This is a genomic window from Sphingorhabdus sp., from assembly GCF_044354325.1.
In the GTDB taxonomy this organism is placed as follows: domain Bacteria; phylum Pseudomonadota; class Alphaproteobacteria; order Sphingomonadales; family Sphingomonadaceae; genus Sphingorhabdus_B.
The window spans coordinates 1-47,920 of the sequence record NZ_JBILAF010000003.1 but is presented as its reverse complement, the minus strand read 5'-3'; the positions used below and the strand labels follow the sequence as shown (position 1 = coordinate 47,920).

Here is a 47,920-nt window from a genome sequence, read left to right as displayed (position 1 = left end):
CTGAACGTCTGAACAAATCTGACTTTGAAGCATTTTGGCGCGCTACATCTTTTGCAGTAGAGAGTGAACTCCTCGATATAATTGTGGTCGCGGCCCCGTCGAAGCGGAGGCAGCTAGAGCTATGACGCACCGATTTGTCGATCTTTCAATATTCCTTGAGAATGATGTGATTACCGATCCCCCCTTCATGCGTCCGCAGATTACCTATCAGCGGCACGGTGATACCATGAAGGAACTTAATCACTTCTTCCCGGGCGTAAGCGCCGAAGAAGTGCCCGGCGCAGAAGGATTTGCCGCCGCCGAAATGGTGACCCTATCCACCCATAACGGCACTCACCTTGATGCGCCCTATCATTTTCATCCTACAATGGACGGCGGAGCACGTGCGATCACCATTGACGAGGTGCCGCTTGACTGGTGTTTTCGTCCTGGCGTGAAGTTAGACTTTCGCAAAATGCCCGATGGCCATGTAGTGACTGCGGCCGAAGTTGAGGCTGAGTTGCAACGTATCGGCCATGACCTGCAACCCTACGATATCGTCCTAGTAAATACCGCTGCGGGAATGGCAGTTGGAAATCCAGACTTTGTCGATATCGGATGCGGCATGGGCTACGAGGCGACCATATACCTACTTGAACATGGTGTTAGGGTCACTGGCACTGACGCTTGGTCTTGGGATGCGCCATTCAGTCATACGGCCCGCAAGGTCAGTGCAACCGGAGACACTTCGCTGATATGGGAAGGGCATAAGGCCGGACGCGACATCGGATATTGCCACCTGGAGAAGCTGCACAATCTTGAGGCATTACCGCCTTACGGATTCACCGTCTCCTGTTTCCCTCACAAGGTGCGGGGAGCCTCCGCAGGCTGGACTCGCGCTGTCGCAATTTTTGAGGAATGAAAATGATCAAGAGAATGAGTCCTTTTCTTATCGGCGGCCGCGGAATTGGTCGAAAGGTCATCACAGCCACGCTGCACAAGCAAGACGTAGGAGGAGGTCTTGCAATCTGGAAGCCGCAACTTGAACGTACGCTTGACGACAACTTTCTGAAACGTATGGGCAAAGCCGGGTACCCGCTCACGGGAGCTATTTGATGAGCGGTACGATCTCAACCTGCGGCCATGAGCGCGCGCCTATCCCGGTTTCTGCCCGTGGTAAAAACCTCGTTGTCGATATTCATTGTCACCTTGCTGTACCTGCCGCCGAAGTGCAAATCCGCAACGCCATTCCCGGCTTTTCGTTTCAGATGCCATTTTCATCACCGGCCAGCGACGCTGTGACAGCCAAGTTATTTGCCAAAATAGGCCCCTCTCTTAACGGTGTGGAACAGCGGCTCGTGGATATGGACCGTCTCGGCGTCGACATTCAGGCAGTTTCTCCAAGTCCGGGGCAATATTTTTATTTCACAGACCCAGACCTCGGTCGCGATCTAGCCCGCACCGTCAACGATGGCATTGCGGACGCGGTAGCCAAGCATCCTGACCGGCTGGTCGGTATGGGTACGGTCCCGCTGCAATCGCCAGAGCTTGCAATTGCCGAAATGCAACGATGCGTGAACGATCTGGGCTTGCGCGGCATTGAGATCAGCTCAAATGTCAACGGACGCGAGCTGGCCGAGGATGATTTTAGGCCATTCTTTGCTGCTGCTGAGGAGCTCGGTATATTGCTGTTCCTGCATCCGCTAGGGTTTACACATGGACAGCGGCTATCGGAGCACTACCTCACCAACATAATCGGGAACCCCCTTGAATCCAGCATTGCGCTTAGTCATCTCATTTTTGGCGGAGTGCTCGACACCTTTCCCGGATTGAAGCTGTGTGTGGCGCACGGAGGTGGCTATTTGCCTGGCTATTGGGGGCGGATGGATCACGCGTGGCGTGCCCGAGAAGAATGCCGAACCCATATCAGCCGCGAACCATCAACCTACCTCCGGAAAGTATGGCTCGATACGCTGGTGTTTGACAAGGATGAACTCGACAGCCTGATCCGAACTCACGGGGCAGACCATTTATGCCTAGGCACTGACTATCCGTTCGACATGGCAGAACCTGATCCTGTCGCCTTTCTTGACAGGATCGAAGGGGAAACGAGGGCCAAGATTCTGGGAATAAACGCTGCAGACTTGCTGGGCTTGAAGGTATGCACAAATGATTGAAGTAGGCTTGGTTCGCGAGCTAGCGATGAGTGAACGGTCGCGGAGTAATGCATTGGTAAACGATGATATGGCCGCACTTGCCGATCTGCTGACCGATGATCTTGTCCATGTTCACACTACCGGCATTGTTCAGTGCAAGTCTGAACTTCTAGCTCATACCAGCGATTTCCTACGATTTGTCGAAGTAGAACACGGCCCACCGACGATACGATTGATCGGAGAGAATGCAGCTATAATAACCAATTCAATGACTAACACAGTCAGGTGCCGCGATACAAAAGAGCAAATCATCGTCTACGCTTTTGTTTCTCAAGCCTGGGTCAAGCAAGACAGGAGATGGCACTCGTCCAGCTTCCACGCCACACGCTTACCCGCCACTTCCACGGAGTCCTAAACATGCGCATTCTTATTACAGGAGCAAGCGGCTTTGTCGGACGTGCTTTCATAACTGCATTGGGTGACGAGCATGAAATTGTCGCATTTGACAGTGCTTCTAACCCTTATTCTGACGGCTCGATCCGCTATATTCAGGGTGATCTGGCCGATCCGGCTCTACTAGATGAAGCGTGCAGCGATCGTGTGGATGCGCTTGTTCATCTAGCAACCGTGCCCGGTGGCGCGGCCGAGCAAGACCCTAACCACGCTTTCGCCGTAAATATCGACGCAACGGCCGCGTTACTTGACCGCATTACATCAGCCGAAGCCCCACCCCGGGTACTGTTCGCAAGCAGCATTGCAGTCTTCGGAGATCCCCTACCTACTTATGTCGACGATGCGACCCCAATTCAACCGCGCATGGTGTATGGTGCGCACAAGGCGATGATCGAGCAATGGATCGCTACTCTCACTCGTCGCGGTGAGATTGAAGGACTGTCGCTCCGTTTTCCGGGTATCATCGCACGACCTAAGGGGCCATCGGGCATGAAGTCGGCTTTTATGAGTGATGTTTTTCACGCCGCCGCCGCTCGTCAAGGCTTTGTATCGCCGGTTTCGGCGGAGGCAACGCTCTGGTTGATGTCGGTCTCCGGTCTTGTGCGCAATTTAGTCCATGCTCTGAAAGCACCTACTGCGCTGTTTGCAGAGCCCTACGCGCTGACCCTCCCATCTGTTCGAACCAGCTTTGGGGCATTGGTGCTGGAACTTGCCCGGCAGACGGGCGCTGATCCCTCATTGGTGCGCTACGACCCCGACGCCGCGCTTGAGTCTGCATTTGGGCGTCAGCCGCCGCTTGCGACGCCTGCTGCCGACGTCGCTGGCTTCCGGCATGATGGTTCGCTGGAGGCGCTCGTCACCAGCGCGCTCAATTCACTACAATAAGGAACGTAAAAGATGACACTCGAAAAGAAAACTCGCCGTGTGGTGACTGGGCACGATGCGGCAGGACGCGCGATTTTCCGTTCAGATGATGAATTTCCATTAGAACGCATTCCCATCGGTGGCGCAGATTTTGCGCTCATGTGGACAACACCGACTTTGCCGGTCGACAATAATGACGAGGTTGACGGTCGCGAACGTCCGGCTGATCTTACATTGCGTGGTGGTTCCGTTATTCGCGTCGGCGATTTGTTGCCTGGCAGCGTCTCGCCGATGCACCGCAGCAACAGCATCGATTACGGCATCGTCATGTCAGGACAGATTGAACTCGAGCTTGATGATGGCGAGAAAAAGTTGCTCAATCCTGGTGACATCGTCGTTCAACGCGGCACAATCCACCTATGGCGAAATCCGAGCGAAACCGAGACTTGCCGGATGATCTGGATACTCATCGAAGCCGCCCCCTATGTTCATAACGGCGTGCCAATGGACGAAGTCCACCCCTGATAAATGGAGTGAAACGATGAAACTTTCAACGATCGACAACGGGACGCGAGACGGCTTTTTGGTCGTGGTTTCGGCCGATCACGAGCGCGCGACGTCTGCGGCCGGGATTGCAGCAACGATGCAGGAGGCGCTCGAACGCTGGACCGAGGTGCAACCTCAGTTACAGGAACTGAACTATGCGTTGGAACGCGGTGCCATTAGCGATGTCGTGAATTTCTCTGAAGCCAAGATAATGGCTCCCCTGCCCCGGTCGTGGCAGTGGCTTGATGGGTCAGCGTTTGACAGCCACGGCGAACTTATGTCGAAAGTATTTGGCATTGACCCGCCCGCGCGTGACCGGCCTCTGATGTACCAAGGCATTTCAAATCAGTTTCTTGGGCCGCGCGACGATGTGCCCATGCCAAGCGAAGCCGACGGTATCGATTTCGAAGGTGAATTTGGCGTCATCGTCGATGAGGTGCCGATGGGCGTCACGCCCGAACAGGCCCTCGCGCACATCCGCCTGATCGTCCAGATCAACGATTGGTCATTGCGCGCCATTGCCCCCATCGAAATGAAAACCGGCTTCGGCTGGGTTCAGGCCAAACCGCCGTGCAGCGTCGCACCGGTTGCCGTGACGCCCGACGAACTGGGTGCAAGCTGGCGCGATGGCCGGGTGGATTTGCCGTTACTGGTTGACTGGAATGGCAAACGCTTTGGTGCGGCGGGTGGCTATCCGATGTCTTTCTCGTTCCCAGAACTCGTCGCCCATGCCGCGCGCACACGGACCTTGTGCGCTGGCACTATCATCGGATCGGGCACGGTATCTAACGAGAATTTCCGCGAGGTCGGTTCCTCTTGCATTGCCGAGCTGCGCGGAATCGAACTGTTAGACTACGGTGAAGCTAGGACCTCTTTTATGGCGTTCGGCGACACTGTTCGCATGGAAGCCCGAACGGCGTCAAATGCCCCCTTGTTTGGTGCGATTGAGCAAAGAGTAGTTTCAGCCCATGCCTGATCCGTTCAAGCTGATTATCCTGCCTGCAACAAAGGCTGGGATGACGCGCGCTGAACTACAGGATTATTTGGAATATAGCCATGGCCCACTAGTAATGAAACATCCAGATGTCAGTGGCAGGTTTACCGAATATGTGCATCACTATATCGAAAGCACATCGGGACTTCATGCTGGGCATGATGCTGTGACGATTATCGGCTTTGCCAGCGCTTCCGATCTGACAGAGTCAACAGCCACCGAAAATTACCGGGTACATGTTGGCCCGGATGAGAATAATTTCCGCGATGAGGAAGCATCGCGCGCATATTCAGGTGTCACCCGCATGATCCGCGATGGTCCGCCCGACACAAGTCGCAAGCTCCTGATATTCAGGCGGCTACGCGATGGTCGAGATGCTTCAACTGAATGGGAAAACCATGTAAGCAAGATACTGAGCGGGGGCGCGTTTGGCGTCACGCGGGTAGCGGTCAATCGCCTTTCCCCTCTGGGTGGGCCGCCCGACTTTGATATCCTCGAAGAGATTGGCTTGAGCAACACATCAGACATCGCGGCAATTGAGGCCGCTTTAGAGGCGACACCAGCGGGCTTCCGCAGCGGATCCAGCGTGGCGCTCATCACACGACCCAGGTGCTTCGTTTAAAAAGGAGACCAAATATGAAACCTGCGAAATCCGTGAACTGGCTGCGCAATCGTTGGTATCAGGCCGGTTGGGCCGATGAGGTTACAGCAAAAACGCCTCTCGTGCGGACCATCTTAAACGAGCCAATCATGTTCTACCGCATGACTAACGGGAGTATAGCTGCGCTGTTCGATCGCTGCCCACATCGTTTTGCTCCGTTATCTGCCGGGACTATCGACGGTGATATAGTTACCTGCGGCTATCACGGGTTAGGTTTTGCGAGCAACGGGGCCTGTGTGGCAAATCCGCATGGGCCGGTTACTAGCGCTATGCGCGTATCCGCTTACCCCGTTGCAGAACGCCATTCCGCGCTGTGGATATGGATGGGCGATCCGGTCCTTGCAAACACAGCGCAAATTCCAGATTTGTCCTTCATCGACGAAACACCCGAAGCGGCTCGCATTCAGATGTACATGCCAACGCGGGCCAATTACCAGCTGATTACTGACAATATCCTTGATCTCAGCCATGCCGATTATCTACACCCCAATTCACTCGGCGGGATAATGGTAGGATCGCAGGCCTCGAGCCGCGAGGAGGGCGATACGATCGTAGCCGAGTGGGTCTCAGAAGATTGCGTGCCGCCACCTGCGTTTGTCCAGATGGTCGCGCCAGCCGAGAAAGCAGATATTTGGATCGACGTGGTTTGGCAGGCTCCAGCGCTTATGGTGCTGCGCACCGCCGCAAAGCCAACCGGCATCCCGCGTACCGTCGCTGACGAATCCTATACGTTGCATAATATGGTGCCCGAAACCGACATGAGCACGCACTACTTCGCCTGCTCCACCCGGCGTTTTTTGGTCGATGACGCGGACTTCAGCGCGTTCCTGAAAACGACGCTGGAACATGCGTTTATCGATGAAGACAAACCCATGCTGGAGAAGCAACAGGCACGGATGGGCACTCCAGACCTGTGGGCGCTCGACCCGATCTTGCTAAAGGTTGATGCAGCGGCGGTGCGGGCGCGGCGCAAGCTGGACGCATTGATTGCTGCGGAACAGGCGGCGAAAAATGCAGACTTAGTTTCCTAATAAAACACAATTTTTGCAATCGTGTTTCGGCGAGGGTCGCTATGTTATGGGCAATTCGATAGGTGGCGTTTCAGCAAAATGTATTACTAACCCCTCCTCCTCGAGCTGCGCCAAGGCTGATGCCTCTATTGCCAGTGTGCGTTGAACGGCGGGGCGCGCTTCCATGCGGGTGGTATGGGCTGCGAGATTAGGGAATCGATCTCTCGGAAAACCTGCGCCCGTGATTCGCCACCAGATCCAGTAAATGTAGGCATCGAGCACCGACCAATCATCGCCTAGCAGCCAAGGTTGCCGAGCTAGATCTGTCTCGACGCTATCCAGCTGCGCGGCCATCGATGCGGCAGCTAAGTTGCGAACCCGCTCAGCGCTATCGGGCAAGTCACAGGAGAATGCCGGCAAGCGGATGCGCGTCACCAATTGGTGAAGATCTGCTGAGCACCAGGCGAGACGAGCAAGCAAAGACGCGTCGCAATAGGGATCGCCAGTCAGCGGTAGAAGACCTGCATCAGGAAAGCTACGCGCAAGCCACATCAGGATTGAAACGTTCTGAGCTAATGGTTTGCCATCAATAATCAGCGTCGGGACCTTTCCCGCCGGATTGAGCCTGAGATATTCTGGCGACTTATGCTCGCCCTTCTTGAAGCGAACCAACTGTCTCTCGTAAGGTACGCCTATTTCTTCCAGCGCAATCATCGGGACCCGCGCGCAAGAGCCGGGGGCAAATGTAAGCGTGATGTCCATGAGTTTGTCCTTCAATGGCTAGTTGCGAGCGCATTCTGCAGCGGCGCGCGGTGGAATTGGCCGTCTTTCATTACCGCCGGAATTCGTGTCTTATCTTGGAGGATTGTCACGTCAGCGGTCGGATCGCCATCTATCAGGAGTATATCTGCCAACATCCCGCCCTTGATCTGCCCCACATCCATATCCATCAATTCCCCGCCCAGTTTCGTCACTGCGACTAAAGCCTCAAGGGGCGTGAAGCCAAACGATTGTACAAAAATTTCCAAATCCCTCGCATTGCGGCCGACCGGATTGTAAGGAAATCCATAATCGCCGCCGGGCAAAACGCGAATGCCGCGACGCTTCATGTCGGGGTATACTTTCGTCATCAATTCAAGTCCGGCGACAGCGCCCATACGCTCCGCCTCGGCCTGACCGATGCCAAAATCCTGCGCCTCATGGCATCGCGCATAGAGCAGTCCGGGTGCGGGAGCGCAAAACACTTCGTGTTTTTTCGCCTCCAACATGTCCAGCGCCTCTTCATCGGCATAGGTGCAGTGATAGATGCAACGAAACCCGGAGCGGACGGCACGTTTCACCGCTTCTGCAGCTTGGGCATGGCAAGCGAGCCAGACGCCAGCTTCGCGCGCCGCCTGCCCAATAGCCTGCGCTTCCTCCTCCGTATACATCAGCACCTGCGCGCCGCCTGGGGCAAAGCCTTCGTCGCTGGACATCAAGAACTTGATCGAATCGACGCCGCTTTCCGCCATTGCCTTCACATAGGTGCGCAGGCCCGGTATATCTCGGTCGTGCGTTGGATCGTGGCCCTCGGGCACGCCCATTACACCTTCTGACCCCTTTTCAAGCGACGAAGCGCGCAGACGAGGTCCAGGCATGAAACCGGCATCGATCATATCGCGCAAAGCCACCTCGAACCGCTCCCCTAGCGATCCGGCCGAATAAGCGCTGGTGAACCCGTGATCGAGCGTAATCCGGGCATTTTGTGCTGTGACGAGCAGATGTTCTTCCGCAGGCATTTTCATCGCATTGATGACGCGTTCGACCGAAGATGGCCAACTCAGATGCGCGTGCGCTTCAACCATGCCAGGCATCAAGGTACGCCCTCCACCATCAAGTATATCGACATCGGTCCGGTCTATCCGTTCCGCCCCCATTGCCACGGCATCAATCCGGTTCCCCACCACACGGACTTCGCCGGGAAAAAGCGCCTGCCCGCTACCATCGAAGACGTTAACATTTGAGAATAGAATCGGTCGGTTCATTCCCCGGTATCCGCATTTAAGCCAGCAGCCAAAATACCCGCCACTGCACATAGTTCGTCATTTTCGGATGTATCACCACTTATGCCGACCGCACCTATCAAGTCGCCCTTTGCGTCGCGGATCAGCACTCCGCCCGGAACTGGTAAAATGCCCTTAGGGAAAACCCCGTTCAGTGCCGCGATAAATTCAGGAACGGCCTGCGCGCGCTTAGCGATTTCCCGGCCGCCAAATCCCATCCCAAGGCACCCCGCCGCTTTTGCTGTAGCGATTTCAGGGCGAGAAATCGCGGCGCGATGATCGCGCTTCAAAGCTAGAGTGTGACCGCCCGCATCGAGCACAATTACACACAACGGGTGAAACTTCTGCCGCGTCGCCTCGGCCAGTGCCGAGTCAACAATAATCGATGCCTGATCAAGTGTCAGTTTCATTTCACTTCCTTATCCATCCAACGTTGGACGATCCGCCTTGCCTGTATGCCTGCTGTATCCATTTTTACGCTGATTTCGGGCGCTTGGCTGCCGCGAGGATCACGTGACACTGTCGCTTGAATCGCTTCGATCATCACTTCATCTTCCGCAAAGCCTGCCACGGTCGCTGCCCTTAGTTGCTCGAGCTGTTCCGGTGACTTCCCGTGATCACGACCAAGAAGGTAAAAATAGTGCATGGAACTGTTATCAATCGGCGTTGTGGCATGAGCTATTCGAAAGCGGCCTTTCAGATCTCCGCTATCTGGATCGCAAAAGTCGACGGCAGCACGTTGCAGCGCCGGTGACACAAATGACCCATAATTATCGCGATTAAAGGGCGTTCCTGACGGAATGCCCAGTGGATTTGCAAATATTGGAGGCAAAGGGCTGCGCGTCAATGTCTGCCGATAGCTTGTGGTATCACCGTCTGACCAGAATGTTGGTGGATCAACCCAATCGGTTATTCCGAACGATTTTGCATGAACATAGCCGAAATGTGTCAGATCAAGGACATTCTCCTTGAGCAGCATATAGTTCGCTGCGATGTCCATCCGCCCGTGAACAAGTTCGAAGTCAGTATCCTCCGCCCATTCTAGCACGGGCGGGGGCGGCACTTCGTCCAACGCCTCGGTGTCACCGAGATAGATCCAGATATAAGGTGACTGCTCAATAATCGGAAAATTGCGCACATTTGCAGATACGGGTGGTGTTTTCATCGATGGGACGTTGATGCATCTTCCGTCCGAGGCAAATATAAAGCCGTGGTAGCCGCACTGGATATCGTCGCCCTTAAGGCAACCCAGAGCCAAAGGCGCGCCGCGATGTGGACAGCGATTTTCCATCGCCACTGCCGTTCCATCTAGACGACGAAAGAATAGGACGGGCGTATCCAGCAGCCATCGCCCCATTAACTCGCGCGTCACTTCATGTGAGAAGGCACCGACCCACCAACAATTGTAGGGATAGTTCCGCGACGATGGATCAGTCGGAGGCTTCCAGCCATTATCGCCTTGGCTCAATCTGTTCACCAATCAATCATGTGATGAGGATTTACCTTTTGGAGTTGTGCCCTCTACAAATTTTATTTCCCAAGTGGTTTCGTCGAAGATCCAAGGCTGAAGATTATGCATGAAACTCATGGTGCCAAATTGGGAATTCCAAGTGCGTGGTATCCAACTGTCGTCAAGGGCATCACTGTCGGCCCCATATTCGGCGTCTCCCCCCGCCGGGCAAGGTAGATAAAGGAACACTGAACTAGCGATGCGGTGCCGCCCGAGGCCCCAGACTGATTTTTGCCAACCTTTCCGCTCCATGTAGTTTGCACCTACCATTACCTCGTCAAGGTCTTCGACGCCGAAGTTAACATGGTTAAACCGAGTGTTGCCATCGCATCCTGGAAAAGGCAGATCTGCCCGCAACCAGTAAATAGAATGATGCGCATTTGTGCCCGCAGCCCGCGCAAAGACTCCGAATCCCTCCTGTATATCTGACAAACGAAAATCGAGGTTGTCGCGATACCATTCCCAGCTTGCCTGCGGATTGGAAACTTGGAACACAATATGTTCAATTGTTTTGGGATTGGCCTTTAGGCGCCATTTCCGCTGCACATTGAGCCTGTTGATGTTACCATAGCTGTTCACCGGGTCCGGCGCTCCACGAATATCCCTTTTGTTATATAGGCGAAGGCCGCAAGCTATACCGTCACAATCGAAGAAGCGCGCAGTGCCATCGACGTCAAATTTAACTTCGGTAACGGCACGCAATTTGGTCACCAATCGATCCAAATACTTTTGGCTCGGCACGCCCCATATCACTTGTTGCACACCAAAGCCTTGAAGCTTTTGCCCCTCGATCTGTGCGTCTGTTAAAGGGCGAAGGATAACCGAACTGCCCTCTTCAAGTTCGAACAGAGCGTCGCGTTCATTGTGCTCAATCAGCGGCAATCCGAAATCTACGAAGTAGCGCACGCATGTCGCGACGTCCTCCACTCCATATATTACCGTCTCGATGCCGTTGATTCCTGTCATACTGCTCTCCTAATTCTTGCTCTCCACCAAGCTAGGCAAATGTAGTCAAACGCGGAAATCGTTTCGCGCGATGCAACCTATCAGTCCGCCTTTTGGAAAGTTGTGGAAAGGAACTAAATTTTGTGGGCCGTCTCGACCAGCATCCCGATCAACCATTGAAGACCTTCATCATTTCCGCGCAGTTTGTGCCACTGTACTTCTTCTATAACATTAGGCAGCGTTATCGGTGGCGCATAAATCGATAGCGGCAAGTACTGAGCAAAGTATTCGGCATGCCTCCGATACATCGTTGCGATCCGGTCAGTTCCGATGACAGCTTGAGGAAGAAGTGCGAAACTAGGCAGCCTCACATCGATCTTACGATTGACGCCTTGCTGCCCGAAATAGGTTTCAGTAAATGCCGGTTGCCGATCGGATCCGAAATATGCGACCGCATGTCCTGCTTCCAAAAAATCGTCCTGTGTTAACGTTCGACAATATCGACCTTCCGACCAAGCGATTATACAATGTTCGTCATGCCACAAAGGTTGATGGGGATGGCCCTCAAGCATAAAGTTTGAAATAGTTATAAAAAGGTCGATTTGCCCGCGTTCGAGTTGATCAAAGGCCCTTTTGGTGGTTGGTACAAGATCAAAGGAAATACCTGGTGCCAATTTCTCGGTCTGCGCAAAAACGTCTGAGAGGAGCACGTTGTACGCATAATCAGAAGCAGTGATAACAAAGCGTCGCTCAACTGATGCAACATCAAAAGCTAATGGCGTAGTAATACGGGTGCGAATGAGCATCAACGCATCGCGGACAGGATCGCGGAGGTCTTCAGCTTTGGGCGTAAGCAACATCGTACGCCCCGACGGAACAAGCAAGTCATCCCCGAAATATTCGCGGAGACGGTTGAGCGAACCACTTATTGCTGGCTGACTAAGATTAAGACGACGAGCGACTGCTGAGACGCTTTTCTCCTCAATCAAGACGTCTAAGACGACCAACAAATTTAGATCAAGTCGCTCAAATCTCATGATTGCCTCCAATTCCGAGTGTTTTCTAGCAGCAAACGGTATCGAACCAAAGTACATATTGGCAATATCAATAACGATTTCGAAAATCATAAGCATTGCCTATACCATAGGCTCTCCCCCAGCTATCACGTGCACTTATGTGACTTAGCCACCCAATCGATTGGACGTCATTTCGTTAGCCTCTTAGCTATCTACCCAGTACGCATGGCAGTAGACCATCAAAGGCTGCGAGAACCAGCGTCAATTTGGGGAGAGAGATCATGAAAAAGGTTTTATTGACGTCAACCTTTCTTGTTAGCTTGGTAATGACCGCGCAAGCTGCTTCAGCGCAGGAAACGCCTGACAACGAAGAGAATAGCGGCATTCAGGAAATTATCGTTACCGCACAGCGCCGTGAGGAAAGCCTGCAGAAGGCAGCAGTCGCGGTTTCGGCGGTGACTGGTGACGATCTCGCGGCAGCAGGAATCAGCGACACAGCATCCCTCGGGCGCCTAGTTCCCTCGCTTGTCATTGCACCGACCGGCGGTTCCGCAACGGGTTTCTATCTACGCGGTGTTGGCACACTCCAAGGTAACGCCTTTGGTGAGAACCCTATCGCTTTCAACTATGCGGGCGTTTACATTGCTCGTCCCAACGCGCCGGTAGGAACGTTCTACGACCTTGAAAGGGTTGAAGTTGTGAAGGGGCCGCAAGGTACACTCTATGGCCGTAATGCAACGGGCGGTGCCATCAACGTCTTACCGAAACGACCGGCACTTGGCGTTTTTGGCGGCGATGTGTCGGCTGAGTATGGCAACTATGAATCGAAAAAGATTTCAGGTGCGCTGAACCTGCCGATAGGTGATTCAGTCGCTCTTCGCGTTGCAGGACAAATTGTTGATCGTAACGGTTATCTTTCCGATGGCTACAGCGATGACGTCGGCGAGGCAGTGCGTGTCTCATTGCTGTTCAAACCTGCTGGCGATTGGTCAGCGCTTTTGACCGCTGACTATTATCATCAGGGCGGCAAAGGCGTGGGCGGTGTGCTTGCACCCGGAGCTGCTTTTGGCAATCCGTCCGGCTTTGCGTATCCCGGCTACGCTGCACCGGCGCTCGGCGATCGAGTTGGTGGAAGCGATCCACGCAGTATCGCCGCACTGGCGGCATCTCCGCCACCCGCTGGAGCTTTTCTTGGGAATGGTTTCGTCGCACCTCCCAAAAATGATGGCTTTAACGACAGCACATTTTACGGTGTAAGTGCTAATATCGAGGGTGACTTGGGCTTTGGCACCTTGTCGATCATCCCCGCTTATCGCCGCTCCGAGCCCAACTTCCGCTTTTACACCTTCGGCTTCCTCGGCGACGTCAAGGAAACTGACGATCAAATGTCGCTTGAGGTCCGATTGGCATCAAATGGCGACAGCGCTCTTAATTATGTCTTAGGTGCCTATTATTTCATCGAAGATCAAAAGGCGGCCAACCGCTTCTTGCAAGGACGCATTTCAGACACACTGTTCCAGCCCGATATCGAAACGAAGAGCAAGGCGGTTTTCGCTCAATTCACCTATAATGTAACAGATTCTGTCCGTCTGGTTGCAGGAGGGCGTTATACAGACGAAACGAAACGGGCCGATACTGCGGTGCAATTGTTCGGTCCCGCCGGACAAACCGCAAACACCAGTTCCAGTTCCCGTCAAAATGCGTCTAAATTTACCTGGAAAGCGGGGGTCGAGGCAGATCTTGGAGCCCAATCACTGTTTTATGCTAACATTGCGACTGGCTTCAAGGCTGGCGGCTTTTTCGTCGGCTCGGTCGACAACAGTTTTGATCCCGAAACTTTGACAGCGTATACAGTTGGTTCGAAGAACCGGTTCCTTGACAACCGCCTCCAAGTGAATGTTGAAGCATTCTATTGGAAATATAAGGATCAGCAAATCAGCTTTGTTGGGCCCGTCCAGATTGTCCCAGGTATTTTCGCCGCAGGCGGTAAAACCGTGAATGCGGGCCGAGCCAATTTCTACGGTGTGGAAGCCGATTTGCAGTTTGCGGTTACGCCGCAAACCTTATTTAGCGCCAATTTGCTGTACAATCATACCAAATATGACAGTTTGAACTATGTAGCTATCTCGGCTGGGGGCGGTCCTCTAAGAAACGGCTGTGCTGTCACGCCAGACTCTTCGAGGCCGGTCGCTCCTCCTGCCCGTCTTTTCAGCGTCAACTGTGCTGGAGAGCCAGGTCTCAATGCGCCAGAATTCAGCGGTTCGGTGTCACTCGAACAGACGATAGCACTCGGCGACAGTCTAGATCTCGTTATGAATGCAAGGAGCCGGTTTTCCTCAAGCTACTACGTGTCCCTTGAATATCTGCCCGAGGAAAAACAGAGTGGATATCTACAAGCCGATGCGGCGATAACGCTTAAAAATCGGGACGACACCTGGTCTTTGACCGGTTTCGTCAATAACATTACCGATAAGACTATTATCGCAAGCGCGTTCGCAAGACCTGTGCTTCAGACGGTTTATGCGGTTGTGGCTCCACCCCGCACTTACGGTGTTCGCGTCGGCTTTAAATTCTGAGCTTTCTATTTTCGCCACGGTGACGACCCTTAATAAAGGGCGTTTGCCGTGGCGATAGTGCGTGATCAGAGGTCAAATTCACACATGAAATCCGCTCACACAGACGGAACTTTTCCAACCGAAGAAATTGTCGTAGTCGGTGGCGGAATAGTCGGATTGGTAGCGTCTATTGCATTGGCACAAAAAGGCTATTCCGTCGTGCTCGCCGAAAGAAAACATGACATCGTAGACGACGGTGGCGTGGGCATGGGTTTGCAATCAAATGCTATGGGGGCGCTTGCAACATTGGGGCTTGCGGATCAATGTATAACCAACGGCGTAGCTGTAGACCATATGTAGTTATTCGCGCCCGACGGGACATTAATTGGTCGTCCACCCATTCCGCGAAACGGGGGACCAGATTGCCCCGGAATGACTTGTATTAGCAGAGCGAAGTTTCATGCAATTCTCCACGAAGTCGCCCTGAATGCAGGCGTTGAGGTTCTCACCGACGCACATGTTGTCGGTTGCACGCAAGGAAATGACAATGCGTCTGTTGAATTGGCGGACGGAAGGTCACTCTCAGCACATCTGATCGTTGGAGCCGACGGCATCTATTCAGCAATGCGTGGCTTGGTATTCCAGGACTACGCGGCACCCTTGGCAACCGGAGAAGCAGTTTGGCGTGCACATGTAAAAGGTGCTTCGCAATTTCGCAGTGTCGGCTTGATTTACGGTGGACCGGTGGGAACTGTCGGCTTCACACCGATGCAAAACGACGAGGGTTACATTTATATTGTTGATCGCGCGGAGAATGGCCCAATGCGGGATGAGGCGAACCTTGTCGAACGGTTTGCTCAGTTGCTGGACGACTATCATGGTTTTCCACGGCAACTTCTTCCGTATCTCACCAAAACCGTAAACTGGCGTCGGCTCGAAACTGTTGCACTGCCTTCTCCCTGGTATCAAAATCGGATACTGTTAATAGGTGACGCCGCGCATGCAGGGCCGCCTACGCTCGCTCAAGGGGCAGCGATGGGGATTGAAGATGCCGTAGTCCTTGCACAATGTCTTGAAGATCAAGACGATTTGGCTACTGGGCTCGAACTATTCATGACACGGCGCTACGTCCGAGTCCGGGCTATAATTGATGCTAGTCTAGCCATTTCACGGGCTCAGATGATGCCGAAAGGCCGACCAGCAATTGCGCGCGCGCAGGAAATTGCGCGCAATGTTCTTGCACAGCCTTGGTAACCCATTTTTTGTCGATTTAATCCGCCCAAATAGGGAACCGGCCCCATAACGGAGCCGGCCGTGTCAAATTTTCGGCGACGACATTATTCCTCTGTCTACCGAGGAACGTGATTTCGCTCTCAATAACGTCACCAGGAGCAAGGAACTGCCCCATCATCGCGCCATTGCCGGGGGGCGAGCCCGTGATGAGGAGATCGCCGGGCATCATGCGAATGCGTTCCGAGGCGTAAGACAAGATTTTTTCGGGCGGGAAAATCATATCGCTAATCGGCCAGTCCTGCATCACCTTGCCATTGACCTGAAGCTTTATCCGCACCTGCGAGCGGTCAACAAACTCTTTGGGCACCATGAACGGTCCAATGGGCTTAAAGCCCGGCTGATGTTTGCTGACCCAGTCATGACCCCAGCGCACGTCGGAGCGACGGAATTCGTCGACTGTGCCCAGATCATTGACCATGACATAGCCTGCAATGATACTCTCGGTCTCTTCTGGTTGCATAAAGCGTCCGGCGCCACATAGGATCACGCCAAATTCAAGTTCCCAGTCGTGGTGCTCGCCCACCGGCGGCAAGCTTACATCGTCGTTTGCACCGGACAGCGACGAGTGCATGCCAGTCCAGAAAAATGGCATCCCCTCGCGCGCACGTCGATCGACATCGGCAAGGTTGCGCGCGAAAAAGGATTCATCGCTTTCTCCACGCAACCTTTTGTCCTGGTTAAACTTGTTGTGGGTCATCATCTCGGCGACATGTTGCCGGTAGTTGGAGCCCGCACACATCATATTGGGGTGAGATACAACCGGGCGGGCTTCCAATGCCTCGTAGCGCAACTCGGGTAAGCCGCCCTTATCTGATAGCTTCTTAAAACCTTCAAGTGCGCGATTCCAGTCGTCGAGGATGGCATGCGTGTCATGATAGCTGGCGGACAGATCATAAACAGTGCCATCAGGCTTGACCAAAGCAGGAAATGACTTCTCACCTCCCTGCCGGAAAGTTCCAATACCGAAACTGCCAATAGCAAGCCCGGTCGCGGAATGAAAATTCGTCATGGCGGACGCCTCCTTCGACCTTATTATTTTGCGCCCAGCATCCATGCCAGAATGTCGTCGCGATCGTAAAAATGATGCTTTAGAGCGGCGGCGACGTGGAGAAAGATTAACCCAATCGTCAGCCACCCCAAAACCTCATGCACCTCATGGGCTGCCCCCGCCGAAGCCATACTCATCTCGACCGGAAGAAACGGCACTTCGAAGACTCCTGATACGCCAAATGGATGGCGCTTGGGAAAAGCCGAGGTCATCCACCAACCGGACAATGGCAAAGCAAGCAACAAAAGGTAGAAAACGAGGTGTGTTGTTCGCGCCGCAAGCCGCAAAGCAGGCGCAATCGTTGCAGATAGCGGCGCTGGTTTGTGCGTCAGCCGCCAACCTATTCGCACCAGTGTCAGCGCCAAAATAGCAATCCCGACGAGTTTGTGTATGTTGGTCAATTGATCGGCCAACGGCCCTTCATTTTCCGCGCTGTATAATCCTAGGGGAATAGCGAACAGCATTAGTGCAGCAATCAGCCAGTGCAGCAGAATTGCAACGCGCGAGTAACGCCTTGGAAGTTCAGACGACACGCTCATTGGAAATAGCGCTCAGGCGATTCAGAGCTCCAGATATCCATCTGGGAATCATGAATGTCAAAATTACCCGGAACCTTATCTCCATCGACCACATCGGTGTCGGAAAATGATTCCCACCGGTATCGATCAGGGTCAAACCAAACGTCGAATACGTGACTACCCAGCGGATGACGGCCCACACCCCAATTTGCCTCCCAACCCCTCGTCGCTAGCCAGCGATGTGCCACGAACTGTGCTTCGAAATCCTGACTCTCAAATGAGATGTGATGGCAATCAGTTTTCCCAAACTGGCCGAAAAACAAGGTGTGGTGATCAACCAATTCGGCACCGCGATCAACGCGCAGAAAACCGACGATCTTGTCATTTGGTTGATGCGGAGCGTGCAACGTATCGGAAATGCGCATACCCAGCACATCCTGATACCAAGCCGCCATAACCCCAAAATCCTTCACATAAAGCCCGATATGCCCAAGCCGGAATAGAGCCGCCGGGCCTAGGGTGGGCGTGTTCTGAGCAGAACAAATTCGGGGCTTTCGATCAGGAAAATTCAAGCTTACCGGCTCTATTGTGATCTCCCGGGCAAGTACGGCCACGCCGGTCACTAGGTCGATGCGCAGCCCCTCAGGGTCCGTAAGGGTCACTCCCCATCCGCCGCCGGGCGTTTCCAGTGGCCGGACCGGACTCGCCCCGTGACGCTCCACCGCCTCCTCGAGATCCGTTATGTCTGCCACGGTAAAGGCCATGCCCAAAAAGGCGCGCTCGGCACCCAACTCAGCGATATAACAAAACGCGTCGCCTCCGCTAGTCCGCATGATTAATTGAGTTTCGCCTTGCAAGACTGTTTTCAACCCGAAATCCAAGGCAAAGGCTGCTGTCTTCCCAATATCGGTGACCGCAAAACGCGCATGATGTAGTCCAGTGACCTTCATAAATGCATTCTTTCAATCCTTGGCATTTCCTATCATTTCAACGGTGGGTAGAACTCATTTCTGCTGGTCGTCCAATCGTTAGTATATCTTTCAACTATCACGCAGACTGATGACTTTTAGACATCGGGCACACCATCCCAAATGACCGTCAATAGCTCGCATCAAATTATACGATTGGCTTAAACCCCGTCCTCGTCGCTAAACCAAGGCCATAAATAGTATATGGAGAATTGACATGGCTGAATGGCTAAAGCGAGGTGCGTCTGCGGAATTCAAGGCGGACAGTGACCGCAAGGTGCGCGATACGGTGGAAGGCATACTAGCCGATATTCAGACGCGCGGTGATGATGCAGTACGCGAGCTTTCGATCAAATTCGATGATTGGGATCGCGAAAGCTATCGCCTGACGGGCTCAGAAATTCAGAATTGCATTGATCAACTATCCGCGCAGGACTTGAAGGATATTGAATTTGCACAAACCCAAGTCCGCAACTTCGCACAGATTCAACGTGATAGCATGACGGATGTCGAGGTTGAGACATTGCCGGGTGTTGTTCTTGGGCACAAACATCTGCCGTTAAATGCTGCTGGTTGCTATGTCCCCGGCGGTAAATATCCTTTGCTGGCGTCGGCGCATATGTCCGTTATTACCGCAAAAATTGCGGGCGTGCCTCGCGTCGTCACTTGTGCCCCGCCCTTTGGTGGGAAACCCGCTCCGGCAATAGTAGCAGCGCAAGCGATGGCTGGTGCCGATGAAATTTATTGTTTGGGTGGAATACAAGCGGTAGCTGCGATGGGGATCGGCACTCAATCGATCGCCCCTGTAGACATTTTAGTGGGTCCCGGGAATGCATTTGTGGCAGAAGCAAAGCGGCAATTATTTGGAAAAGTCGGTATAGATCTTTTTGCAGGCCCCACCGAAACTTTGGTAATTGCAGACGAGATAGGTTGTGATGCCGAACTGGCCGCGACCGATCTACTTGGTCAAGCGGAGCATGGACCGGATTCTCCAGCCATTCTGCTGACGACAAGTCGCAAGCTCGCCGAGGAGACCATGCGTGAAGTCGAACGTCTACTCCTCATCCTCCCCACTGCCGACATTGCGCGGCGAGCGTGGGACAGTTTTGGCGAAGTAATCGTAGCCGAAAACGATGCAGAGATGGTCCGCATAGCCGATGAGATCGCCAGCGAACATGTTCAAGTCATGACTGCCGATCCAGATTATTTCTTGAAGCACATGACAAATTATGGCGCACTGTTTCTAGGAAATCGCACCAATGTTTCTTATGGCGACAAGGTGATCGGCACCAACCATACGCTGCCGACAAAAAAAGCAGCGCGCTATACTGGCGGACTTTGGGTTGGCAAGTTCATAAAAACCTGTACTTATCAGCGCGTAACCACCGATGAAGCGTCGACGATGATCGGCGAATACTGTAGTCGCCTGTGCGCACTCGAAGGTTTTTCTGGGCATGGCGAGCAGGCCAATATCCGCGTACGGCGTTTTGGCGGCAAAAATGTCCCATATGCGGGAGCGGCCGAACCCAGCGAGTTGACTGCAGCATGACTATTCCCTCACTTCTTGATCCGCAACTTGCGCCTCTTTTTGTTGGGGCACCAGGTCCGTCATTCTCAACTGAAATCCTCCCGACGTTACGAAAAGCTATGGCAGGCTCTCCAATTGAGGGAGCGGGACTTGAGGTCGTCGAGCGCCACGTCCATCGAGCAGACAACACAGCGCTTAGACTTGTAATAATTCGACCCGAAGGCGTCTCTGGACTGCTGCCTGTCGTACTTCATTGCCATCCTGGGGGGTGGATACTTGGAACTCCAGAAACCAGCGGATCGACGCTCATTGAAATTGCAAAAAACTCGAAATGTGTAATCGTGTCTGTGGACTATCGTCTTGCCCCGGAAAGCCCATTTCCCGCAGCTCATGATGATGCTCTCATAGCATTACGTTGGATTCGCTCGAACGCGGGTGATCTGCAGATAGACGCAGACCGAGTAATCTTAGCAGGCGAAAGCGCCGGAGCTTCTATAGTCGCAGGCCTAGCCCTTCGATGCAGGGATGAGAGCGAAAATCAGGGGATCGTTGCCTTGTCATTGGTGTACCCAGCAATCGACGACCGAACTACAAAGTTGCCGCCCCACCCCTATGCGGGTACAATCGGTCTTGGTCTTGACCAAATGCGTTTCGCATGGGCGAGTTATTTGGGGGAATCTCAGGCAGATGATATTTCTCCTTATGCGGCTCCGGGTCGGGCAGAACGTTTGAGCGACTTGCCTCCCGTATTCTTGGCGCTAGGAGCTATGGATCCATTCATTGATGAAAACCTTGATTTTGCGAAACGTTTAATCAGGGAAGGAGTTGCTACAACACTGCACATATTCGCAGGTGCACCGCACGGCTTTGACCGACTGGAACGCGCTCAGGTGACAATGCAATTGCGCCGATTGCGCAACGACCATCTGAAACGCTGCATCGAACAATGATGACGGGCAATTCAGTTCCCCAGACTCCGTCATTTCGCCTTGATGGAAAGAGAGCAATCGTCACGGGTGCCGGGCGCGGGATTGGCTTGGCCGCAGCCGCAGCGCTCGCGGAAGCTGGGGCGGAAGTGACGCTTGTTGCACGCACAGCTTCAGAAATCGAAGCGGCTGCCGAAACAATTGGCAAAGGTGCAGTCGCTATCCTTCTCGATGTGACCGACGTCGATTCAGTAAAATCATTTTTCTCAACTAACCCCGCATTTCATATCCTCGTCAACAATGCGGGTACCAATCGCCCAAAAGCAATGTGGGACGTAAGCGAGGAGGATTTCGACACAGTTTTTGAACTTAATGTCAAATCTGCATTTTTCGTTGCACAAGCATGTGCACAAAAAATGCTTGCAGAGAAAGTGCACGGCAGTCTTATCCATATGGGTAGCCAAATGGGTCATGTCGGCGGCCTCAAACGGTCTCTTTACTGTGGATCAAAGTGGGCGTTAGAGGGCATGAACAAGGCTTTCGCACTAGATCTTTCCCCGCATGGCATACGCAGCAATACGATCGCTCCGACCTTCATCGAAACCCCGCTTACCAAACCATTTTTCGAAGATGAAGCTTTCAAGGCCCAGGTGTTGGCCAAAATCAAACTTGGCCGTCTTGGTAAAGTCGAGGACTTAATGGGGGCAGTTCTTTTCCTCGCGTCGGACGCGTCTTCGATGATGACCGGCACCAGCATGATTATAGACGGCGGATGGACTGCGGATTGAGGGAGTTATTCCAAACTCACCGGCCACGTTTAAATAACATATGGAAACCTTGCGATTGTGGGAGAAATTCAATGATTAAAGAAGTTGCACAAATTCGTATTGATCCTGCCAAAGCTAAGGATTTTGAGGCCGCCGTGAAGGAAGCAGCCTCGGCGTTTAGGGATGCGGATGGATGTCGAGCTATGAGTCTTGAACGTGGCATCGAAGATCCAGCATTGTATCGCCTGATCGTTCTTTGGGACAGTGTTGATCACCATATGGTGACTTTCAGAAACTCTGACGGATTTCAAATATGGCGGGGATTGGCTGCACCTTTCTTTTCTGAACCGCCCGTTGTTGATCATTCTCAATTAGTCAGCACATATTTCTAAATGCCCAAATCGCCGTCCCTAGCGTGTTTACGACTGCGAGTTACATCCTGAACTGACTTTGTGTGCGTTGTATAAATTCGATGTTAATTTGAACATGGAAATGAAAGAAATAAGCATTCCATTCAGTAAGCATCCGTCGCAAGCGGTTGCCCAGTCGCCCGGCTGAGCTCTGATTATTGTGGTTTAGGACGGGTCTATTGCAGATGCGTCTCGATTTACGCGCATGTCTTTTGCCGCTGGCGCTAAACGTATGTCTCGGACACCGCGGAGGTCATCTTGCGTTTACCTGAGACCAACTATTCTGCCGCCTGATACTTGCAATTGATAATTTCGTCTTTTCACCAGCTAATTGCCTAGTTAGCGCGGGACGATAAAATGAGAGGGTGCATGCGTGGCAAATATCGGCAGGGTCTTGATTGTGGGTGGCGGTATCGCCGGAATGTCCGCTTCCATTCGATTTCGAGAACAGGGGATTGCCGTCGATTTGATCGATCTAGATCCCGAATGGCGCGTTTATGGGGCGGGCATCACCATAACCGGACCAACGCTTCGAGCCTACAAGCGGCTTGGACTGATTGAAGCGATCAAAACGCAAGGTTGTATCTCCAACGGGGCCAGTATTTTCCGCTTCGATGGCATTCACCTGCAGGATCTGGACGAACCAGCGCTAGAGGAAGGCTTACCCGCCACGGGCGGTATCATGCGGCCTGTGTTGCACAGGATCATGCAGGAGCGTGTAAAGGAGTTGGGAATCGACGTTCGGCTGGGCCTGACGGTTTCCGCGCTTGAGAACGTCGATCAAGGCGTCAACGTAACTTTATCCAACGGTACGAGCGCCTTCTACGATCTGGTCGTTGGCGCGGACAGCATCAACTCGAGCGTTCGAACCATCGCGTTTCCTCATATGAGTGAAGCAGTGCACACTGGCCAAGGTTGCTGGCGCATCTCAATTGCGCGTCCACCAATGCTGGAACGAGGTGAGATGTATTTTGGCCACCAGTTCCCCGCAGGGATTACTCCGTGCGCGAAAGACAAGGTTTATTTGTGGATGCTTACGCCGCACATCCGCCGAGAAAGACATTTTAATGAGACGGAGCTCTTTGACAATTTAAAGGCTAATCTCGGCCCGTTTGGCAACAGTGCTGGCTGGATCCGCGACAATATGCAACTGACTGACTGGATCAATTATCGCCCACTTGTTGCAGTACTTCAGCCTAAGCCTTGGAATGTCGGACGGATAGTACTGCTCGGTGATGCCGTGCATGCAACAACTCCTCATTTAGCATCTGGTGCAGGTATCGCCGTAGAAAGCGCTTTAGTTTTGGTGGACGAATTGGTCGCAGCACCGAGCGTAAATGAGGGCTTAACTGCCTATCAGGAACGCCGTTATCACCGCTGCCACGATGTCGTAGAAACCAGTATTGCTGTTGGCAAACTTCAGCTCGAAGGCGGGTCACCCGATCAGATCGGTAGCATGATTGGTGGCGCTCTTCACAGGTTGGCAGAGGATTTCTGACAAACCTAGCTATCAACAATCATCCTTGCTGAGAATTCTATAAGCTAAAAGCGAGGCAGAAATGTCGCGACGTAATTAAATTTGTCCTGATAGTGGAATGAATTTATTCCTCGACATTAAGCTCTCGTGCTAGTCGAACTGATACTTCATCACCCACGCTTATCGCAGACCAGCTGAGTCCCACTTAAGCTACATAGGTCAAGCGGATTGCATATGAATCTAATCATTCTGTAAAGGTGAAGCTTTCATGAATTAGGCAGCTAAATGCACCTCATTTAAACGCCGGCCAGAACATCAAGTGTTGCTGGAGCTGCCTGTAAAGCCGTTCGTTGAAGATAATGCATCATGCCTATGAGCCCGCCGAGTTCCGCACCGCCACCAGCTCTGCCTGGCCCCCCATGCTGCAAGTGAGGCAATGCTGCACCGTGGCCCGTAGCATCAGCAGTACTATCGCGGTCTACAATCATTATGCGACCATGAAAGCTTGAACTACCTGAAACGATGCCCGAAATGAAATTCTCGCTATGGCTGAATATTGACATAACCAGCGATCCTTTGCCAGCATTGGCGAGCGTTAATGCCTCAGCTGAATCTCTATATGGCATGATTGTGGAAACCGGTCCGAACGCTTCGATCGCGTGCACTGCGTCAGCTTGGCTAGGGTTCTCGCATCGTAACAAAGTCGGTTGAAAATATGCTCCGCCAGACAACACTCCTTTGAAGTGCACAGCCTCACCTCCCAAGACCACCGAAGCGTCAGCCTTAAGACGAGTAACGTTAGCTGCAACATCCTCGCGCTGCGCCAGACCTGCCAGCGCACCCATGCGGGTCGCTTTGTCGCGCGGATCGCCTACCGTCGTCTCGCGAAGACGAGCAACGATTGCTGCCTGCACACTATCAAATAAGGGTTCTGGCACCATGATCCGCCTGATCGCTGTGCATTTCTGCCCTGCCTTCTGCGTCATCTCGCGTACAACTTCTTTAACGAACAAATCAGTTTCGGGACTTTCAGGCGTAGCATCGGCGCCCAAAATTGATGCGTTGAGACTATCCTGCTCGGCTGCAAATCGTACAGTGTTGGCTATAATTGCGGGACGAGCTTTGAGCCGGGCTGCTGTCGCGGCCGAGCCAGTGAATGAAACACAATCCTGTCCATTGAGTTGATCAAGTAGGTCTCCAGTATCGCCTAGCAACAGTTGCAGTGCGCCGTTTGGCAACGCCCCGCTTTCAATCATAATACGAAAGGCTGCTTCGGTCAGATAGGCACCGACAGTGGCAGGTTTGACGATCATAGGCATCCCAGCAAGCAGCGTGGGCGCCAATTTTTCCAACATTCCCCAGACTGGGAAGTTGTAGGCATTGATGTGGATCGCGACACCCGCCAAAGGCGCGAGAATATGCTGCCCAGCGAAATTGCCTTTGCTGATTGCTTCGCGTCCGCCGTCAAGAATTACATGGGCATCAGGCAACGTCTTGGCCTTCGAGGCGTAGACGAACAGCGATCCAATGCCACCGTCAATGTCGAACATGTTGTCGCTTCGCGTCGCACCGGTCAAGTGGGAGAGAGCATAAAGCTCATCCTTGCGTGCCGTCAGTGCATCGGCGAGAGTACGCAGAATTTTTCCGCGCTGCTGGAAAGTCAAAGCTCGAAGCGTCGGTCCGCCCACACAACGCGCATGGTCTAACATAGCAGATGTTTCGGTTCTCGTTGGCATAGTGGCGACGACTGATCCATCTATGGCAGATAAGAGCTCCGCACCTCCGCCCGAGGGCAGCCAGCGGTCACCAATGTAAGAAGAGAGTTTGAGCAAGTTTGTCATCGGGATTTCTCCAAGTGTTTTAAAGCCGCGACCGCTCGGAGAAGCGCAGCACCGCCTCGCGATAAGCAATAGTCTGTCCAAGCTTTGTTTGGTTATCACGCTCGGCATCAAGTGCTTCGTCGAAACTCATGGTCATTGTTTCGCGTATCAGCCGCTTTATGCTACTTACAGCATCAGCAGACTTTCCTGAGATCTCCTGCGCCAAATTCAACGCCTGAGGAAGCAAATCCTCGTCCTCGACACAGCGTGCGACAAGTCCCATCGCTTCCGCCTCTCGGCCGCTGACAAGGCGTGCGCTTAAACTGAGATCCATTGCCCGTTGTGTGCCAATCAGGCGAGGAAGAACCCAGCTTGCACCAGAATCTGGTCCCAGCCCGACATTTACGAAACTGAACTGAAACCGAGCAGATACGGCCGCCAATGTGATGTCACATGCTATCGCAATGGCTGCACCGGCGCCTAATGCGATGCCGTTTACGGCAGAGATGACTGGTATGGGTAATTTAATAATTCTTCGGATTAAGGGGTTATATAAAACATCAAGCGATCCGCGGATATCTGGAGCTTCACCGACTTCAAAGGCTTTTGCTCTTTCAAAGAGGTCTTGCCCAGTGCTGAACGCACGACCTTCAGCAGTTAAAATAATTACCCGAATATTCTCATTGATTTCAATCTCGTCGAGGCACTGTGTAAGAGCATTATGCATCGGTAAATCAAATGCATTGAGCTGGTTAGCGCGCAACAAAGAGATCGTTGCCACACTCCCATCAATCTTCAAGCTCGCTCGCTCAGTATTTTTTGACATGATCGCTTCCCAAAACGCGTACCGACATGCACCTACATATATTATTGCCTAATGCATTATATCGCAGTTTATCGCAAGTTCCTTTTAGAAAGGACGGAATAGACTGAAATTTTGTCTTTTTAGAGTTCGGCACCGATAGAGTATCATGCCTTATAATGCATTTATATATTTTTGGCTGGACAGGCCCCCTATGCCCACAGCATCGATCGGCGACCCTATTCGAACATAGACTGGGTGACATGGCTACGCTCTCGCACAAATCAGACCGAACGAATCTGCTGCACATATCCGGTCGCTGGCTCAAAGTATTCCGGCGTTGGATTGAAAGAATGTCGCCGTTATTGTGGTGGGTTGCGCCAATCAAACTGAGGAAAATAGCCGAGCAGATTTATCCCATCCCGTTGGCCAACCCTTTTTGTCACCTGCGCATCACACATCCCCCTTGAGCGGTTTGGTCGGGGCATGAAGAACTCGCGGGGTTAAATGTGTTCCAACTTGTGCACTTAATAGTCGCGCCATATCATTGATTATGTGTGATTATGGATCACTTGATAAATCATCCTTTGGTGCTATTTTTTAGTTGAACCATTTTCCCCTATGTGGCGAAGCAGTTGTCCGTCGTCAGAACATTTGGCACTGATGGTTGCGTAAATTAGCGGAGCATTGGCCTCATCAGTTGGGTTGATATTAGGCGGCCAGCTTGCGGTGTTGCAAGCGCCTTTGTTCGATTTGCCTTGGCGGTTGCGTCCATCGTCAAAACATTTGGCAACCAAAAAATCGACCACAATTCGTTTAACTACCTGTAAAACAATTATAATATACCGATTTTTGCACAGCTAAAAAATGCACAAAACGTGCACACGACTCAGAAATGTATCATAAGTTATTGATTTATAACGATTATTTTAATCATTAAGTGCCCTCCGAAGGCAGAGGCCAGAGGTTCGAATCCTCTTGGGTGCGCCATTTATACAGCCTTTTACCCCTGTTTTGTGTGATGCGCGGTGCGCTCTCAACAGAATATGCACTCCGCCAGAAACGTTGCATCTGCAAAAACATGGCAGATGGGGTCTGGTAAAACTTTATGGTTAAGTTACATTGATTGGACACGCCACAATTACTAGGGCCAGTACAGCCTATTGGCAGGAATAACGGGGACCTTTCATGCACGTCAGCGGCTCAAACGGAGAGTTGACCTTCAAACGAATTCCGACCGGATGCACGGTTCTCGTCGTTGACGACGACCCGGTTTGTCTGGATGAATACCGCGATACGATCGTCAATCTGGGCTACGATGTGGTCTGCGCAAGCAATGCGTCGGAAGCGCTCAAGAAGATTTCGGATTCCGAAGATATCGGCATTGTGCTGACCGATTTGGAAATGCCGAGCATTAACGGCATCTCGCTGCTGTCCGACATTGCGGAGCGCTTTAAACCCAATCGGCCGATAGTGACGCTGGTGATAACGGGTTATTCCAGCCTTGAAGTTGCCACCATGGCCATGCAATCGCAGGCAACTGATTTGCTCAGTAAGCCTGTATCTATAGATCATTTGGCGACCGCACTGCGGCGCGCGTATGCCAATCATTCCACATTGGCCAACCGGTTCCAAATCACGGAACTTACCAAGCTACTGAACCCCCACGGCTTGCCGGACGATATCGATCACGACGCGACGCCAACGCACGACGATTTGCAAGGCTTCATCCGACTGCTGTTGAAGCTCCAACATAATAAATCGAAATATTTCGACCCCGCTGTGCTGAGCGGCCCTTCATGGGAAATATTGCTGGACCTTGCAGAAGCAAGCCTGCGCGGCGAGCCTGTGCCGGCATCAAGCGCATCAGCAACGACGCTCGTCCCGCTCACCACCGCGCTGCGTCATGTAAACAATCTGGTTGAGGCTGGCTTGGTCAAACGCTGGACTGACCCAACGGATAAACGCCGCACATTGCTGGAGCTGGAACCTGATGCCAAAGCTGCCATGCAGCGCTATCTGGAAAACGCTTGGAAACTTAAGGCACAAGCCGTTTAACCGGGCAGAAGATTTCGTTTAGACTGCGGACGCGACAAGACGGAGCAGCTCATCGCTATCCATCGGCTTGCGGATGAACATCCAGCCGGGTTCAAGCGATGCCGAATCGGGCACATATCCGCTCATCAATATCGTCTTGATAGATGGCTGGCCGCGATTGGCCTGCCTGGCGATTTCCGTGCCGGTTTGCCCGGGCATAACAATATCGGTGAGCAATAGATGATAGGCCTGCTGCTCCAGCGCCTGCATGGCCTGTTCCCCTGACGCGCATGGGGTAACGGCATAGCCCTCCGCCTCCAGCATTTCGGCCAGCGCCTCAAGCGCGTAAGGTTCGTCCTCGACCAGAAGTATGTGCCGCGTACCAATGGCTGGTGCGTCCGCAGACTGCCCGAATTTATGTGGTGTTTGGGCTTCGGCGGACGGATTTGCCAAGGGCAGATGCAGGTACACCGTGGTCCCCTCGCCGACCTGCGATTCCAGCCAGACGTCACCGCCCATTTCCTTCGCAAAATCGCGGACGGATGCAAGGCCAAGGCCTGTTCCCTTTGGCTTTGACGAGAATAACGGCTCAAACGCGCGTGAAAGTAACGCTTCACTCATTCCGCTACCGCTGTCGGCAACGCAAATGGCAATATATGCTCTTGGTTCCGTGTCACCGCCGCCCGATTTGCTGGTGGCAAGACCCTGCGTGATAGATGTTGAAAGCGATATCCGTCCGCCATTCGGCCTCGCCTCGCGGGCGTTGATGAGCAGGTTGATAATGCAGTTCAGCAACCCATTATAACTGATGACGCTTTCGGACGTGGCAGCCTGTAAATCGATATCAAAGCTAATGCCCGATCCCACAACGCTGTTCAGGAAGGTATCATTTTCCCGAATGAGGTCGTCGATGATGATGGGCAGCAATGTATCCGTTTGCTGCTGTGACAGTTTCATCAGCGACTGGGTGATGTTCGATCCGCGCGCAGCCGTTTCCCGAATTATCTGGGCAAGATTGCTGATTTTTTCGTCATGGCCAAATTTACGAAGCAACCGGTCAGCATTCAACGTGATGATGGAGAGCAAATTGTTAAAGTCATGCCCCATATAGCCTGCGACCCGGCCTGTCCGCTCTAGAAGGCTGGCGCTGCGCTCTCGTTCATGGGCCAACTCAATCGCGGTTGCTTGCGACTCTTCAAGCATCGCCCGTTGCAACGAGATCAGCATCGTACTTAGCACCACAGGGTCGGCATAGCCGAAGTCGTTCAGATATAAGGTGCCATTGTTCATCGATTCCTCGGACAGAACATGCCGCACGGCCAAGATACAGCCCGTTTTGTCAAAAACCGCTGCACCGAATAAATGGGTGCTTCCACAATGCGAAACGAGCCGGATCGGCTTAACGCCCTGCGTGTTGTCGAAAAATTGCTCGATATCGGTATGAATAAAGTCAAACACATCGGTGCATCGCATGCCAACCCGGATATCTGGCAAATGTTCAGCCACCGATGGCCCTATCGCTTTAATACAAAGCGACGAGTCCAGGCGCAGATATGCTGGCAGGAGGCTGGCAAGCTGCTGCTCCGTAAATGTCAGCAGCACGCGTTAACTTTCGTCTTGATATTGAAGTTCAAAGACAATCTAATTTGCCTTATGCTCGGCGATCTTCACGTCGCCAGTCGCACCAAAGCGTGTAATTAAACCATCGAACAGCCCCAGAACAAATGGCTCCAAACCTGTGCGATCCGACCGATATTCCACCATCAGCCGTCCGGGCGCCTTCGATATTGTGGTGAATGAGGGCAAGACCGCGCCTGGCATAGCTGCGCCCACCGCAAGATGTAATCTGTCCAGATTTTCAATGAAGCTGGCCAAATCTTGGCCTGTGAAATTCATGATCGACGCGAGCGAACCGCGCTCGGCATATTTAATCCAGTAGCGCCCAAATTCGAAAAGACAGACATCAACGGATAGGTTCAACCGCGCTGACGCCTCCGAGATGATAGCGATGGTCAGGGCGTCGTCATAAACCATACCAGTGAGCAGCTCGGTTGGCCCAATACCCAGCTTATGTTCGAGAGCGAGCCAGGCGTCTTCACCCAACTCATCAAAAACCATCTGCCGCACAGCCCGGTGAACCATGCCATACATAATGATTTCCCCTTAACTGTCCCGGGGTATGCCGTCATTTTCATCGCGCCTTCTTAAATCCTGCAAAAGCTTCGTAGCGCGCACGACTTGTTCTTCAATACGCACCATTTTCTCAATGAGGTAATCAGAATCCTCGCCTGGACGATTTGAAATCCTTGCGCGAATATTACCACAAGATAACCTTATGATGTTCAACGGCTGCATGATTTCATGCAGCGTCTTGCTGTCCAGCTCATTAAGTGATTTCATCGAATTAACCGCAGATTGTATAAAAATTTATGAATTTCGGAGCGCATAATAGGCTGTGGCGGCGGATTCTGCAAACAAATGTCGATTCCTGCGGAATACGAACGCGCTCTGAACGTGCTGCTATAACCGAGCAAGCGGCGCCTCATGCAATGCAGCTGCGCCGAAATACCATCTAACATTATCGGGGTGGGCGTCGCCCGTGGCGAAACCGAAAACTGCGCTTAAGACGCGATCGCCAGGTCGTTAGCGTCGTCAGTCAGCAAAATTCGCTGAATTTCCTGTTTCGTTTCCTCAGTCAGTTCCAGATACACGCGGCGCTGGTCGCGCGGGTCGAAGCGCCGGACAATGATATTTCGTTCGGTCATAATCGCAATGTGCCGCAGCGCTGTTGTGACAGGCGAAAATGACGCGCGGCAAGCGCTGGAAACGCCCGTGTCCAAACCGGAATGCTGCCGAACAAACAGGTCCAAAAGGATGAACCAAGCAGGGTCAGCAAACAGGTTTGCAGCTGCAACAAACCGTGCGCGGCGCTTGGCGATTTCGATCAGGTCAACGGCCTTTTTCACTGCCAGCGTGGTTGCAACGTCGGCTGTATGGGAAGCGTCGTCAAATATAGTTGAATCATGCGCGTCCGCCTGAACGGCGAGCAGCATCTTTTCCAGCTGCTTTCGCGTGAACTGGATGGGGACCTCGAAAGTGCGGACCTGGTCGTCGATGTTTACATCATCTTGATATTCGACCATTTTTCTTACCGGACACAGACAAAATAAACCTCGTGGAGCTTTCCCAGCCATCCACCAAGGTGATGAAAAATACCGAATCTTACCAACTAAGCATCGATGCGGCGCGCGCTTATCGCTTCGGTTGTGCGCCCTTGAGGTTCGCAAAGAAAATTGCACGGCATATCGCCACCGTTACGAACGCAAATATAACCATTTTGCCACTATTTATCATTTTACGATTATATTACAGATACTTATTCTCAACCGTAACCTCATTTGGTTACAATAGTTAGCAAAGTATCATAGGGCACAATATGAACGGGGCTTTATCGAGATCGGCGGCAACATGTTGTGCGGTTGCCCCGACCATTTTCTCATCATGATTACCCGAGCAACAATGGCGCAAGCTTTGCGCGTTGCCATGCCGCATCGCCATATTGTGAGGCATGGAATATCGCGGCACGGCGGTGTAACCCGGCGTCGCAATCATGGGTGAAGCCAAAGCCACCGTGGAACTGGATCGCGCGGTCTGCGGCAAAGCTGTAGGTTCCATCTGCGGCGGCTTTCGCCATCCGCACGGCGATTTCGCCCATCCCCTGATCGCTGAAACTGTTCGCGGCGCTGTACAAATGCGACCGCGCTTTTTCATAGTCGACATAGGCATCAACGGTCGGATGTTTGAGCGCCTGATACTCGCCGATGATTTTGCCGAATTGTTTGCGCGTCTGCAGATAGCTGACGGTATAATCGATTACGCTCTGCGCGCCGCCGCACATTTCGGCGCTCTGCAACAGATTGGCGGCCTGCTCGACATGCGCCAATGTGGATGCAGCGCGCGCGACGTCGAGCAATGCGGCGCGGGGTACTGATAGACCATCGAGTGACACCGCAAAGCTGCGCTTGGTTTCGTCAATGATGGATTCGCGGCGCAGACGGCCAGCGACATCATCCGCGGTCAAAGCAACAAGCGCTGGTTTGCCGTCAAGCATGACCGATGCGACAATGACATCCGCGCTTTGCGCCCACAGCACAAACTGCTTTTCACCGGACAAAACGACGCTGTCGCCATCAACCTTGGCCGTCGCGGTGATGTTGAGCAGATCCCAGTCGCCATGCGCTTCGGATAGCGCGAGTGAACCAATCGCCCCTTCGGCAAGCTTTGGCAGCCATTCCGCGCGCTGCGCTTCTGTGCCGCCAGCGATGAGCGCCTGCGCAGCCAGCGTCGATGCAACCAAGGGCGACGCCATCAAATGCCGCCCCATTTGTTCCACCACCGGTACGACTTCAGCCATGGTCAGCCCGACGCCATTATGTGCTTCTGGAATAGCAATGGCCGTCCAGCCCAAAGCCGCGATTTCAGCCCAGATGTCCGCGTCATAGCCAAGATCGCTTTCCATCAACTTACGGACGCGATCGATGGGTGATTTGTCGCGACAAAAGGTCGTCGCCACATCCAGCAACTCAATCTGCTCTTCGCTATATCCTAAGCCAGGCATCTGCATGTCATTCTCTCCTCGCGCCGTTACATCCTCTATGGCGCGAGGCGATGGACAAAATCAAGGCGATTTAACCGACCAGTTAAACAGCGCCTTATGCCTGTTCGAGGACTTTGCGGCCTGGGCGGACTTTCATTTTATGGCCCGTCTTGGTCGCGAGTGAAATGTCTTTCACGGTTTGCATGAACACCCATTCGTTGGTCGCAGCCTGCGGCGTGAGCGCCAAGTGCATGTAACCGCGGTTGGATGTGTCTGCCCAACGCAATTCCTGCTTACTCGCGTCAAGCAAGCTGCGCGCGACGACGGACGGATCCGTGAACGGAACTGCGCTTTCAAAGCCCGGCGACGAGACGCTGTGGCCGCCAAATTCAACGCCCGCTGGCTTTCCGGCTTCTGGCAAGTCAAAAGCCCATCCGTTGTGGCTGTCGCCTGTGATGACCACAAGGTTGGCATCGGCGCGCTGCGCTGCTGACAATATGCGTGAACGCGCGGTGGGGTAACCGCCCCAATTGTCGAGATTGTAGGGCAGGCCCGCCTTCGCCGCAGCGATGCCCTGCCGCACATAGTTTATCGCGCGTTCAGGCGCAACGCGAGGGACCCAATCCATGGCGTTTTCCGGCGTGTAGCTATAGCCCATGTTCGTTCCGGTTCCGAGCAACGCCCATGTCGACTTGTCGCCCAACATTGACCGTGAAAGCCACGCTTCCTGTTCGGTTCCGAGCATAGTCATGGACGGATCGCGCCATGCCCCGTCGCGAAATTCTGCAAATGCCTTTGCTGGATCTCCAGCGCGCGCCAGGTCACCATGGGAATATGGCTTCGAGCGTGCGACCGCCCGAGTGTCGGTGCGGTAATATGTCGCGAGGTCGCCGATGGCATATTCTTTCCACGGCTGTTCGCCAACGGGCAGCCATTCGCGCCAGACCTGCATCGCTGCGTTGCGCCGCGCGTTCCAGTCACCTTCGTCTACGCTATGGTTCTGCGCGCCGCCTTCCCAAGCGTCATTCGCTGTTTCATGATCGTCGGTGTTTACGATCATCGGGAAATTGGCGTGCAGTGCCTGCAATTGCTTGTCCGAACGATAGCTGGAATAGCGCAAGCGATAATCGGCCAAAGTCAGAATTTCGTCAGCGCGCCGCGAATTTCGCGCCGCCATCATAACCACCGCGTCCATATTCATAGATATAGTCGCCCATGTGCAGCACAAGGTCGATGTCCTTGCGCGCCGCGGCATGGCCATATGCGTTGAATTCGCCAAAGCCCAAGTTCGAGCAAGAGAAAACTGCGATGTTGAAATTGGACGTTTTTCCCACAGGCAATGTCTTCGTGCGGCCAATAGGCGATATGCTGCCGTCGGGCGCAATGAAGCGGAACCAATGCCATTTGCCGGGCGCGAGATTATCGACCGTAATCTTCACGGTGTGGTCGCGCCATGGACCTGTCACCATTTGGCCGCCGCCCGCTATCTTCGAAAAATCCTGGCTTTCGGAAATTTCGACGCGGACTTTGGATGGACCGCCGGTCGGGTTTACATAACGTGTCCACAAAAGCACGGAATCGGGGCCAGGCTCACCACTGGCAACATTATGCGTAAAGCCGGTAAGGCCAAGCAGCGTCTGCGCCATAGCGGCTCCACCCGGCAGCAATAAGCCACCAATACCAAAGCCCGCAGTTGCCAACAAATTGCGGCGATTGATAAAAAATGACATCCCGTGCTCCCCCGATGATCCGATTCAATATTGTGTGTATCGCGCTAGTCAGCTGCTGTTGCAACCGTGTGACATGAAACCGATTCATGCCCGTTGATGATATATGAAGCGGTCACAGTTGCGTGCGCAGCGACCACAGTTCCGGAAAAGCGCGCTTGGACACGGTGCTGTTCAAATAGCTGACACCCGCCGTCCCGCCAGTTCCGGTCTTACCGCCAATGATACGCTCGACGGTCAGGACATGCTTGTGCCGCCACGTCGCCATTGCATCGTCCAGATCGACAAGCTTTTCAGCCAGCTGGTACAATTCCCAATATGTGTCGGGGTTGCGATAGACCGTGAGAAACGCGGCTTCGACCTCTGGCGAAAACACATGTGCTTGGCTCCAATCGCGTTCCAGCAACGCGTGCGGTATGTCGAACCCCGCGCGTGCCAAAGCGGCAATGGCATCATCCCAAATGCTTGGATTGATAAGCGCGTCCGTCATGGCCGCATGCGCATCTGGCCGGTCCTCCTGATATTTCAGAAAAGCCGACGCTTTGAGGCCAAGCAAATATTCCACGGTGCGAAACTGGTCCGATTGAAAGCCGGAGCTTGGCCCAAGGACATGGCGAAATCGTGTATATTCCGACGGCGTCATCGTCGACAACACGTCCCAGCTGAGCGTCATCACCGCCTGAATACGGCTGACACGCGCTAACGCCTTATACGCAGGCACAAGTGCATCGTTCTGGATTTGCGATCGCGCCAGTTGAAGCTCACGGATGATTTGCTTGAGCCAAAGCTCTTTGGTTTGGTGAATGATGATGAACAGCATCTCATCATCCAAATCGGACTGTGGATCCTGACAATCGAGAAGTCTGTCGAGCGCGAGGTAACGCGCATAGGTCATTGGGGTATCAGGTTCGGATGTATCGGCCATCCCGCGACTTTACTGTTTCAAATGAAACTATCCACCCACTTTTCGGCCAGTGCCTCGGCTTCAGCAACGCTGAACGGCGCGTTGCCCAAACTCAGTTCCAACCATAAACCATCGACCAGCGCCGTCAGCGCCACCGCGGCCAATCGTGTATCCGTCGGCGCGTTGGGACAGGCGGCTATCAGCCGTTCAATATCGTGTCTGTTTTCGGCGTACAGCTCATCATGAATTTGTCCGATCATGGGCGACGTTCGCGACAGGCTCCAAAAGGCTAGCCATGTCGCGAGCAAAGCAGGGTCGGCAATGGGTTCACGAAAACTGGCGGTGATAAACCCCAGCAATCGCCCTCGCGGATCTGATTCGGGAACCATTACAACGGCCGCGTGCATCGCTGCGGCAACACGTGTCCCCGTCGTCCGATATGTTTCCGCGATGAGCGCATCAATTCCATCGAAATAATGCCGCAGCAATCCCGGTGACACGCCAGCTTCCAAGCAGATAGCACGTACCGATACGCCCTGCGCTCCATACGTTCCCAGACAGCGCGTACAGGCCGCGATTAAGGCGTCTCGGCGGGTATCAGCGCTTTCGCGGGTGAAGGCTTGTCGCGCGCTCATCCAGTTGTTATACACTCGTATAATAAGGAGAGCAAGATGTCCGAATCAGACCTGCACATAGAGCGTGACAATCTGGACGGCTGGAGCCTGCCAGCATGGACCTATGATGATCCTGAATTTGCAGCGCTTGAGGTAGATCGGATTTTCCGTCCCTCATGGCAAGTTGTTTGCCATGTCAGCGATGTCGCAAACAGTGGCGACTGGCATAGCCTCGATTATATTGGCGAAAGCGTCATTGTGGTGCGCGGTGCGGATCAGGTGTTGCGTGCCTTTACCAATGTCTGCCGCCACCGGGGCAGCCGCTTGGTCGATGGATCGGGCGGATGCGCCAAGAAACTTGTGTGCCCCTATCATGCTTGGACCTATGATCTTGATGGCCGCCTGACGGGTGTTCCGGACAGCGCGTCCTACCCCACTTTGGACAAGGACAAAGCGGGTCTTGTCGCCGTCGACATGGAAATTTGGCGTGGCTTTGTTTTTGTCCGCCTGGAAAGCGGCGGCCCGTCGGTGGCCGACATGATGGCGCCTTATGAAGACCAAGTCGCACCTTATCTTTTCGAAGAACTCAGGGCACTTGGCCGCGTGACGATGCGGCCGCGGGCTGTAAACTGGAAAAATGTCGGCGACAATTATTCCGATGGGCTTCACATTCCGGTGGCGCATCCCGGCCTCACCCGGCTGTTCGGCAAAAGCTATGGCATTGAGGCAGAGCCACATGTCGACCGCATGTGGGGCGACCTTGTTGACCGGCCATCGGCCAACTGGTCAGAGCGCGGCTATCAGAATCTGTTACCACCAGTGCCGCACCTGCCCGCCGCCAACCAGAAACGCTGGTTGTACTTCAAACTGTGGCCATCAGTCGCCTTCGACATTTATCCCGACCAAGTTGATTTCATGCAATGGCTGCCAACTGGTCCCACCAGCTGCGTGATCCGTGAGATTAGCTATGTCTTGCCTGATGATCGCCGCGAAATGCGCGCAGCGCGCTATCTCAACTGGCGTATTAACCGCCAAGTAAATGCGGAGGATACCGTCCTCATCACGCGCGTGCAGCAAGGCATGGCTAGCCAAAGCTTTTCCATGGGTCCGCTGTCAGACACGGAAGTTTGCCTCAAAAGCTTCTGTCGCCAAATTCGCAACATCATTCCCGAAGCGCGCCTCGAACAACGCCCTGCGCAGGGCTGGAGCAAAAAATGACACAAAAATATGACGCGCTCATCATTGGCGCTGGCCACAATGGCCTTGTCTGCGCCTTTTATCTGGCGCGCGCTGGGCTAAAGGTTCGCATCGTCGAACGTCGCGATGTCGTGGGCGGTGCAGCCGTCACCGAAGAATTCCACCCCGGTTTCCGCAACTCGGTCGCAAGCTACACCGTCAGCCTGCTTCAGCCCAAGGTCATTTCGGACATGAAACTGGCCGACCATGGCTACCGCGTCATTGAACGCCCGATATCGAATTTCCTGCCACAAGAAGATGGCGGCTATTTGAAACTGGGCGGCGGGCTTGAGCGTACACAGGCGGAATTTGCGCGTTTTTCAAAACATGACGCCGCAGTGCTTCCCGAATATTATGACATGTTGGAAGGCGTTGCCGACGTCCTGCGCGATCTTGCGCTGAAATCGCCGCCAAATGTCGGTGACGGGCTGAAGACATTCATCGACGCTGCCGTGCAGGGACGCGGGCTGATGAAGCTCAACCTATCGCAGCAACGTGACGTGCTGGAACTGTTCACGAAATCGGCAAGAAGCTTCCTAGACAGCTGGTTCGAAAGCGAAGCGGTCAAGGCGGCGTTCGGTTTCGACGCGGTCGTCGGCAACTATGCCAGCCCGGATACGCCCGGCAGCGCCTATGTTTTGCTCCACCACGTCTTTGGCGAAGTGAACGGCAACAAGGGCGCTTGGGGACATAGCATTGGCGGCATGGGCGCGATTACGCAAATCATGGCGAAGGTCTGCGTCGCACTTGGCGTGGAAATCAGCCTTGAAGCACCCGTGTCCCGCGTGCTCGTCGATGGCGAAAAAGTGGCTGGCGTCCGGTTGGAAAGTGGCGAGGAAATCGTCGCCGACCGCGTGATCTCCAACGTTGGGCCCAAGCTGTTGTACGAACGCATGTTCGACGACGCCGATTTGAAACCCGAATTCAAACGCCGCGTAAAAGGGTTCAAGGCAGGCAGCGGCACGTTCCGTATGAATGTCGCGCTTTCCGAGCTGCCTAAGTTTACCTGCCTTCCCGAACCCGGCGAACACCACCAATCGGGTATCATCATTGCGCCGACGCTTGATTATATGGACCGCGCATTTCTCGATGCAAAGCGCGATGGCTGGTCGCAAAAGCCGATTGTCGAGATACTCATCCCGTCAATCATCGACGACAGCCTCGCGCCTGCGGGGCAACATGTTGCGAGCCTGTTCTGCCAGCAATTTGCACCGGAGCTTCCGGATAATGCAGATGGTTCCAAGCGCGATTGGGATGCCGAAGAGGGCAAGGCCGCCGATGTCATCGTCGACACAGTAGAGGCCTATGCACCGGGTTTCCGCGCATCCGTCCTTGGCCGGCAAATACTGAGCCCCAAGGGCCTCGAGCGCAAATTCGGGCTTGTGGGCGGCGACATCATGCACGGGAATATGAGCCTCGACCAATTGTGGTCAGCACGTCCTATTTTGGGCAATGGCGCGTATCGCGGACCGTTGAAGGGCCTGTATATGTGCGGTGCAGGTAGCCACCCCGGCGGCGGCGTTACCGGCGCCCCGGGTCACAACTGCGCTGCTGAAGTGCTGGCGGACAGAGGCATGCTGAAGCGGATCTTCGGCTAAGCCATAATGAAAAAGCCGGATCTATACAGATCCGGCTTCTCCCCCCCTGTTGCCCATGGCAACAAACTTTATGTCATTCATTTAATGACGAATTTCACCCTTCTTCCCTAAAAATTTTTGCAGGGAAGAAAAGCGAACAATTGTCAAAAATCGCGTGAGAATTTCACGCCAATCAGCCGTGGACGAATGACGTTATCATAAAACGCACCGCCAGTAGGGGTAGCCGGTGTTACGCCAGTTCCGCAGACGGTTTCAAAACATTGAACTCCGGTTCCTACAACGCCGTTCGTGTCGAACAGATTGGTTGCGAACACATCAATTTTCCAAACGTCGTCCTTAATACCAACGCTGATATCAGCGGTCGTATAGGCGGGTAAATTACCCTTGATTGCATTCTGCTCTGGGCGGAGGTCATTGCGCCGACCGCCGATGTAGTTGAGTGCAAACTGCACATGCCCATCAAATGCCCCAATCGGGAATTCATAACGCGCAACCGCATTGCCCTTAAGCTTGGCAGTGGTAGGCAGGCGTGAGCCAGCGGGTGCGAGTAATGAATTGCCGGGTGTTGAACAATCAAAGGTCGCGTTGGCAATGGCGCAGAAATCACGACGAATTTGCGCGTCATTGTAACTGAAGCCAGTGTTGATGCTGAAGCCGCCGGCACGATAGCCGACATCCATTTCAACGCCGCGAATACGGGCTATGCCGGCATTGCGGATTTCCGTCAGACCGTTGGCGCCAAGGAATGACAGTTGGATACCATTCCAATCTTCTTGATAGACCGCACCGTTCCAACGGAAAGCTCCGAAGGTCGTTTTCCAGCCCAGTTCATAATTGTCGAGTTCATCGGCGCCATATGGTGGCAACGAACCACGGCGGTTGATACCGCCTGGCCGGAAACCGCGCGACCATGTCGCGTACACAAGCGCATCGTCGTTGAATTTATAAGTCGCGTTAAGCTTGTGAATGAAATCGGTGTCGGACGTCGATTTGTCGACGTTCGTGCATGGCGATCCGGCGACCTTTGATGGGCCTTGGCAGAGATATGAGGGATTGCTGCTGTATCCGGGATTGCTGAAACCGAAAAAGCCTACAAGCGAGTTATCGTACTTGTATACGCGGAGGCCACCGGTAACGGTCAGCTTGTCAGTGACATCGTAACTCGCCTCACCAAACGCAGCATAATCGCGATCAACGCGAAGCTGTTTGGTAAGCCAAATATTGTCGACCGTTCCCTGAACCTGCAGATCGTCGGACAACTTATCGATGATGTAGTGCTGCTCAATGTCATGCGACTGACGCTGGTAAAACAGACCAGCGATGACACGCACTGGGGCATCGGCAGGCGATGATACGCGCAATTCTCCGAAGGTCTTCTTGTACCGGTCAATGCCCTGAATATACTGGTTCGGGTTAACCAAATTTCCGGCGTTATCATAAAAATAAGCGCCGTAGCCGGACAGTGCATCGTAGAAATACGCATAATCGGAATAGTCCAATTGTGTTTCTGACTTACGACGTAAATGTCCGCCTGCCGCAGTAACATCCCAATTACCGATCTTGCCTTCGATAGTTAGCGCAGCTTGGATCCACTTATCCTGGCTACCTTCGGGATTATACTGAACGGTCTGCAATTTTTTGGTTGTTTGACCCGAACGCTCTTGCGCAAAGCTGCCATCCGCATTTTGCACCTGACCCATCAAGGTCGGACGCACGGTCCAGTTGTCATCAAGGTCAATACCGAGCGCCAAACGCGCGCCGTATGTTTCAACGTCATTATAATTCTCTTCGACCAAAGCGGCGTTGCTCTGCCTGATGCCCGAAGACGCATAAGTGCGGCTGCCGGCGATATTGTCGATATAGCCACCGTCCTTACGGTACCAGCCGACCAAACGCGCGGCGGCGTTGTCGCTGATCTTAGCGTTGACGAACCCTTCCAGCACCTGGCCAAAATCGCCGTGTGCGGTATTGTTTATTTCGACGCCCCCCGAACCATAAGTGCCGCTGGTATCAGGCGCGTTGGTTACGAGCTTGATAGTACCCGCCATCGAGCTGGCCCCATATAACGTACCTTGTGGCCCCGCGAGTGCTTCAACGCGCGCCAAGTCGTACGCATGCAAATCAAGCGCGCCCGCAATTGTTGTGATCGGGAGCTCGTCGAGATACGTTCCTACGGTCGGCAATGAAGCCGAGTGGTTGGCATTCTCGCCCGAAGCTACGCCGCGGAAATAGACTTGAGCAAAGCCGGGGCCGCCCTGCTGTATCGTCACAGAGGGAAGAAACTTTACAACATCAGAGAATTCTTTGACCTGAAGCTGATCGAGCTTTTCATTGCCAATCGCGTTGATGGCAATCGGCACATCCTGCAGATTCTGTTCACGCTTTTGCGCAGTGACGACGATGACATTGCTGTCATCTTCAGCTGCTTGCTGCGCCATGGCTGGCGCTGCGAAGGCGGTTGATGTCAACAGCAAGACGAGAGCTGTTCGGACGTTAGACTTCTGACTTTGTAGGCGCATGCAGCGACCCTCCCTTGTTAATCTGAAATAAATAGGCTCCCAATTGCGTCCCCACGCAATATATTTTCGCTCTATCCGTCGTTTTCATACAATTTTACATTTCTGTGTTGCAACCCAGCAACTATGCTGCGGCAGGATAAATTTCCCACAAATTGCCAAGTGCGCGCTTCAACGGGTCAAGATGCGCCTCATAAGGTTTCCATTGGTCAACACCGTCGCGGTTGATGGGGCGGCGGACCTGTTCACTCGACGCAGTGCGCACGGCGCGCTTGTTTTCATGGAAATTCAGGCACGCATCTTCAAACGGCAGCCCCAGATATTCCAAAATTTTTCGAATTTCCTGTTCCGGATCTTCCAACAATTGTTCGTGAATGACGCGGTAAACATAGCCTGGTGTAACCGCATCAAAATGCGCCATCGCCCGCACATAATCCGCATAATATTGGCCCATATGGGCAAGGTCATAACTGAAAGCCTGCCCCTTGGCGAAATGCTGACGATAATTGGAGAAGCAGCAATCAAGCGGGTGCCGCCGTGCATCGATGATTTTGGCGTTGGGCAAAATCTGACGGATGAACGCCAGATAATTCCAGTTGTTGGGCAGCTTATCGATGAAAAATGGCTTTTCGGTTTTACGCTGGATGCGCGTGCGCTCGATGAACTCTGCGCCAAGCCTTTCGGTATCATCGGCGGATAGTGCAACGGTCGCATCGATCCAGTCCGACCCGCGCCCTTCACGCAGCGCCATCGCTGGAATGTCCGGCAATTCCATCGTCCCTTCAACCATGGAATGGCTCGCAAGGATTTGCTCGATCAACGTCGAACCCGCACGCGGCATGCCGATGATGAAGATAGGGTCTGGCGCCATATGCCCCTGCCCCGCGCGCGCTTCCCAAAATGGCGTGGTGAACTGGGCAATGATCTGATCGACCTGCGTGCTGACGCCTTGCGGATCATAATGCAGCTCCGCACTGCGCAGCGCATTGCCCTTGGCATAATGAGCAAAGGCGGCGGAATGATCCGCGCGCTCTTCGCTTGCCTTGCCCAGCGCAAAATGCAGGTGAAACGCGTCCTCGGCCACCAATCCGGCCGACGTCAGCGCGGCCTCCATCGCCGCAACATCTTCGTCCGAAAACTGGTAGGTTTTTAAATTGGCAAGGCTCCAATACACTTCGCCCAGCGTTGGTTCAACCGATATGGCGTGGCGATATGCAGCCACGCTTTCGTGCTGATTGCCAACGGTTTTGAGCATATGGCCATAGCTCATCCACAATTTGGCATGATCGGGGAAACGCGCGGTCAGTTCCTGATACAGCGATATGGCTTCTGCATAGCCCCCAATCCGCCCGAGTGCTGCCGCCTTCAAATTTTGCTGGACGGGATTGTCACCGTCGTCAGCGAGCACGGCATTCAGATGCTCAAGCGCCTCCGGAAATCGGTTCTGTTTATACAGCACCGTTGCCAGATTGGCACGCGCAGCGCCAAAGTCCGGCGTCAGCTCAAGCGTACGGCGAAGCAATGCCTCACTATCTTTCAACCGGCCTACACGCGCCGCCAATTCCGCCATCATACGGATCGCGGCAACATCAGTTGGCGCATCACGCAAGTGACCGCGCAACAGCGGCTCTGCATCCTCCAACCTGTTTTCGGAAAGCGCGACAGCCGCCGCCATAAGGTTCGGGTTGCGCAAAGCAGCTTCGATGGCGGGGCGGGCAGATATTTGGTTCATTGCGCACGGTCTATGCGATGAAACGAAACTTTTGAAGCGGCCAAATCATCTGCCGTATCAATGTCACATAATGTGCCCGCAGGTGCGGTTAGTTTTTCGGCATGGGCCAGAATATGCCGCGCGCCAGCATCCCCCACTGTCGCCAGCAAATCCGGCCAATGAGATCGCGGAAATATCGCGGGCGGCATGGGCTGTTTTCCATCAAACGATGCGACGACATCATCGGTGCACGCCGCGATCAGAGCCTCGACATGGGCAGCCTGCACGAACGGCATATCGGCCAGCGCGATAAGCAACGCCTGCGCATCGGTGCGCAACGCCGCCTCAACCGCGAGATGAAGCGAGCCCGATAGCCCGATGCCGGGGTTCGGGTTATCGACAATATCAAATCCCAAACGCTTATAATGTGCTGCAATAATTGCGTCGGGCTGACACACTGCGAAATGCGCCGCTGCCGCAACGCTGACCAGTTCATGCGCCGCACGCGCACCCAGTGGCGCGCCTTCAAAATCCGCCATCAGCTTATCAGCACCAAAACGCCGCGCATTGCCCGCCGCCAGCAGGACGATCGCTACGTCCTTCGCCTGCATCAACGTAAGCCTTGGTTAAACGCGCGGATCATGCCGCCCGCGATAGACAGCGCGATTTCGGGCGCGCTGATCGCGTTAATCGCAACGCCCGCTGGCCCCTCAATGCGCGCGCATTGTTCTGCACTGACACCCGCCGCCGAGAGCCGTGCAAGACGTGCCTGATGCGACCGGACGGAACCGAGCGCAGCAACATAGGCCGCAGGGCTCGCCAGCGCCGCCGCCAGCGCAGGGTCATCGATTTTGGGATCATGGCTCAGCGTCACAATCGCGCTACGGCTATCGGGCGCAAAGGCTTTAACTGCGTCGTCGGGCCAGCGGTCATCCAACCGGATTTCCGGAAAGCGCTCTGCCGTTAAAAACCGGCCACGCGGGTCGCACAATGTAACATCCACCCCCTGCGATACGGCAATGGCGGCAAGGGCGGATGCAATTTCGACCGCGCCCACAATCAGCAAACGGCGCGGCGGATGGTAGATATTGATGAAGCCAGCACCCGCATCATCGTCCAACAAGGCACTTCGACCCGATTCCAAATCCGTCACAACCGACAGCGCCGCACCGGCCGAGCGCGCATCGATGATATCACCAAACAGATGCGCCGGAAAACCATCGGCGGAAACAGGCTGCACCAGCACCTGAATATCCCCGCCACAGGGCAGGCCAACGTCCCACGCCGCATCGTCGGCAACGCCATATCGGCGGAGCACCGACGGCGCGCCTGCCAAAACCAATTGCGCGCGTTCAAGAACATCGCCCTCGACACAGCCGCCCGAAACCGAACCCACAAAGCGCCCGTCCGCATGCACAAGCATATGGGTGCCGACGGGGCATGGCGCAGATTTCCAGGTTTCGACCACCGTCGCAATCGCCATAGGCGCGCCTGCCCAGTCGATTGCGGCGGCAAGGATACGGTCGTGGTTGGCGCTGCCCATAGTCATGGCAATGCGCTAGCAAAGAGGCAGGAGCGTTGCTATATGAAACGCAGATTTGGGTAGGAGCTTATTTGCATGGCAATTCAGACGTCAATCAACGGCAAGCCAGTGGCGCTTGCGGCGGAGCCAGACACGCCGTTGCTATGGGTCATCCGCGAAGAGCTTGGCCTAACGGGCACGAAATTCGGATGTGGCATTGCGGCGTGCGGCGCCTGCACCGTCCATGTTAATGGCGAACCCACCCGTTCGTGCAGCCTTCCCGTAAGCGAAGTCGCGGGCAAATCGATCACCACCATCGAAGGTCTGAAATCTGCGGACGGTACGCTCCACGCGGTTCAGCAAGCTTGGATTTCTGCGCAGGTTCCGCAATGTGGCTATTGCCAGTCGGGGCAGATTATGGCCGCTGTGGCGCTTATCGAGAAAACCGGCAGCCCAAGCGATGCACAAATTGACGAGGCGATGACCAACATCTGCCGCTGCGGCACCTATCCACGTATTCGCAAGGCGATACATGCCGCGACAGGGCAAGCGGCGAAAGCGGCGAAACCTGCAGAAGGAGCGGCATAATGGCTGACACCCCCGCAAATGACGTGCAACCAGCAAAGCGCAAGGGCGTCAAGCGCCGTGCCTTCCTGATTGGTGGTGTCGCCGTCGTCGGTGCCGGCCTGTTCGGCATTACCATCGCCGACAGCAATGCCGCCAAATCCGCCAAGGCGCTTCTTGAAAGCGACGGCGGTCACATCTTTGCTACCTGGCTGAAAATTGGTGAGGATGACAGCATCACCATTTATTCGCCGCACACCGACATTGGTCAGGGATCGAACACTGGCCTTGCCCAAATGCTGGCCGAAGAGCTGGATGCTGCGTGGGATCAGGTGCGTGTTGTTTCTGCACCCGCAGAACCGGCGTTCGCCAATGTGGGGCTTGGACGCGCTTTCCTTGCCGATATGACGGGGCAGCCTGCGATCATCAATGGCATTCCGCAATCATTTCTGTCCTTCATCGCGCGGCAAATGAACCTTCAGATGACCGGCGGCTCAACCGCTTTGCGCTTCACAGGCCGGGTGACCTTTCAAAATGTCGGTGCGGCGACGCGGCTGGCATTGGTTGAAACCGCTGCCAAGCGCCTGAACGTTCCGGCGGATGAACTGACGACACAGGACAGCCATGTCATCCATGCCAAATCCGGCCGTGCGTTGCGCTATGGCGAACTGGCGGCGGAAGCTGCGACCTTGTCGCTCGACAATGCGCCAAAGCTGAAGGATCCGTCGCAATATCGCATCATGCGCCAATCGATGCAGCGGCTCGACATTCCCGCGAAGGTCGATGGCAGTGCGCAATATGGCATCGACTTTTCGGTCCCCGACATGCGCGTCGCAACGATCATGGCAGCGCCTGTGCGTGGCGGCAAATTGACTTCTGTAGACACCGCGCCTGCGTTGGCGGTCAAAGGCGTCGAGAAAGTCATCAAGCTCGATGATGCGGTTGCTGTCGTGGCGAAAGGCTATTGGCCCGCCATTTCCGGCTTGCGCGCGCTCACCCCAGAATTTTCGGACGGCGGCAATGGCGGCATTTCGACCGCGTCCATTTTCAAAGCACAGGGCGACCTGATGGCCAAGGGTGAAGCCGATAGCGCAGCCGGTGACGGTGATGTGCAGGAGGGACTTGGCGCAAAACCGATCGAGGCGACATATCAGGTGCCATTTTTGCACCACGCGATGATGGAGCCCTTTGCCCTGACCGCCCATTTTAAGGATGGAAAGCTGAATATTTGGGGCGGCATGCAGGACCCGCTTGCGACCAAGATGATGGCCGTCGAGGCATCCGGCCTCGACGCGGATGATGTGACCTTCCACCCGATGATGATCGGTGGCAGTTTTGGCCGCCGCTTGCCGATGTATATGGAAATCGTTGGTCAGGTCACAAAGCTTGCAATGCAATTGCCCTATCCCGTCAAGCTCATCTGGAGCCGTGAGGAAGAAGTCGCCCAAGGCGCATATCGCCCGCAAAGCTCCGCCGCGCTGAAGGCGTCGTTGACGAAAGAAAAGCGGATAACGGCATATCGCAACGACTATGCCCAACCCGAAAGCGCCGAGAGCGAAACGGTATTTCCTTATGCCCTGCCCGCCGTGTCGCGCCGGCATTTTGCACATGTTTCAAACCAGCAAACCGGCGCGTGGCGTTCGGTGAACTCGACACAGCAGGGCTTTTACAATGAAAGCTTTATGGACGAGCTGGCCCATGCAGCGGGCGAAGACCCGGTTGTATTTCGCCGCAATCATTTGAAGGCAGGATCGCGGCATTTACGCGTATTGGACGAAGTGGCCGCACGCAGCGGTTGGGGCTCCCCCCTTCCCGCGGGAACGGGTCGCGGCGTTGCACTGGTCGAAAGTTTCAGAACCATCGTCGCGCAGGTAATCGAAGCGTCGGTCGGTGCAGACGGCATGCCCAAAGTGCATAAGGTAACAACGGTCGTGGACGCCGGAAGCATCGTCAATCCGGACGCCGCCATGGCGCAGATTGAGGGCGGCATCACCATGGGGCTTTCGTCCGCAATTGGTGAGGCGATTACGCTTGAAAATGGCGCGGTTCAGCAAAGCAACTTGGCCGATTACCTGTTGCTGAAAATGGCAGGCGCGCCGTTGGTGATGGATATACATTTCCTCAACAGCGGTGCGGACATGGGCGGAATTGGCGAACCCGGTGTTCCTCCGGCTGCCCCTGCCTTGGCCAACGCGTTGTTCGCGGCCACCGGCAAACGCGTCCGCAATCTGCCCATCCTCACGCAAGCGAAGGCCTAATTTGCCGCACGCACGTTTGTTGAAGCCAACGGACAATCTGGAAATCGCCGAGACATTGGCGCGCGCGTTCCAGACCGAGACCGGATGGAGCTATGTCATTCCAGACGCAAAGCTGCGCGCACAGCGGCTTACGGGCGTGTTCCATTTGTTCTTGCGCGATGAACATCGCAAAGGCGCGGTGTATGGAACCGACGGCATAGAGGCCGTCACTTTATGGCGTGGTCCGGGGAATGCGCGCGACAGCATGTTGGATACCGCGCGGCTGATCGTACCGTTCGTCCAGCAACTGCGCTTTTCGATATTTCGCGGTCTCGAAGTATCCGACCTTATCGAAAAGCATCTGCCGAA

Annotated in this window: 43 protein-coding genes and 3 pseudogenes; 21 read left to right on the top strand and 25 right to left on the bottom strand. The window is 54.1% G+C overall.

What is annotated here, in order from left to right:
* The first annotated feature begins 121 nt into the window (after window positions 1-121).
* The 8 genes from ACIQ0G_RS00735 to ACIQ0G_RS00700 all read left to right on the top strand — a co-directional run bounded on the left by ACIQ0G_RS00735 (window position 122) and on the right by ACIQ0G_RS00700 (window position 6,684).
* On the top strand, window positions 122-901 hold the full coding sequence (locus tag ACIQ0G_RS00735) for a cyclase family protein (protein ID WP_397576251.1): 780 nt from the start codon (window positions 122-124) through the stop codon (window positions 899-901).
* Between the two features lie 193 nt (window positions 902-1,094).
* Window positions 1,095-2,156: an amidohydrolase family protein gene (locus ACIQ0G_RS00730; RefSeq protein WP_397576250.1), complete on the top strand. Its 1,062-nt coding sequence runs from the start codon at window positions 1,095-1,097 to the stop codon at window positions 2,154-2,156.
* Window positions 2,149-2,550 (top strand): nuclear transport factor 2 family protein, encoded by a 402-nt coding sequence (locus ACIQ0G_RS00725; protein ID WP_397576249.1) that lies wholly within the window; start codon window positions 2,149-2,151, stop codon window positions 2,548-2,550. Before ACIQ0G_RS00730 ends, ACIQ0G_RS00725 begins: the two co-directional genes overlap by 8 nt.
* A gap of 2 nt (window positions 2,551-2,552) precedes the next feature.
* Window positions 2,553-3,473 (top strand): NAD-dependent epimerase/dehydratase family protein, encoded by a 921-nt coding sequence (locus tag ACIQ0G_RS00720; RefSeq protein ID WP_397576248.1) that lies wholly within the window; start codon window positions 2,553-2,555, stop codon window positions 3,471-3,473.
* A 12-nt stretch (window positions 3,474-3,485) separates the two neighbouring features.
* The gene (locus tag ACIQ0G_RS00715; protein WP_397576247.1) at window positions 3,486-3,977 is read left to right on the top strand and encodes a cupin domain-containing protein; all 492 of its coding nucleotides are present in this window, start codon (window positions 3,486-3,488) and stop codon (window positions 3,975-3,977) included.
* Between the two features lie 16 nt (window positions 3,978-3,993).
* Window positions 3,994-4,974, top strand: coding sequence for a fumarylacetoacetate hydrolase family protein (locus ACIQ0G_RS00710; RefSeq protein WP_397576246.1), 981 nt, complete (start codon window positions 3,994-3,996; stop codon window positions 4,972-4,974).
* On the top strand, window positions 4,967-5,614 hold the full coding sequence (locus tag ACIQ0G_RS00705; RefSeq protein WP_397576245.1) for an EthD domain-containing protein: 648 nt from the start codon (window positions 4,967-4,969) through the stop codon (window positions 5,612-5,614). The genes ACIQ0G_RS00710 and ACIQ0G_RS00705 overlap by 8 nt, the downstream gene beginning before the upstream one ends.
* 14 nt (window positions 5,615-5,628) lie before the next feature.
* Window positions 5,629-6,684 carry a Rieske 2Fe-2S domain-containing protein gene (locus ACIQ0G_RS00700; RefSeq protein WP_397576244.1) on the top strand — a complete coding sequence of 352 codons (1,056 nt, stop codon included), beginning with the start codon at window positions 5,629-5,631 and terminating at the stop codon, window positions 6,682-6,684.
* A 39-nt stretch (window positions 6,685-6,723) separates the two neighbouring features.
* Here ACIQ0G_RS00700 and ACIQ0G_RS00695 read toward each other — a convergent pair whose 3' ends face one another.
* From ACIQ0G_RS00695 to ACIQ0G_RS00665, 7 genes and pseudogenes are all read right to left on the bottom strand, one after another.
* Window positions 6,724-7,425, bottom strand: a complete 702-nt coding sequence (locus tag ACIQ0G_RS00695; protein WP_397576243.1) for a glutathione S-transferase family protein — start codon at window positions 7,423-7,425, stop codon at window positions 6,724-6,726.
* A gap of 11 nt (window positions 7,426-7,436) precedes the next feature.
* Window positions 7,437-8,687 (bottom strand): amidohydrolase family protein, encoded by a 1,251-nt coding sequence (locus tag ACIQ0G_RS00690; RefSeq protein WP_397576242.1) that lies wholly within the window; start codon window positions 8,685-8,687, stop codon window positions 7,437-7,439.
* A complete protein-coding gene (locus tag ACIQ0G_RS00685; RefSeq protein WP_397576241.1) occupies window positions 8,684-9,115 on the bottom strand; it encodes a heme-binding protein in 432 nt (143 codons plus the stop codon). The genes ACIQ0G_RS00690 and ACIQ0G_RS00685 overlap by 4 nt, the downstream gene beginning before the upstream one ends.
* The gene (locus ACIQ0G_RS00680; protein ID WP_397576252.1) at window positions 9,112-9,870 is read right to left on the bottom strand and encodes an aromatic ring-hydroxylating dioxygenase subunit alpha; all 759 of its coding nucleotides are present in this window, start codon (window positions 9,868-9,870) and stop codon (window positions 9,112-9,114) included. The genes ACIQ0G_RS00685 and ACIQ0G_RS00680 overlap by 4 nt, the downstream gene beginning before the upstream one ends.
* 3 nt (window positions 9,871-9,873) lie before the next feature.
* Window positions 9,874-10,182, bottom strand: a pseudogene (locus ACIQ0G_RS00675) (Rieske 2Fe-2S domain-containing protein); the annotation flags it as partial.
* Between the two features lie 3 nt (window positions 10,183-10,185).
* Window positions 10,186-11,181, bottom strand: a complete 996-nt coding sequence (locus ACIQ0G_RS00670) for a VOC family protein (protein ID WP_397576240.1) — start codon at window positions 11,179-11,181, stop codon at window positions 10,186-10,188.
* A 113-nt stretch (window positions 11,182-11,294) separates the two neighbouring features.
* Window positions 11,295-12,287 carry a LysR family transcriptional regulator gene (locus tag ACIQ0G_RS00665; protein WP_397576239.1) on the bottom strand — a complete coding sequence of 331 codons (993 nt, stop codon included), beginning with the start codon at window positions 12,285-12,287 and terminating at the stop codon, window positions 11,295-11,297.
* 170 nt (window positions 12,288-12,457) lie between these two features.
* Here ACIQ0G_RS00665 and ACIQ0G_RS00660 point away from each other — a divergent pair, with 170 nt between their 5' ends.
* A complete protein-coding gene (locus tag ACIQ0G_RS00660; RefSeq protein ID WP_397576238.1) occupies window positions 12,458-14,752 on the top strand; it encodes a TonB-dependent receptor in 2,295 nt (764 codons plus the stop codon).
* A gap of 84 nt (window positions 14,753-14,836) precedes the next feature.
* Window positions 14,837-15,985 (top strand): annotated as a pseudogene (locus ACIQ0G_RS00655) (FAD-dependent monooxygenase).
* Between the two features lie 16 nt (window positions 15,986-16,001).
* Here the strand turns inward: ACIQ0G_RS00655 and ACIQ0G_RS00650 are convergent.
* Genes ACIQ0G_RS00650 through ACIQ0G_RS00640 form a run of 3 tightly spaced genes read right to left on the bottom strand, consistent with a single transcriptional unit; the run spans window position 16,002 to window position 18,540 of the window.
* Window positions 16,002-17,078: a fumarylacetoacetate hydrolase family protein gene (locus ACIQ0G_RS00650; protein ID WP_397576237.1), complete on the bottom strand. Its 1,077-nt coding sequence runs from the start codon at window positions 17,076-17,078 to the stop codon at window positions 16,002-16,004.
* Window positions 17,057-17,611, bottom strand: coding sequence for a cytochrome b (locus tag ACIQ0G_RS00645; RefSeq protein ID WP_397576236.1), 555 nt, complete (start codon window positions 17,609-17,611; stop codon window positions 17,057-17,059). Before ACIQ0G_RS00645 ends, ACIQ0G_RS00650 begins: the two co-directional genes overlap by 22 nt.
* Window positions 17,608-18,540 carry a VOC family protein gene (locus ACIQ0G_RS00640; protein WP_397576235.1) on the bottom strand — a complete coding sequence of 311 codons (933 nt, stop codon included), beginning with the start codon at window positions 18,538-18,540 and terminating at the stop codon, window positions 17,608-17,610. Before ACIQ0G_RS00640 ends, ACIQ0G_RS00645 begins: the two co-directional genes overlap by 4 nt.
* Window positions 18,541-18,775: 235 nt before the next feature.
* On the opposite strand from ACIQ0G_RS00640, the gene hisD reads away from it, so the two are divergent.
* From hisD to ACIQ0G_RS00615, 5 genes are all read left to right on the top strand, one after another.
* A complete protein-coding gene (hisD, locus tag ACIQ0G_RS00635) occupies window positions 18,776-20,107 on the top strand; it encodes a histidinol dehydrogenase (protein WP_397576234.1) in 1,332 nt (443 codons plus the stop codon).
* Window positions 20,104-21,036: an alpha/beta hydrolase gene (locus ACIQ0G_RS00630; protein WP_397576233.1), complete on the top strand. Its 933-nt coding sequence runs from the start codon at window positions 20,104-20,106 to the stop codon at window positions 21,034-21,036. Before hisD ends, ACIQ0G_RS00630 begins: the two co-directional genes overlap by 4 nt.
* A complete protein-coding gene (locus ACIQ0G_RS00625; RefSeq protein WP_397576232.1) occupies window positions 21,033-21,800 on the top strand; it encodes an SDR family NAD(P)-dependent oxidoreductase in 768 nt (255 codons plus the stop codon). Before ACIQ0G_RS00630 ends, ACIQ0G_RS00625 begins: the two co-directional genes overlap by 4 nt.
* 71 nt (window positions 21,801-21,871) lie before the next feature.
* Entirely contained in the window at window positions 21,872-22,171 is a 300-nt protein-coding gene (locus tag ACIQ0G_RS00620; RefSeq protein WP_397576231.1) for an antibiotic biosynthesis monooxygenase family protein, read from the top strand.
* Between the two features lie 391 nt (window positions 22,172-22,562).
* Window positions 22,563-23,687 (top strand): FAD-dependent monooxygenase, encoded by a 1,125-nt coding sequence (locus ACIQ0G_RS00615; protein WP_397576230.1) that lies wholly within the window; start codon window positions 22,563-22,565, stop codon window positions 23,685-23,687.
* A gap of 275 nt (window positions 23,688-23,962) precedes the next feature.
* Here ACIQ0G_RS00615 and paaZ read toward each other — a convergent pair whose 3' ends face one another.
* Complete coding sequence (paaZ, locus tag ACIQ0G_RS00610) at window positions 23,963-25,507, bottom strand: phenylacetic acid degradation bifunctional protein PaaZ (RefSeq protein ID WP_397576229.1); 1,545 nt, start codon at window positions 25,505-25,507, stop codon at window positions 23,963-23,965.
* 19 nt (window positions 25,508-25,526) lie between these two features.
* Window positions 25,527-26,312: an enoyl-CoA hydratase-related protein gene (locus tag ACIQ0G_RS00605; RefSeq protein WP_397576228.1), complete on the bottom strand. Its 786-nt coding sequence runs from the start codon at window positions 26,310-26,312 to the stop codon at window positions 25,527-25,529.
* 1,164 nt (window positions 26,313-27,476) lie between these two features.
* Between ACIQ0G_RS00605 and ACIQ0G_RS00600 the strand changes: the two genes are divergently transcribed.
* On the top strand, window positions 27,477-28,346 hold the full coding sequence (locus ACIQ0G_RS00600; RefSeq protein WP_397576227.1) for a response regulator: 870 nt from the start codon (window positions 27,477-27,479) through the stop codon (window positions 28,344-28,346).
* Between the two features lie 18 nt (window positions 28,347-28,364).
* On the opposite strand, the gene ACIQ0G_RS00595 is transcribed toward ACIQ0G_RS00600, so the two are convergent.
* From ACIQ0G_RS00595 to ACIQ0G_RS00555, 9 genes are all read right to left on the bottom strand, one after another.
* Window positions 28,365-29,831 (bottom strand): ATP-binding protein, encoded by a 1,467-nt coding sequence (locus ACIQ0G_RS00595; RefSeq protein ID WP_397576226.1) that lies wholly within the window; start codon window positions 29,829-29,831, stop codon window positions 28,365-28,367.
* Between the two features lie 135 nt (window positions 29,832-29,966).
* The gene (locus ACIQ0G_RS00590; protein ID WP_397576225.1) at window positions 29,967-30,476 is read right to left on the bottom strand and encodes a heme NO-binding domain-containing protein; all 510 of its coding nucleotides are present in this window, start codon (window positions 30,474-30,476) and stop codon (window positions 29,967-29,969) included.
* 12 nt (window positions 30,477-30,488) lie between these two features.
* Window positions 30,489-30,725, bottom strand: a complete 237-nt coding sequence (locus ACIQ0G_RS00585; protein ID WP_324477930.1) for a hypothetical protein — start codon at window positions 30,723-30,725, stop codon at window positions 30,489-30,491.
* A gap of 221 nt (window positions 30,726-30,946) precedes the next feature.
* Complete coding sequence (locus tag ACIQ0G_RS00580; protein WP_397576224.1) at window positions 30,947-31,624, bottom strand: hypothetical protein; 678 nt, start codon at window positions 31,622-31,624, stop codon at window positions 30,947-30,949.
* Between the two features lie 206 nt (window positions 31,625-31,830).
* The gene (locus ACIQ0G_RS00575) at window positions 31,831-32,949 is read right to left on the bottom strand and encodes an acyl-CoA dehydrogenase family protein (protein ID WP_397576223.1); all 1,119 of its coding nucleotides are present in this window, start codon (window positions 32,947-32,949) and stop codon (window positions 31,831-31,833) included.
* Between the two features lie 88 nt (window positions 32,950-33,037).
* Complete coding sequence (locus tag ACIQ0G_RS00570; RefSeq protein ID WP_397576222.1) at window positions 33,038-34,123, bottom strand: alkaline phosphatase D family protein; 1,086 nt, start codon at window positions 34,121-34,123, stop codon at window positions 33,038-33,040.
* On the bottom strand, window positions 34,071-34,652 hold the full coding sequence (locus ACIQ0G_RS00565; RefSeq protein WP_397576221.1) for an alkaline phosphatase D family protein: 582 nt from the start codon (window positions 34,650-34,652) through the stop codon (window positions 34,071-34,073). Before ACIQ0G_RS00565 ends, ACIQ0G_RS00570 begins: the two co-directional genes overlap by 53 nt.
* A gap of 112 nt (window positions 34,653-34,764) precedes the next feature.
* Window positions 34,765-35,574 (bottom strand): tryptophan 2,3-dioxygenase, encoded by an 810-nt coding sequence (locus ACIQ0G_RS00560; RefSeq protein ID WP_397576220.1) that lies wholly within the window; start codon window positions 35,572-35,574, stop codon window positions 34,765-34,767.
* Between the two features lie 17 nt (window positions 35,575-35,591).
* Window positions 35,592-36,188: a TetR family transcriptional regulator C-terminal domain-containing protein gene (locus tag ACIQ0G_RS00555; RefSeq protein WP_397576219.1), complete on the bottom strand. Its 597-nt coding sequence runs from the start codon at window positions 36,186-36,188 to the stop codon at window positions 35,592-35,594.
* A 36-nt stretch (window positions 36,189-36,224) separates the two neighbouring features.
* Between ACIQ0G_RS00555 and ACIQ0G_RS00550 the strand changes: the two genes are divergently transcribed.
* Together ACIQ0G_RS00550 and ACIQ0G_RS00545 are read left to right on the top strand one after the other, a co-directional pair.
* On the top strand, window positions 36,225-37,385 hold the full coding sequence (locus ACIQ0G_RS00550; protein ID WP_397576218.1) for an aromatic ring-hydroxylating dioxygenase subunit alpha: 1,161 nt from the start codon (window positions 36,225-36,227) through the stop codon (window positions 37,383-37,385).
* Window positions 37,382-39,001: a phytoene desaturase family protein gene (locus ACIQ0G_RS00545; RefSeq protein ID WP_397576217.1), complete on the top strand. Its 1,620-nt coding sequence runs from the start codon at window positions 37,382-37,384 to the stop codon at window positions 38,999-39,001. Before ACIQ0G_RS00550 ends, ACIQ0G_RS00545 begins: the two co-directional genes overlap by 4 nt.
* A gap of 143 nt (window positions 39,002-39,144) precedes the next feature.
* On the opposite strand, the gene ACIQ0G_RS00540 is transcribed toward ACIQ0G_RS00545, so the two are convergent.
* The 4 genes from ACIQ0G_RS00540 to ACIQ0G_RS00525 all read right to left on the bottom strand — a co-directional run bounded on the left by ACIQ0G_RS00540 (window position 39,145) and on the right by ACIQ0G_RS00525 (window position 44,777).
* Entirely contained in the window at window positions 39,145-41,439 is a 2,295-nt protein-coding gene (locus tag ACIQ0G_RS00540; RefSeq protein WP_397576216.1) for a TonB-dependent receptor, read from the bottom strand.
* A 202-nt stretch (window positions 41,440-41,641) separates the two neighbouring features.
* The gene (locus ACIQ0G_RS00535) at window positions 41,642-43,249 is read right to left on the bottom strand and encodes a sulfotransferase (RefSeq protein ID WP_397576215.1); all 1,608 of its coding nucleotides are present in this window, start codon (window positions 43,247-43,249) and stop codon (window positions 41,642-41,644) included.
* The gene (locus ACIQ0G_RS00530; RefSeq protein WP_397576214.1) at window positions 43,246-43,839 is read right to left on the bottom strand and encodes a nucleotidyltransferase family protein; all 594 of its coding nucleotides are present in this window, start codon (window positions 43,837-43,839) and stop codon (window positions 43,246-43,248) included. Before ACIQ0G_RS00530 ends, ACIQ0G_RS00535 begins: the two co-directional genes overlap by 4 nt.
* Window positions 43,839-44,777, bottom strand: coding sequence for an XdhC family protein (locus ACIQ0G_RS00525; protein WP_397576213.1), 939 nt, complete (start codon window positions 44,775-44,777; stop codon window positions 43,839-43,841). Before ACIQ0G_RS00525 ends, ACIQ0G_RS00530 begins: the two co-directional genes overlap by 1 nt.
* A gap of 69 nt (window positions 44,778-44,846) precedes the next feature.
* Here ACIQ0G_RS00525 and ACIQ0G_RS00520 point away from each other — a divergent pair, with 69 nt between their 5' ends.
* From ACIQ0G_RS00520 to ACIQ0G_RS00510, 3 genes and pseudogenes are all read left to right on the top strand, one after another.
* Window positions 44,847-45,338: a (2Fe-2S)-binding protein gene (locus tag ACIQ0G_RS00520; protein ID WP_397576212.1), complete on the top strand. Its 492-nt coding sequence runs from the start codon at window positions 44,847-44,849 to the stop codon at window positions 45,336-45,338.
* The gene (locus ACIQ0G_RS00515) at window positions 45,338-47,572 is read left to right on the top strand and encodes a molybdopterin cofactor-binding domain-containing protein (RefSeq protein ID WP_397576211.1); all 2,235 of its coding nucleotides are present in this window, start codon (window positions 45,338-45,340) and stop codon (window positions 47,570-47,572) included. The genes ACIQ0G_RS00520 and ACIQ0G_RS00515 overlap by 1 nt, the downstream gene beginning before the upstream one ends.
* Window position 47,573: 1 nt before the next feature.
* Window positions 47,574-47,920 (top strand): annotated as a pseudogene (locus ACIQ0G_RS00510) (GNAT family N-acetyltransferase); the annotation flags it as partial.

Excerpts from the sequence above, each read along its gene's own strand:
- ACIQ0G_RS00535 (WP_397576215.1), bottom strand. The coding sequence starts at position 43,249 with ATGAACCAAATATCTGCCCGCCCCGCCATCGAAGCTGCTTTGCGCAAC.
- ACIQ0G_RS00680 (WP_397576252.1), bottom strand. The coding sequence starts at position 9,870 with ATGAAAACACCACCCGTATCTGCAAATGTGCGCAATTTTCCGATTATT.
- ACIQ0G_RS00555 (WP_397576219.1), bottom strand. The coding sequence starts at position 36,188 with ATGAGCGCGCGACAAGCCTTCACCCGCGAAAGCGCTGATACCCGCCGA.
- ACIQ0G_RS00520 (WP_397576212.1), top strand. The coding sequence starts at position 44,847 with ATGGCAATTCAGACGTCAATCAACGGCAAGCCAGTGGCGCTTGCGGCG.
- ACIQ0G_RS00620 (WP_397576231.1), top strand. The coding sequence starts at position 21,872 with ATGATTAAAGAAGTTGCACAAATTCGTATTGATCCTGCCAAAGCTAAG.
- ACIQ0G_RS00545 (WP_397576217.1), top strand. The coding sequence starts at position 37,382 with ATGACACAAAAATATGACGCGCTCATCATTGGCGCTGGCCACAATGGC.
- ACIQ0G_RS00700 (WP_397576244.1), top strand. The coding sequence starts at position 5,629 with ATGAAACCTGCGAAATCCGTGAACTGGCTGCGCAATCGTTGGTATCAG.
- ACIQ0G_RS00570 (WP_397576222.1), bottom strand. The coding sequence starts at position 34,123 with ATGAATATGGACGCGGTGGTTATGATGGCGGCGCGAAATTCGCGGCGC.
- ACIQ0G_RS00685 (WP_397576241.1), bottom strand. The coding sequence starts at position 9,115 with ATGAAACTGACACTTGATCAGGCATCGATTATTGTTGACTCGGCACTG.
- ACIQ0G_RS00725 (WP_397576249.1), top strand. The coding sequence starts at position 2,149 with ATGATTGAAGTAGGCTTGGTTCGCGAGCTAGCGATGAGTGAACGGTCG.
- ACIQ0G_RS00600 (WP_397576227.1), top strand. The coding sequence starts at position 27,477 with ATGCACGTCAGCGGCTCAAACGGAGAGTTGACCTTCAAACGAATTCCG.
- ACIQ0G_RS00550 (WP_397576218.1), top strand. The coding sequence starts at position 36,225 with ATGTCCGAATCAGACCTGCACATAGAGCGTGACAATCTGGACGGCTGG.
- ACIQ0G_RS00605 (WP_397576228.1), bottom strand. The coding sequence starts at position 26,312 with ATGTCAAAAAATACTGAGCGAGCGAGCTTGAAGATTGATGGGAGTGTG.
- ACIQ0G_RS00695 (WP_397576243.1), bottom strand. The coding sequence starts at position 7,425 with ATGGACATCACGCTTACATTTGCCCCCGGCTCTTGCGCGCGGGTCCCG.
- ACIQ0G_RS00665 (WP_397576239.1), bottom strand. The coding sequence starts at position 12,287 with ATGATTTTCGAAATCGTTATTGATATTGCCAATATGTACTTTGGTTCG.
- ACIQ0G_RS00640 (WP_397576235.1), bottom strand. The coding sequence starts at position 18,540 with ATGAAGGTCACTGGACTACATCATGCGCGTTTTGCGGTCACCGATATT.
- ACIQ0G_RS00565 (WP_397576221.1), bottom strand. The coding sequence starts at position 34,652 with ATGTCATTTTTTATCAATCGCCGCAATTTGTTGGCAACTGCGGGCTTT.
- ACIQ0G_RS00690 (WP_397576242.1), bottom strand. The coding sequence starts at position 8,687 with ATGAACCGACCGATTCTATTCTCAAATGTTAACGTCTTCGATGGTAGC.
- ACIQ0G_RS00645 (WP_397576236.1), bottom strand. The coding sequence starts at position 17,611 with ATGAGCGTGTCGTCTGAACTTCCAAGGCGTTACTCGCGCGTTGCAATT.
- ACIQ0G_RS00710 (WP_397576246.1), top strand. The coding sequence starts at position 3,994 with ATGAAACTTTCAACGATCGACAACGGGACGCGAGACGGCTTTTTGGTC.
- ACIQ0G_RS00735 (WP_397576251.1), top strand. The coding sequence starts at position 122 with ATGACGCACCGATTTGTCGATCTTTCAATATTCCTTGAGAATGATGTG.
- ACIQ0G_RS00540 (WP_397576216.1), bottom strand. The coding sequence starts at position 41,439 with ATGGCGCAGCAAGCAGCTGAAGATGACAGCAATGTCATCGTCGTCACT.
- ACIQ0G_RS00625 (WP_397576232.1), top strand. The coding sequence starts at position 21,033 with ATGATGACGGGCAATTCAGTTCCCCAGACTCCGTCATTTCGCCTTGAT.
- paaZ (WP_397576229.1), bottom strand. The coding sequence starts at position 25,507 with ATGACAAACTTGCTCAAACTCTCTTCTTACATTGGTGACCGCTGGCTG.
- ACIQ0G_RS00630 (WP_397576233.1), top strand. The coding sequence starts at position 20,104 with ATGACTATTCCCTCACTTCTTGATCCGCAACTTGCGCCTCTTTTTGTT.
- ACIQ0G_RS00670 (WP_397576240.1), bottom strand. The coding sequence starts at position 11,181 with ATGACAGGAATCAACGGCATCGAGACGGTAATATATGGAGTGGAGGAC.
- ACIQ0G_RS00720 (WP_397576248.1), top strand. The coding sequence starts at position 2,553 with ATGCGCATTCTTATTACAGGAGCAAGCGGCTTTGTCGGACGTGCTTTC.
- ACIQ0G_RS00525 (WP_397576213.1), bottom strand. The coding sequence starts at position 44,777 with ATGACTATGGGCAGCGCCAACCACGACCGTATCCTTGCCGCCGCAATC.
- hisD (WP_397576234.1), top strand. The coding sequence starts at position 18,776 with ATGGCTGAATGGCTAAAGCGAGGTGCGTCTGCGGAATTCAAGGCGGAC.
- ACIQ0G_RS00705 (WP_397576245.1), top strand. The coding sequence starts at position 4,967 with ATGCCTGATCCGTTCAAGCTGATTATCCTGCCTGCAACAAAGGCTGGG.
- ACIQ0G_RS00560 (WP_397576220.1), bottom strand. The coding sequence starts at position 35,574 with ATGGCCGATACATCCGAACCTGATACCCCAATGACCTATGCGCGTTAC.
- ACIQ0G_RS00730 (WP_397576250.1), top strand. The coding sequence starts at position 1,095 with ATGAGCGGTACGATCTCAACCTGCGGCCATGAGCGCGCGCCTATCCCG.
- ACIQ0G_RS00660 (WP_397576238.1), top strand. The coding sequence starts at position 12,458 with ATGAAAAAGGTTTTATTGACGTCAACCTTTCTTGTTAGCTTGGTAATG.
- ACIQ0G_RS00590 (WP_397576225.1), bottom strand. The coding sequence starts at position 30,476 with ATGTATGGCATGGTTCACCGGGCTGTGCGGCAGATGGTTTTTGATGAG.
- ACIQ0G_RS00515 (WP_397576211.1), top strand. The coding sequence starts at position 45,338 with ATGGCTGACACCCCCGCAAATGACGTGCAACCAGCAAAGCGCAAGGGC.
- ACIQ0G_RS00585 (WP_324477930.1), bottom strand. The coding sequence starts at position 30,725 with ATGAAATCACTTAATGAGCTGGACAGCAAGACGCTGCATGAAATCATG.
- ACIQ0G_RS00715 (WP_397576247.1), top strand. The coding sequence starts at position 3,486 with ATGACACTCGAAAAGAAAACTCGCCGTGTGGTGACTGGGCACGATGCG.
- ACIQ0G_RS00530 (WP_397576214.1), bottom strand. The coding sequence starts at position 43,839 with ATGCAGGCGAAGGACGTAGCGATCGTCCTGCTGGCGGCGGGCAATGCG.
- ACIQ0G_RS00575 (WP_397576223.1), bottom strand. The coding sequence starts at position 32,949 with ATGCAGATGCCTGGCTTAGGATATAGCGAAGAGCAGATTGAGTTGCTG.
- ACIQ0G_RS00650 (WP_397576237.1), bottom strand. The coding sequence starts at position 17,078 with ATGGATGCTGGGCGCAAAATAATAAGGTCGAAGGAGGCGTCCGCCATG.